49 protein-coding genes, 1 pseudogene and 1 riboswitch (2 of these 51 only partly in view) are annotated in these 57,372 nt (G+C 70.7%); of the genes and pseudogenes, 22 read left to right on the top strand and 28 right to left on the bottom strand.

Annotation, left to right across the window (positions count from 1 at the left end; genetic code table 11):
• The 3 genes in view from OHA03_RS09675 to OHA03_RS09685 are tightly spaced (at most 37 nt apart) and all read left to right on the top strand, a layout consistent with a single transcriptional unit that may run on beyond the window.
• Positions 1-271: the 3' portion of a hypothetical protein gene (locus OHA03_RS09675; RefSeq protein WP_267002764.1), read on the top strand. The gene continues 164 nt to the left of window position 1, outside the view; the window shows 271 of its 435 coding nt (coding positions 165-435); its start codon lies beyond the left edge, outside the window; its stop codon occupies positions 269-271.
• On the top strand, positions 268-708 hold the full coding sequence (locus OHA03_RS09680; protein WP_267002766.1) for a thiol-disulfide oxidoreductase DCC family protein: 441 nt from the start codon (positions 268-270) through the stop codon (positions 706-708). The genes OHA03_RS09675 and OHA03_RS09680 overlap by 4 nt, the downstream gene beginning before the upstream one ends.
• A 37-nt stretch (positions 709-745) precedes the next feature.
• Positions 746-1,483: a TetR family transcriptional regulator gene (locus tag OHA03_RS09685; protein WP_267002768.1), complete on the top strand. Its 738-nt coding sequence runs from the start codon at positions 746-748 to the stop codon at positions 1,481-1,483.
• Here the strand turns inward: OHA03_RS09685 and OHA03_RS09690 are convergent.
• From OHA03_RS09690 to OHA03_RS09700, 3 genes are all read right to left on the bottom strand, one after another.
• Complete coding sequence (locus OHA03_RS09690; protein ID WP_267002770.1) at positions 1,470-3,023, bottom strand: ABC transporter substrate-binding protein; 1,554 nt, start codon at positions 3,021-3,023, stop codon at positions 1,470-1,472. The genes OHA03_RS09685 and OHA03_RS09690 overlap by 14 nt on opposite strands.
• 205 nt (positions 3,024-3,228) lie before the next feature.
• Positions 3,229-4,527, bottom strand: coding sequence for a metallophosphoesterase (locus tag OHA03_RS09695; protein ID WP_267007991.1), 1,299 nt, complete (start codon positions 4,525-4,527; stop codon positions 3,229-3,231).
• A gap of 73 nt (positions 4,528-4,600) precedes the next feature.
• A complete protein-coding gene (locus tag OHA03_RS09700) occupies positions 4,601-4,846 on the bottom strand; it encodes an SCO4848 family membrane protein (RefSeq protein WP_030969050.1) in 246 nt (81 codons plus the stop codon).
• Between the two features lie 121 nt (positions 4,847-4,967).
• Between OHA03_RS09700 and OHA03_RS09705 the strand changes: the two genes are divergently transcribed.
• On the top strand, positions 4,968-6,245 hold the full coding sequence (locus OHA03_RS09705; protein WP_323181191.1) for a D-alanyl-D-alanine carboxypeptidase: 1,278 nt from the start codon (positions 4,968-4,970) through the stop codon (positions 6,243-6,245).
• On the opposite strand, the gene OHA03_RS09710 is transcribed toward OHA03_RS09705, so the two are convergent.
• Positions 6,193-7,122, bottom strand: a complete 930-nt coding sequence (locus OHA03_RS09710; protein ID WP_267002777.1) for a YihY/virulence factor BrkB family protein — start codon at positions 7,120-7,122, stop codon at positions 6,193-6,195. The genes OHA03_RS09705 and OHA03_RS09710 overlap by 53 nt on opposite strands.
• A gap of 175 nt (positions 7,123-7,297) precedes the next feature.
• Here OHA03_RS09710 and OHA03_RS09715 point away from each other — a divergent pair, with 175 nt between their 5' ends.
• Positions 7,298-8,647, top strand: a complete 1,350-nt coding sequence (locus OHA03_RS09715; protein WP_267002779.1) for an FAD-binding oxidoreductase — start codon at positions 7,298-7,300, stop codon at positions 8,645-8,647.
• An 80-nt stretch (positions 8,648-8,727) separates the two neighbouring features.
• A complete protein-coding gene (locus OHA03_RS09720) occupies positions 8,728-9,483 on the top strand; it encodes a decaprenylphospho-beta-D-erythro-pentofuranosid-2-ulose 2-reductase (protein ID WP_267002781.1) in 756 nt (251 codons plus the stop codon).
• 59 nt (positions 9,484-9,542) lie between these two features.
• Here the strand turns inward: OHA03_RS09720 and OHA03_RS09725 are convergent, their stop codons facing one another.
• Entirely contained in the window at positions 9,543-10,133 is a 591-nt protein-coding gene (locus OHA03_RS09725) for a 2'-5' RNA ligase family protein (RefSeq protein ID WP_267002783.1), read from the bottom strand.
• A 112-nt stretch (positions 10,134-10,245) separates the two neighbouring features.
• Entirely contained in the window at positions 10,246-11,259 is a 1,014-nt protein-coding gene (gene trpS, locus OHA03_RS09730) for a tryptophan--tRNA ligase (protein WP_267002785.1), read from the bottom strand.
• Between the two features lie 55 nt (positions 11,260-11,314).
• Between trpS and OHA03_RS09735 the strand changes: the two genes are divergently transcribed.
• The 4 genes from OHA03_RS09735 (at position 11,315) to rocD (ending at position 15,198) form a co-directional block, all read left to right on the top strand.
• Positions 11,315-12,076 carry a sigma-70 family RNA polymerase sigma factor gene (locus OHA03_RS09735; protein ID WP_354006153.1) on the top strand — a complete coding sequence of 254 codons (762 nt, stop codon included), beginning with the start codon at positions 11,315-11,317 and terminating at the stop codon, positions 12,074-12,076.
• A complete protein-coding gene (locus OHA03_RS09740) occupies positions 12,069-12,923 on the top strand; it encodes a hypothetical protein (RefSeq protein ID WP_267002787.1) in 855 nt (284 codons plus the stop codon). The genes OHA03_RS09735 and OHA03_RS09740 overlap by 8 nt, the downstream gene beginning before the upstream one ends.
• Before the next feature lie 126 nt (positions 12,924-13,049).
• Positions 13,050-13,880 carry a hypothetical protein gene (locus OHA03_RS09745; RefSeq protein WP_267002789.1) on the top strand — a complete coding sequence of 277 codons (831 nt, stop codon included), beginning with the start codon at positions 13,050-13,052 and terminating at the stop codon, positions 13,878-13,880.
• Between the two features lie 112 nt (positions 13,881-13,992).
• The gene (gene rocD / locus OHA03_RS09750) at positions 13,993-15,198 is read left to right on the top strand and encodes an ornithine--oxo-acid transaminase (protein WP_267002791.1); all 1,206 of its coding nucleotides are present in this window, start codon (positions 13,993-13,995) and stop codon (positions 15,196-15,198) included.
• Positions 15,199-15,244: 46 nt separating this feature from the next.
• Here rocD and OHA03_RS09755 read toward each other — a convergent pair whose 3' ends face one another.
• The 3 genes from OHA03_RS09755 to OHA03_RS09765 form a co-directional block, all read right to left on the bottom strand.
• Positions 15,245-16,444 (bottom strand): glutathionylspermidine synthase family protein, encoded by a 1,200-nt coding sequence (locus tag OHA03_RS09755; RefSeq protein ID WP_267002792.1) that lies wholly within the window; start codon positions 16,442-16,444, stop codon positions 15,245-15,247.
• Positions 16,445-16,450: 6 nt separating this feature from the next.
• Positions 16,451-16,726, bottom strand: coding sequence for a hypothetical protein (locus OHA03_RS09760; protein ID WP_267002794.1), 276 nt, complete (start codon positions 16,724-16,726; stop codon positions 16,451-16,453).
• A 206-nt stretch (positions 16,727-16,932) separates the two neighbouring features.
• Complete coding sequence (locus OHA03_RS09765; protein ID WP_267002796.1) at positions 16,933-18,336, bottom strand: PLP-dependent aminotransferase family protein; 1,404 nt, start codon at positions 18,334-18,336, stop codon at positions 16,933-16,935.
• A gap of 47 nt (positions 18,337-18,383) precedes the next feature.
• Here OHA03_RS09765 and OHA03_RS09770 point away from each other — a divergent pair, with 47 nt between their 5' ends.
• Together OHA03_RS09770 and OHA03_RS09775 are read left to right on the top strand one after the other, a co-directional pair.
• Positions 18,384-18,896 carry a carboxymuconolactone decarboxylase family protein gene (locus tag OHA03_RS09770; RefSeq protein ID WP_267002798.1) on the top strand — a complete coding sequence of 171 codons (513 nt, stop codon included), beginning with the start codon at positions 18,384-18,386 and terminating at the stop codon, positions 18,894-18,896.
• 71 nt (positions 18,897-18,967) lie between these two features.
• Positions 18,968-19,696: an isocitrate lyase/phosphoenolpyruvate mutase family protein gene (locus OHA03_RS09775; protein ID WP_267002800.1), complete on the top strand. Its 729-nt coding sequence runs from the start codon at positions 18,968-18,970 to the stop codon at positions 19,694-19,696.
• Positions 19,697-19,730: 34 nt separating this feature from the next.
• Here the strand turns inward: OHA03_RS09775 and OHA03_RS09780 are convergent, their stop codons facing one another.
• The 6 genes from OHA03_RS09780 to OHA03_RS09805 all read right to left on the bottom strand — a co-directional run bounded on the left by OHA03_RS09780 (position 19,731) and on the right by OHA03_RS09805 (position 27,077).
• Complete coding sequence (locus OHA03_RS09780) at positions 19,731-21,113, bottom strand: radical SAM protein (protein ID WP_267002802.1); 1,383 nt, start codon at positions 21,111-21,113, stop codon at positions 19,731-19,733.
• Positions 21,114-21,249: 136 nt separating this feature from the next.
• Positions 21,250-22,239, bottom strand: coding sequence for a malate dehydrogenase (locus tag OHA03_RS09785; protein WP_030914454.1), 990 nt, complete (start codon positions 22,237-22,239; stop codon positions 21,250-21,252).
• A 179-nt stretch (positions 22,240-22,418) separates the two neighbouring features.
• Complete coding sequence (locus OHA03_RS09790) at positions 22,419-23,546, bottom strand: XRE family transcriptional regulator (protein ID WP_267002805.1); 1,128 nt, start codon at positions 23,544-23,546, stop codon at positions 22,419-22,421.
• Between the two features lie 482 nt (positions 23,547-24,028).
• Positions 24,029-25,249, bottom strand: a complete 1,221-nt coding sequence (locus OHA03_RS09795) for an NADP-dependent isocitrate dehydrogenase (protein ID WP_267002807.1) — start codon at positions 25,247-25,249, stop codon at positions 24,029-24,031.
• 206 nt (positions 25,250-25,455) lie between these two features.
• Complete coding sequence (locus OHA03_RS09800) at positions 25,456-26,169, bottom strand: DUF3017 domain-containing protein (protein ID WP_267002809.1); 714 nt, start codon at positions 26,167-26,169, stop codon at positions 25,456-25,458.
• Between the two features lie 29 nt (positions 26,170-26,198).
• Positions 26,199-27,077: a bifunctional methylenetetrahydrofolate dehydrogenase/methenyltetrahydrofolate cyclohydrolase gene (locus OHA03_RS09805; RefSeq protein WP_267002811.1), complete on the bottom strand. Its 879-nt coding sequence runs from the start codon at positions 27,075-27,077 to the stop codon at positions 26,199-26,201.
• 237 nt (positions 27,078-27,314) lie between these two features.
• Here OHA03_RS09805 and OHA03_RS09810 point away from each other — a divergent pair, with 237 nt between their 5' ends.
• Positions 27,315-27,887, top strand: a complete 573-nt coding sequence (locus tag OHA03_RS09810; protein ID WP_267002813.1) for a hypothetical protein — start codon at positions 27,315-27,317, stop codon at positions 27,885-27,887.
• Positions 27,888-28,079: 192 nt separating this feature from the next.
• Here OHA03_RS09810 and purH read toward each other — a convergent pair whose 3' ends face one another.
• Entirely contained in the window at positions 28,080-29,633 is a 1,554-nt protein-coding gene (gene purH / locus OHA03_RS09815; RefSeq protein WP_267002815.1) for a bifunctional phosphoribosylaminoimidazolecarboxamide formyltransferase/IMP cyclohydrolase, read from the bottom strand.
• Complete coding sequence (gene purN / locus OHA03_RS09820; protein WP_267002817.1) at positions 29,620-30,276, bottom strand: phosphoribosylglycinamide formyltransferase; 657 nt, start codon at positions 30,274-30,276, stop codon at positions 29,620-29,622. The genes purH and purN overlap by 14 nt, the downstream gene beginning before the upstream one ends.
• A gap of 358 nt (positions 30,277-30,634) precedes the next feature.
• Between purN and OHA03_RS09825 the strand changes: the two genes are divergently transcribed.
• The gene (locus tag OHA03_RS09825; RefSeq protein WP_267002819.1) at positions 30,635-31,534 is read left to right on the top strand and encodes a hypothetical protein; all 900 of its coding nucleotides are present in this window, start codon (positions 30,635-30,637) and stop codon (positions 31,532-31,534) included.
• Here OHA03_RS09825 and OHA03_RS09830 read toward each other — a convergent pair.
• On the bottom strand, positions 31,524-33,212 hold the full coding sequence (locus tag OHA03_RS09830; RefSeq protein ID WP_267002821.1) for a DUF6350 family protein: 1,689 nt from the start codon (positions 33,210-33,212) through the stop codon (positions 31,524-31,526). The genes OHA03_RS09825 and OHA03_RS09830 overlap by 11 nt on opposite strands.
• A 350-nt stretch (positions 33,213-33,562) precedes the next feature.
• On the opposite strand from OHA03_RS09830, the pseudogene OHA03_RS09835 reads away from it, so the two are divergent.
• Positions 33,563-34,378: pseudogene (locus tag OHA03_RS09835) on the top strand (hypothetical protein); the annotation flags it as partial.
• A 152-nt stretch (positions 34,379-34,530) separates the two neighbouring features.
• Here OHA03_RS09835 and sucD read toward each other — a convergent pair.
• The 7 genes from sucD to OHA03_RS09870 form a co-directional block, all read right to left on the bottom strand.
• Positions 34,531-35,415 (bottom strand): succinate--CoA ligase subunit alpha, encoded by an 885-nt coding sequence (gene sucD / locus OHA03_RS09840; protein ID WP_030914424.1) that lies wholly within the window; start codon positions 35,413-35,415, stop codon positions 34,531-34,533.
• Positions 35,416-35,435: 20 nt separating this feature from the next.
• Complete coding sequence (gene sucC, locus OHA03_RS09845; RefSeq protein WP_267002824.1) at positions 35,436-36,617, bottom strand: ADP-forming succinate--CoA ligase subunit beta; 1,182 nt, start codon at positions 36,615-36,617, stop codon at positions 35,436-35,438.
• 360 nt (positions 36,618-36,977) lie between these two features.
• The gene (locus OHA03_RS09850) at positions 36,978-38,195 is read right to left on the bottom strand and encodes a hypothetical protein (RefSeq protein WP_267002826.1); all 1,218 of its coding nucleotides are present in this window, start codon (positions 38,193-38,195) and stop codon (positions 36,978-36,980) included.
• Positions 38,196-38,301: 106 nt separating this feature from the next.
• The gene (locus OHA03_RS09855; protein WP_267002828.1) at positions 38,302-39,381 is read right to left on the bottom strand and encodes a hypothetical protein; all 1,080 of its coding nucleotides are present in this window, start codon (positions 39,379-39,381) and stop codon (positions 38,302-38,304) included.
• 103 nt (positions 39,382-39,484) lie between these two features.
• Complete coding sequence (locus OHA03_RS09860) at positions 39,485-40,711, bottom strand: VWA domain-containing protein (RefSeq protein ID WP_267002830.1); 1,227 nt, start codon at positions 40,709-40,711, stop codon at positions 39,485-39,487.
• Complete coding sequence (locus tag OHA03_RS09865; protein WP_267002832.1) at positions 40,708-43,113, bottom strand: DUF5682 family protein; 2,406 nt, start codon at positions 43,111-43,113, stop codon at positions 40,708-40,710. Before OHA03_RS09865 ends, OHA03_RS09860 begins: the two co-directional genes overlap by 4 nt.
• Positions 43,110-44,222 carry an AAA family ATPase gene (locus OHA03_RS09870; RefSeq protein ID WP_267002834.1) on the bottom strand — a complete coding sequence of 371 codons (1,113 nt, stop codon included), beginning with the start codon at positions 44,220-44,222 and terminating at the stop codon, positions 43,110-43,112. The genes OHA03_RS09865 and OHA03_RS09870 overlap by 4 nt, the downstream gene beginning before the upstream one ends.
• Before the next feature lie 128 nt (positions 44,223-44,350).
• On the opposite strand from OHA03_RS09870, the gene OHA03_RS09875 reads away from it, so the two are divergent.
• Both OHA03_RS09875 and OHA03_RS09880 read left to right on the top strand, forming a co-directional pair.
• On the top strand, positions 44,351-45,751 hold the full coding sequence (locus OHA03_RS09875) for an SWIM zinc finger family protein (protein WP_267002836.1): 1,401 nt from the start codon (positions 44,351-44,353) through the stop codon (positions 45,749-45,751).
• A gap of 17 nt (positions 45,752-45,768) precedes the next feature.
• Positions 45,769-47,385, top strand: a complete 1,617-nt coding sequence (locus tag OHA03_RS09880) for a DUF5691 domain-containing protein (RefSeq protein WP_267002838.1) — start codon at positions 45,769-45,771, stop codon at positions 47,383-47,385.
• A 171-nt stretch (positions 47,386-47,556) separates the two neighbouring features.
• Here the strand turns inward: OHA03_RS09880 and OHA03_RS09885 are convergent, their stop codons facing one another.
• Positions 47,557-47,970, bottom strand: a complete 414-nt coding sequence (locus OHA03_RS09885; RefSeq protein ID WP_030914396.1) for a cobalamin B12-binding domain-containing protein — start codon at positions 47,968-47,970, stop codon at positions 47,557-47,559.
• A 353-nt stretch (positions 47,971-48,323) separates the two neighbouring features.
• Between OHA03_RS09885 and OHA03_RS09890 the strand changes: the two genes are divergently transcribed.
• Positions 48,324-49,196 (top strand): triacylglycerol lipase, encoded by an 873-nt coding sequence (locus tag OHA03_RS09890; RefSeq protein ID WP_267007993.1) that lies wholly within the window; start codon positions 48,324-48,326, stop codon positions 49,194-49,196.
• Between the two features lie 294 nt (positions 49,197-49,490).
• A complete protein-coding gene (locus OHA03_RS09895; RefSeq protein WP_267002840.1) occupies positions 49,491-50,993 on the top strand; it encodes a M23 family metallopeptidase in 1,503 nt (500 codons plus the stop codon).
• A gap of 84 nt (positions 50,994-51,077) precedes the next feature.
• On the opposite strand, the gene pcrA is transcribed toward OHA03_RS09895, so the two are convergent.
• Positions 51,078-53,531 (bottom strand): DNA helicase PcrA, encoded by a 2,454-nt coding sequence (pcrA, locus tag OHA03_RS09900; protein WP_267002842.1) that lies wholly within the window; start codon positions 53,529-53,531, stop codon positions 51,078-51,080.
• A 258-nt stretch (positions 53,532-53,789) separates the two neighbouring features.
• Positions 53,790-53,956: riboswitch (cyclic di-AMP (ydaO/yuaA leader) on the top strand.
• Here pcrA and OHA03_RS09905 point away from each other — a divergent pair.
• Positions 53,955-55,121, top strand: coding sequence for an NlpC/P60 family protein (locus OHA03_RS09905; protein ID WP_267002844.1), 1,167 nt, complete (start codon positions 53,955-53,957; stop codon positions 55,119-55,121). It overlaps the preceding riboswitch by 2 nt.
• Before the next feature lie 95 nt (positions 55,122-55,216).
• Here the strand turns inward: OHA03_RS09905 and OHA03_RS09910 are convergent, their stop codons facing one another.
• Positions 55,217-55,570 carry a hypothetical protein gene (locus tag OHA03_RS09910; protein ID WP_267002846.1) on the bottom strand — a complete coding sequence of 118 codons (354 nt, stop codon included), beginning with the start codon at positions 55,568-55,570 and terminating at the stop codon, positions 55,217-55,219.
• A 355-nt stretch (positions 55,571-55,925) separates the two neighbouring features.
• On the opposite strand from OHA03_RS09910, the gene OHA03_RS09915 reads away from it, so the two are divergent.
• Positions 55,926-56,981, top strand: a complete 1,056-nt coding sequence (locus OHA03_RS09915; RefSeq protein ID WP_267002848.1) for a C40 family peptidase — start codon at positions 55,926-55,928, stop codon at positions 56,979-56,981.
• Between the two features lie 55 nt (positions 56,982-57,036).
• Positions 57,037-57,372: the start of a GNAT family N-acetyltransferase gene (locus OHA03_RS09920; RefSeq protein WP_267002850.1), read on the top strand. The gene runs 426 nt beyond the window's last position; 336 of the gene's 762 nt are visible here — the first part of the coding sequence; it begins with the start codon at positions 57,037-57,039; the stop codon falls past the right edge of the window.

The following is a 57,372-nucleotide window of genomic DNA, read 5'->3' on the forward strand; positions in this document are numbered from 1 at the left end:
CTTCTACCTGGTCAACCTGGGCTTCGTCACCCTCTACCTGAAGAGCTCCGACGGGGTCGCCGACGCCCGCGGGCTCTTCGAGGCACTCTCGGTGAAGGTCGGCGTCGTCCTGCTCGTCCTCGGAGTGATGCACCTCGGAAACGTCTACGTACTCAACAAGATCCGCCGCCGCGGTCTGATGGAGCGCGAGCAGACCCCGCCCGTACCGCCGCAGGGCTGGACGGGCCCCACCGGCCAGGGCCCGTGGGCCGCACCCGCCACCGGCCGGTGACCGGTCAGGTCACGGCCCCGTTCGACGGGCGGCTGACGCCCGTCGAACGGCTCACCGTGCTCTACGACGCGCGGTGCTCGCTCTGCATCCATGTGCGGCACTGGCTGATGAAGCAGCGTCAGCTCGTCCCGCTCGATCTCGTCCCGGCGGCCTCCGAGGAGGCGCGGCGCCGCTTCCCCGGACTCGACCACGCGGAGACGCTCTCCGAGATCACCGTGATCGGCGACCGGGGGCAGATCTACCGCGGGACCTCCGCCTGGATCGTCTGTCTCTGGGCGCTGGCCGAACACCGGCCCAAGGCCCACTGGCTTGCCACCCCGGCGGGCCTGCCGTTCGCCCGGGCATCGGTGCTGGCCGCCGCGAAGTACCGGTCGGTGACGGCCGCCCCCTGCGGGCCCGGGGACGAGGCCTGCCAGGTCCCGGACCTCGAAGGCTAGGGGCGCATCCACCGGTCCGGGCGGATACCCTCGGGGCGTGGTGAAGGAAGTGAAGGACGTGAAGGAAGTCAAGGCTCCCAAGAGCGAGCAGACCCGCACACTCATCCTCGAAACGGCGCTCCGGCTCTTCGAGGAACGCGGTTACGACAAGACGACGATGCGGGCCATCGCGCAGGAGGCCGGGGTTTCCGTCGGAAACGCCTACTACTACTTCGCCGGCAAGGAACACCTCGTCCAGGGTTTCTACGACCGGCTCGCCGCCGAGCACGAGGCGGCGGTCCAGCCGGTCCTGGCCGGCGACAAGGACCTGGCCGTGCGCATCCGCGGGGTGCTGCTCAGCTGGCTCGACGTGGCCGAGCCGTACCACCGCTTCGCCGCCCAGTTCTTCAAGAACGCCGCCGACCCGGAAAGCCCCCTCTCCCCGTTCTCGAAGGAGTCGGTCGCAGCCCGGGAGGCGGCGATCTCCATTCACGAACGGTGCCTGGTCGGCTCCAGCACCAAGACCGACCCCGACATGGCGGAAGAGCTGCCGCAGTTGATGTGGCTGATACAGATGGGTCTGGTGCTGTTCTGGGTGTACGACCGGACGGAGGGCGCCGAGCGCAGCCGCCGTCTCGTCGAACGCACCGCCCCGATCGGCGCACGAGCGATCGCGCTCTCCCGGTTCCGGGTGCTGCGACCGCTCGTGCGTCAGGTCCACGACGTACTGTCGGAGTTCCTGCCCGGGACGACGGCCGGGCAACCGGCCGCGGAACCCGGGACTAGATCCAGTTGAGTTCCCACAGCCGCCAGATGCCCGTGCCGTCCGACAGGTACTGCGAGCCGGAGACTTCGGTCGTGCTGACGACGTAGTCCTTCTTCTGCCACAGCGGTACCAGTGGCACGTCCTCGCCGACCAGGGCCTGAAGGTCCTTGAAGTCCCCCGCGGTACGGCTGCGGTCGCTGTACTGCAGCGTGGCCGAGATGAGCTGGTCCATCCGCTTGCTGGTGTAGCCGTTGTGAAGGCTGGTGTCGCGGCCGACGAGCGGCTGGCTGAAGGTGTCGGGGTCCGGGTAGTCGGGCAGCCATCCGACGGTGTACGCGTCGTACTTGCCCGCCGCGTACCCCTTCTGGAACTCCTGCCATTCCACAGCCTTGACCGAGACCTTGAACAGTCCGTTCGCCTCCAGCTGACGGCGCAGCTCGGCGGTCTCCTTGGTGTACGCGTCGTCGGCGCGGTAGGCGAAGTTGATGTGAAGCGGGATCTGCACCCCGGCCTCCTCCATCAGCTTCCTGGCGCGCGCCGGGTCCGGCGTCGGGTAGTCGTCGAAGAACGGCGTGCTGTGCCCGATGTAGCCCTGCGGGATCAGCGAGTAGAGCGGCTCGACGGTGCCCTTGTAGACGTCGGTCACCAGCGGTCCGCGGTCGATGATCGACGCGATGGCCTGCCGGACCTTCTTGTTGGCGAGCGGGGCCCCGGGGCGCACGTTGAAGACCATGTTGCGGATCTCGGCGCTGTCCGCCTCGGTGATGTGCAGGTCGGGGTCGCCGGGGTCGAGGTCGGCGAGCGTGGCGGGCGGCAGCTGCCGGTGCGTCACATCGATCTGCCCGGACTTCCAGGCGGCCAGGAGATCGTCCGACTGCTTGTAGTAGCGGACGTCGACCGGGACCCCGGTCTCCTTCAGCGCGCCCTTGTACTTGGGGTTCGGGACCAGTTCGGCCTTGATGCCCGGCTCGTACGACTTCAGGATGTACGGCCCCGAACCGTCGACCAGGTTCCCGGTGCGGAGCTTGTCCGCCGGGTACTGGTCGCGGTCGACGATCGAACCGGCCCCGGTGGCGAGCTTCTGCGGGAAGGTCGCGTCACGCGAGGAGAGGTTGAAGGTGATCGTGCGGCCTTCGGACACCACGTTCTTCAGGCTGGGGAACAGCACCGAGGGGCCGACGTCCGTCTTGATCCTGATCATGCGCTCGATGGAGTACTCCACATCGGCGGCGGTGATCTTCCGGCCGCTGGCGAAGGTCAGATCGTCACGCAGCTTGCACTGGTACGTCTGCAGCTTCTGGCCGATGAACCCACAGCTCTCGGCAGCGTCCGGCTCGGGGACGATCGCCCCGGACTTGAACGTCATGAGGGACTGGTAGATATTGCTGTACATCGCCCAGGAACCGGCGTCGTAGGCGCCGGCGGGGTCGAGTGAGGTCACCTCGTCCGTCGTGCCGACCGTGATCGGATCCTTCTTCACCTCGTCAGAGGGAAGCAACTGCCAGGCGCCGACGCCTGCGATGACCAAAACCGCGAGAATCGCGAGAATCCGTACCCGGATCGACCGCATTGCCGTGCTCTCCCTTACCAGCCCCACCCGGGCAGATGTGCTCAGAAACGCACATCACCACATGCTCGAACTCACCCAATCACACGACTTTCACATCTGGAAGAGGAAATCCGCACCTCTTAGCCAATTCTTTGGCAGTTGAAACCTCCGGCGGGCCGAACGACCGAAAAGGTGGAGGTGCTGTGGGGTTGTGCGGGGGCCGCGACTACGCCTGTCGGGAGGCGAGCTGCACGACGGTGATGTCGGAGGGGGCGCCGACCCGCACCGGCGGACCCCAGGCGCCCGCGCCCCGCGAGACGTACAACTGGGTGTCGCCGTAGCGTTCGAGCCCGGCAACCGTCGGGTTGGCCAGTTCGGCGAGGTAGTTGCCCGGCCAGAGCTGGCCGCCGTGGGTGTGGCCGGAGAGCTGAAGGTCCACCCCGTGCGCGACCGCGTCGTCGATGACGACGGGCTGGTGGGCGAGGAGGACGGAGGCGCGGGTACGGTCCCGGTCGCCGAGGGCGCGCTCGAAATCGGGGCCTTGCCCCTCGCTCTCCCCGGCAATGTCGTTGACCCCGGCCAGGTCGAAGCCGTCCATCTCGACCCGTGCGTTCTCCAGTGGGTGAAGCCCCAATTCCCTTACGTGATCAACCCATTGGGCCGCACCGGAGAAGTACTCGTGATTTCCGGTGACGAAGAATGCCCCATGACGGGCAGTCAGGCCCGCCAGCGGTTCGGCAGCCGGCCCGAGGTCGGCGACGGTTCCGTCGACGAGATCACCGACGACAGCGATCAGATCGGGCTGGGTCCGGTTGATCGTGTCGACGATCCGCTGGGTGTGGGCGCGGCCCAGGATGGGGCCGAGATGGATGTCGCTGACGACGGCGATCCGGAAGCCGTGCGCGGACCGGGGCAGTTTGGCGAGCGGGACGGTGACCCGCTTGACACGCGGGCCGCGGAGCACGCCGTACGTGCCGTATCCGACGGTACCGAGCCCGGCGACGGCGGCAGCGCCCCCTACGGCCCGCGCCACGAACAGGCGACGGGACGGATGGGTGGCCGCCGATGGCGGGGCGGGGGCTTCGACGACCAGGGTGGCCGGGGCCGCAGGGGTCCTGCTCGCTGGCGCTTCAGCCGGAGATGAGCCCATATCAGCCGCATCGCTCCCGGCAATGGCACCGGTCCTGCCGGCCGCACTGCCATCCGCCGCGCGGCGCGCGAGCACCCACCGCAGAACCGGCCGCACCGCCTCGCCCACCAGCAGAGCCAGCGTCAGATACAGGAGCGCCGCCAGCCAGAGAAAGCCCGGCCAGGCCAGCGTCTGCTGCAGCCGGAACGGCGCGCCCGCACGCCCGGAGACCAGAGCGCCGATGCTCAGCAGCGGCAGCAGCCAGACCGCCACGGTGCCCGCCCGGCGCAGCGCGCTGCCCGGCGCCGTCGTGTCGCCGACAAAACGACGCCACACATAGCGGTGCACGCCGACCAGCAGCGCGAGGACCGCGACCGCCGCCAGAACGAAGACCAGTGCCACTTGCGCTCCCACTCCGGTTCCGCACGCCTGTGTTTCGTACGCCTATGTCCGGTCGCCGCGCGGCCGGTTATGCACGTTCGCGGCGCAGAGCCCTGAGTCCGCGCAACCCGATCACACCGACCGCCGTCCCCAGAAGAAAGGACGTGATGGCGAGCAGCAGATGCACCCAGAAGTACGCAGTCGGGTCACCCGCGTCGTCGAAGGCAAGTCCACTGCCGTCTTTCCATAGATTTTTGGCGAAAGTGACCCAAATGCACCAGCTCCACACCCCGAAGGCGAGCAGGAACCAGGAGACGGGACGGGTGAGCTTCATAAATCCAGTATCGCCACCGCGCTCCGGCCGGGGCGCTCGGGGTGGGCTGTCCCGGCGGTCCGGTTGGCCGGTCCGGCGGTCCGCATCCCCCTCCACATCATCAGCCTGTACGTTTCCGACCGTGCCTGCTCTGAAAAAGACCGCGTTGACGGTCACCTCTGCCGTCCTGCTGTCCACCTTTGTCGTCGGCCCCGCGTCAGCGGTCGGCAAGGACACCACAGACGATCCGAAGCCGACCGCCCCGATGTCGAAGGTCGGCGGCAGCCGGCTCGGCCTCGTCGGCACCCAGGTCGATCTGGGGCCAAACGCCCCGGTGCTGCCGAAGGACCTCACCGGACGGTCCTGGATCGTCGCGGACGCGGAGAGCGGCGAGGTGCTCGCCTCGCACAACTCGCACTGGCGGCTGCCCCCGGCTTCCACGCTGAAGATGCTGTTCGCGGACACGGTCATGGACGCGCCCGAGCTCCAGCCGAAGACCCTGAAGCACAAGGTGACGAACAAGGATCTCGCCGACGTCGGTGAGGGCAGCAGCCTGGTCGGCGTCAAGGAGCGCCTGACGTACACGGTCCACGACCTGTGGCTCGGCGTCTTCCTGCGCTCCGGCAACGACGCGGTGCATGTGCTGTCCTCGATGTACGGCGGCGTCCCCAGGACCGTCACCGCCATGCAGGAGCACGCCGAGGAGTTGCAGGCCCTCGACACGCACGTCGTGTCGCCCGACGGCTACGACGCCCCGGGCCAGGTCTCCAGCGCGTACGACCTCACGCTGTTCGCCCGCAGCGGACTGCAGAAGGAGGACTTCCGCGAGTACTGTTCGACTGCCACGGCCGAATTCCCCGGCGAGAAGAAGGCCGGCAAGAAGCGCGAGGCCTTCCAGATCCAGAACACCAACCGGCTGCTCACCGGCGACGTCGGCGTCGAGCCGTACAAGGGCATCGCGGGCGTCAAGAACGGCTACACCACGCACGCGGGCAACACCTTCACCGGTGTCGCCGAGCGCAACGGCAAGGTGCTGCTCGTCACCGTCATGAACCCGAAGTCCGACGAGAGACACGCCGTCTACAAGGAGGCCGCGAGCCTGCTCGACTGGGGCTTCGACGCGGCCGGCAAGGTGACCCCGGTCGGCGAACTGGTCCCCCCGAAGTCCGCGCAGACCGGAACCGGCAAGGGCATGGAATCGGGCGGCGGACAGGGCACGGCGGGCGCCAACGGCGCGGCGAACAAGGGCAAGCACGGTTCGGGCACCACCAAGGCGGCCGCGGCCGGTGCGGGCTCCAGCGGGGTCGGGATCGCGCTCGGGATCGTCGGCGGGGTCCTGGCGCTGCTGGCCGGCGGGGTGTTCCTGGTCAACCGGCGCTGGCCGCTGCCGGACCTGGTGCGCCGCCTTCCTCGCCGCTGACGTCCGCGGCGCCCTCCTTCGTCTGCCGCCTGCTCGGCGTCGCCGTCCAGGCGGCGCAGAACAGCAGCAGTTTCGCGGTGAAGTTGATCCACAGCAGGAGGGCGATCGGTACGCCGAAGGCGCCGTACATGCTCTTCGACGCGACGCCCTTCATATAGCTGCCGAGCAGCAGCTTGAGGAGTTCGAAGCCGATCGCGCCGATCACCGCGGCGGTCACCAGCCTGCGGTGCGGCGGCTTGACGCCGGGCAGCAGCGTCAGCAGATAGAGCAGCAGCAGGAAGTCGGCCAGGGCCGCCACCAGCAGGGCGGCGGTCTGCAGCAGCACCCCGCCGGCCCCGCGGTCGGAGATGCCCACCAGCCGGGCGGTCCAGCCGACCGCGGTGGAGCCGGCCGTGGAGGCGGCGAGGGTGACGAGCGCCGCTCCGCCGAGGCCGACCAGCAGTCCGGCGTCCTTGAGCTTACGGACGACCGGATTGCCCTGGTCCACGTCGTCCATCTCCCAGACCGCGCGCAGACAGTCACGCATCGCACCGATCCAGCCGACACCGGTGAAGAGCAGCAGCACACCGGCGACCAGCCCGACCGTCCCCGCGTGGGCCACCAGACCGGCGATGCCGAGCTGGTCGGAGATGCCGGGCACCTGCTCGGCGACCTTGTCCTCGATCTTGTTCAGCTGCTCGGTGGAGAGCATCGCGGCGCCGATCGCCGCGGCGACCGCGATCAGCGGGAAGAGCGCCAGGAAGCTGATGAAGGTGATCGCAGCGGCGAGCCTGGTCCAGTGGACCCGGTCGAGCCTTTCGTACGAGCGCCAGGCGTGCGTCGTCATCAGCCAGGAGACCAGTGGCCCGATGACGGGGAGTTTCTTCAGCCAGTCCATGACGTGCGCGTACCCTCCTGGGCGCGAAAAACCGTTGGGTGGCCCCCACTGCACTCTTCTGGTCGGCGGCGGACGTTTCGCATCCTGAATGGCTGACACTCTTTCAACCACCCATTTCGGTGAGTGTTGTAACAAATCCCTCAAAGGTGTTTTCCCGGGCGATACGGTCACCACCATGTCCGTCGACACCGTGTCCCTGACCGGCTGGGGCCGCACCGCCCCGACGACCGCACTGCGGTTCCGCCCCCGTACGTACGAGGAGGCGGCGGTCGCGGTACGCGGCTGCGGACCCCGTGGTTCCATCGCCCGCGGCCTCGGCCGGGCCTACGGCGACGCGGCGCAGAACGCGGGCGGCTCCGTACTCGACATGACCGCGCTGAACCGGATCCGTACCATCGACGCCGCAGCCGGCCTGGTGGTGTGCGACGCGGGCGTGAGCCTGCACCGGCTGATGGAAGTGCTGCTGCCGCTCGGCTGGTTCGTGCCGGTGACCCCGGGGACCCGTTACGTCACGGTGGGCGGCGCGATCGGCGCCGACATCCACGGCAGGAACCAGCACGTCTCCGGCTCCTTCTCCCGACACGTACGGGCCATGGAGCTGCTCACCGCCGACGGCACGATCCGGACGGTCCGGCCCGGCACCGACCTCTTCGACGCGACCGCGGGAGGCCTGGGACTGACCGGGGTGATCCTGTCGGCCACGCTCCAGTTCCACCCCGTCGCGACGTCGCTCATGTCGGTCGACACCGAACGGGCCGTCGATCTGGACGACTTGATGGCCCGGCTCACCGCCTCCGACCACCGCTACCGCTACTCGGCCGCCTGGATCGACCTCCTCGCCCGCGGCCGGGCGACCGGGCGCTCCGTACTCACCCGCGGGGAGCACGCACCCCTGCATGTGCTCCCGGCGCGCGACCGGCGCACACCGCTCATGTTCCGCCCTGGCCGGCTACCCGCGGCGCCTGCGTTCGTACCGGACAGGCTGCTCGGCCGTACCTCCGTCGCCCTGTTCAACGAGCTCTGGTACCGCAGAGCCCCCAAGTTCCGCACCGGTGAACTCCAGAAGCTGTCCACGTACTTCCACCTGCTGGACGCCGTGCCGCACTGGAACCGGGTCCACGGCCGCGGCGGCTTCGTGCGGTACCAGTTCGTCGTCGGACTCGGACAGGAGGAGGCGCTGTGCCGCATCGTCCGGCGGATCTCGCAGCGCCGCTGCCCGTCGTTCCTCGCCGTGCTCAAGCGGTTCGGGGACGGTGATCCGGGCTGGCTGTCCTTCCCGATGCCGGGCTGGACGCTCGCCCTCGATCTGCCTGCCGCCCTGCCGGGCCTGGCCCGCTTCCTCGACGGGCTGGACGAGGAGGTGGCAGCGGCGGGCGGCCGCGTCTGCCTGGCAAAGGACTCCAGGCTGCGCCCCGAGTCGCTGGCCACCATGTATCCGCGACTGCACGAATTCCTGGCGCTGCGCGCCGAATTGGACCCGAACGGGGCGTTCCGCTCGGACCTCTCCCGCCGCCTCGCGCTCTGAACCAGTGCTACACCCGCCGGCTCTTCTTCCCCCCGCCTCCCACCAACTCGCCGTCCGCCGCCCCCGCTAGGAGTGTTTTCGTGAAGGACGCCTTCGGTGCCCCGCAGTCCCTGCTCTTGCTCGGTGGCACGTCCCGGATCGGGCTGGCGACCGCGCGCCGTCTGATCTCCCGCCGCACCCGCACGGTCTGGCTGGCCGGACGCCCCTCGCCCGGACTGGAGTCTGCCGCGGCGGAACTGCGCGCCCTGGGCGCGTACGTCCGTACCGTCGACTTCGACGCCCTGGACTCCGAGTCCCATGAGACCGCCCTCGGCAAGATCTTCACCGAGGGCGACATCGACATGGTGCTGCTCGCGTTCGGCATCCTCGGGGACCAGGAGCGCGACGAGGAGGAGCCGCTCTCCGCGGTACGGGTCGCGCAGACCAACTACACGGGGGCCGTCTCCGCCGGCCTGGTGTGCGCCGGCGCGCTCCAGGAGCAGGGTCACGGATCGCTGGTGGTGCTGTCCTCGGTGGCGGGCGAGCGGGCCCGCCGCGCCGACTTCATCTACGGATCGAGCAAGGCGGGGCTGGACGCGTTCGCCCAGGGGCTGGGCGACGCTCTGCACGGCACCGGGGTGCATGTGATGGTCGTACGCCCCGGCTTCGTACGGTCGAGGACGACGGCGGGGGTGGCCGGGGCGCGGCTCGCGACGACCCCGGAGGCGGTCGCGGACGCGATCGTGACGGGGCTGCGGCGACGCTCGGAGACGGTGTGGGTACCGGGCGCGCTGCGGGTCGTGATGTCGGCGCTGCGCCATGTGCCGCGGCCGCTCTTCCGGCGTCTTCCGGTCTGAGCGGTGCGGTTACGGGGTCCGGCAGACCGTGGGAGCGCGGTCGGCCGGCACCTGCGGCCTCAGGGCTGCAGGGACGGCTCGTCCACGGAACTGCCGCCCTGCGCGGGTACCGCGGGAGCGGATCCCTCCGCCCCGAACGGGAACTCGTTGATCTTGCGCCAGACGGCGTCCGGGCCCTGCTCGTACAGCGCGAAGGAACCGCAGGTCCAGGACGCCTCGTAGTCGGAGAGCTCCGCGTACGCCCGGTCCATCGCCTCCTCGGCGATGTCGTGCGCCACGGTCACGTGCGGGTGGTACGGGAACTGCAGCTCGCGCATCAGCGGGCCGGACGCGTCGCGCACCCGCTTCTGCAGCCAGGCGCACGCCGACGCGCCCTCGACGACCTGGACGTAGACGACCGGCGACAGGGGGCGGAAGGTCCCCGTCCCGGACAGCCGCATCGGAAAGGGGCGGCCGCCGGTCGCGATCTGGGCAAGATGCCGTTCGACCGCGGGCAGGTCGGCCGCCTCGGCCTCGGTCGGCGGGAGAAGGGTGACGTGGGTGGGAATGCCGTATGCGGCAGGGTCCCCGAAGCTCGCGCGCCGCTCCTGGAGCAGGCTGCCGTAGGGCTCCGGGACCGCGATCGAAACGCCGAGCGTTACGGTCCCCACGTCGTTCTCCTCAATCTTCGAAGGTCGATGGCCGGCTTCGCGCCGTCACCGGAGTCGGTTTCCCGTCGCCAGTGTGCCGCCTGCGGCCACCGTCCCGCCAGGGTCCTTGGACTCAGTGCTTCGCGGGCAGAAAGCCCATCCGGTCGTAGGTCAGCGCCAGGGTCTCGGCGGCCACCGCTCGGGCCTTCTCCGCGCCCTTGGCCAGGATCGAGTCCAGCGACTCGGGGTCGTCGAGGTATTCCTGGGTGCGGGTCCGGAACGGTGTGACGAACTCGACCATCACCTCTGCGAGGTCGGTCTTCAACGCACCGTAACCCTTGCCCTCGTACTTCTGTTCCAGATCCTCGATACCGGTTCCGGTGAGGGTGGAGTAGATGGTCAGGAGGTTGCTGACGCCCGGCTTCTCGGCGCGGTCGAAGCGGATGACGGTGTCCGTGTCGGTGACCGCGCTCTTGACCTTCTTGGCCGTGGCCTTCGGCTCGTCGAGGAGGTTGATCAGCCCCTTCGGGGTGGCCGCCGACTTGCTCATCTTGGACGACGGGTCCTGAAGATCGAAGATCTTCGCCGTCTCCTTGAGGATGTACGGGTCCGGGATGGTGAAGGTCTCACCGAACCGGGCGTTGAAGCGCTCGGCGAGGTCACGGGTGAGCTCGATGTGCTGGCGCTGGTCCTCGCCGACCGGGACCTGGTTGGCCTGGTACAGCAGGATGTCCGCGACCTGGAGGACCGGGTAGGTGAAGAGGCCGACGGTGGCCCGGTCGGCGCCCTGCTTTGCGGACTTGTCCTTGAACTGCGTCATCCGGGATGCCTCGCCGAAGCCCGTCAGGCAGTTCATCACCCAGCCGAGCTGAGCGTGCTCGGGGACATGGCTCTGGACGAAGAGCGTGCAGCGTTCCGGGTCGAGTCCGGCGGCGAGCAGCTGGGCGGCGGCGAGCCGGGTGTTCGCACGAAGCTCGACGGGATCCTGCGGAATGGTGATCGCATGCAGGTCCACGACCATGTAGAAGGCGTCGTGGGACTCCTGCAGCGCCACCCACTGGCGGACCGCACCGAGGTAGTTGCCGAGGTGGAACGAGCCTGCGGTGGGCTGGATTCCGGAGAGCACGCGGGGGCGTTCAGAGGCCATGAAACTCATTGTCTCAGGTACGGAACCGATCTCCGGCAGCCGGTGTATGAAAGGTGTGAGGACGCAGGAGGGGGCCCTGCAGAGGGGCCGGGAGGGGGGCCGCGCCGTCGACGACGGGGGTACGGACCGCGCTCTCGGGCGTGCCGAGGGGCAGGTGGAGGGGCGGGCCGGGCAGCAGGCCGGGGCCCGGGCCGAGGCGGCGGCGAGAGCGCCGACCGAGGGCGAGGCGGCGGTGATCGCTCGTGTGCGCGCCGGGGAGGCGGAGGCATACGCGCAGCTCGTGCGCGCCCACACAGGCGTCGCCCTGCGGGCCGCGGTCGCCTTCGGGGCGGGGCCCGACGCCGAGGATGTGGTGCAGTCGGCGTTCTTCAAGGCGTACCAGTCGCTGGGCCGTTTCCGGGAGGGGGCGGCATTCCGGCCATGGCTGCTGCGGATCGTGGTGAATGAGACGAGGAACACAATCCGGTCGGCGGGCCGGGCGCGGGCGGTGGCCGGGCGCGAGGCGATACTGCGGGGCGCCGATCCGGTGATACCGGAGTCGGCGGATCCGGCGGTGGCGGCGCTCGCGGAGGAGCGGCGGACGCTGCTGACAGCCGCTCTCGACGAGCTGAGCGAGGAGCATCGGCGGGTCGTCACGTACCGCTACCTGCTGGAGATGGACGAGGCGGAGACGGCACAGGCCCTGGGCTGGCCACGGGGGACGGTGAAGTCCCGGCTGAACCGCGCCCTGAAAAAGCTGGAGAAGAAGCTCGGGACGACTGCGGACGGTCGAAGGACGGACAGGCGAGAGGCGGGAGGGGGTGAGGAGCATGAGTGACGCTGAGCGAGGGCGTGGCGGTGACCGGGCGCGCCTGCGGGCGGAGCTGCTGGCGCTGGGGCGCGGGATGGGTGTGCCGGAGCAGGATCCGGAGGGCGCCGGGCTGACGATGGCGGAGCGGGTGCTGGCGCAGATCGTCGCGGAGGCGGTCCCGGCGCCCGTCCCCGTTCCGCCGGGGCGGCTGAAGCGGGCCGGGGCGTGGGTGCGGAGGCAGGCCCGCCTGCTGGCCGCGGCCCTCTCGGGGGTCCTGGTCGTGCTGGTGCTGACGCCTCCGGTGCGGGCGACGGTCGCGGACTGGTTCGCCTTCGGCGGGGTCGAGGTGCGGTACGACCCGTCCGCGCCGGCCCCCGAGCGGCCGGGTGAGCCGGTGCCTGACTGTGACACCCCGGTGACGCTGTCGGAGGCGGCACGGCGATCGGGCTTCCGGCCGGTCGTACCGCCGGCGCTCGGCGCACCGGCTGCGGTGGCCCTGACGGAACTGCCGCAAGGCCGGTCCATGGTCACGCTGTGCTGGCGGGAGAACGGGCGGACGGTACGGCTCGACGAGTTCTTGTCGAGACTCGATCCGTACTTCACGAAGCAGGTGCGGGAGCAGCCGGAGTGGCTGAAGGTCCATGACGGCCGGGGCGGCCGGGTGGACGGGCTGTGGTTCGCCCGGCCGCATGTGCTGCGCTTCGGCATGGTCGACGGGGACGGCAACCGGTGGACGCGGTCGCAACGGACGGCTGGGCCCACCCTGTTGTGGGTCAAGGACGATCGGCTGACACTGCGGCTGGAGGGCGTGGACGCGCGGGAGCGGGCCCGCGCGGTAGCCAAGTCCACGCTCGGTCGGGCCGGCGATCGATAGGCCTGGGATCGGTGGGCGCCGGAGCGGAACCTGCGGGGCTCGAGCGGTGTACCAGAAGTGACGCGGTACGGACGGGCCGTAGCGCACAGGACGACAGTACAAAAGACGACAGTACAAGGGGACGTCATGGGAAAGCCAGGAAGCCTGTTGGCGCGAGGGCCGCGGCTGCGTTCCGCGCAACGGCAGGAGGGCCGGTTCAGGCGGCGGCCGGGGGCCCGGTTCCTGCGGCTGTCGGCCGTGCTGGCGGTGGTGTGGGGGCTGAGTCTCTGCCTCGCGCCGGGTGCGGTGGCAGGCGGATCGACGACCGTGCTCGTCTCTTCGCCCGACAGCGGGGAGGCGACCGCACTCTCCGTCTCGGATCCGAGATTTGCCGAGCTGGAGGCCCTGCTGGGCCCGGCCGGAAAGGGCGCCAAGCAGCGGCCGCAGAGCATGGACGCGGCGATGGGGACCCGGCAGATCAATGTGACCTGGATGGTCCTGGATCTGGAGCCGATGCGGACCGACCGCGTCTTCCCGGGCGACGATCCGGACGCCATATGGATACACACGGCGTCCGAAGTCCCCTATACCTTCCGCGGGTACTGGCACCGGGCGAAGAATCCGGCGGGGCTGGTCAAGCTGTTCACGGAGCTCGGGCTGATGGGGAAGACGAGCAACCAGGACGCGTACGCGAGGGTGTTCCCACAAGCCTGGGACAACAAGAAGATGTCCGCCCCGATGGACCCGCTGGCCGGCCTCGCGTCGGAACCGGAGACTTCCCCGTCGGCCTCTGCGGACACCGCCAGGGCCTCCGGCTCCTCCGACCGCTTCAACGGCGTGTGGTGGGCCGTACCCGGGCTGGTGGCGGGGGCGGCGCTCGCTCTGGCCCTGCGCCCCCTGGCAGCTCGCCGGAGTGGTGACGGCGGGGATGGCGGCGGCCGCAAGAGCCGCCCACGTCAGGAGCTCCTGGATCTCTGACTGCGCTATCTCACGGGCGCGCCATGGATTGAAGGTTTCCTCCCCGGAGATCCGACCGACGATACAAAGTGGGCAGCACCCCAGCCCACGCCGCACGACGAACGGAGATCCCGTGTCGACCACGGAAACCGCCATCGCCTCCGCCGAGGCGCACAGCGCGCACAACTACCATCCGCTTCCGGTCGTCGTCGCCTCGGCGGAAGGCGCCTGGATGACCGATGTCGAAGGCCGGCGCTATCTCGACATGCTCGCGGGCTACTCGGCGCTCAACTTCGGCCATGGCAACCGACGCCTGATCGAGGCGGCCAAGGCACAGCTGGACCGGGTGACCCTGACCTCGCGCGCCTTCCATCACGACCGGTTCGCCGACTTCTGTACGCAGCTCGCCGAGTTGTGCGGCATGGAGATGGTGCTGCCCATGAACACCGGGGCGGAGGCCGTGGAGACCGCGGTGAAGACCGCCCGCAAGTGGGGTTACCGGGTGAAGGGCGTCCCGGACGGCATGGCGAAGATCATCGTTGCGGCGAACAACTTCCACGGCCGGACGACGACCATCATCAGTTTCTCCACGGACCAGGAGGCGCGGGCGGACTTCGGCCCCTACACGCCGGGGTTCGAGATCGTGCCGTACGGGGACCTGACCGCGCTGCGTGCGGCGATGACGGACAACACCGTGGCGGTGCTGCTGGAGCCGATCCAGGGCGAGGCCGGGGTGCTGGTGCCACCGCCCGGCTACCTCCCACGGGTGCGCGAGCTGACCCGCGAGCGGGATGTGCTCTTCATCGCGGACGAGATCCAGTCGGGTCTGGGCCGGACGGGCAAGACCTTCGCCTGCGAGCACGAGGGTGTCGTGCCGGACATGTATGTGCTCGGCAAGGCGCTGGGCGGCGGCGTGGTACCGGTGTCGGCCGTGGTCTCGTCGGCCGCGGTGCTCGGGGTGTACCGGCCGGGTGAGCACGGCTCCACGTTCGGCGGCAACCCTCTCGCCTGTGCGGTCGCGCTGGAGGTCATCGCGATGCTGCGCACCGGCGAGTTCCAGCAGCGGGCCACGGAGTTGGGCGACCACCTCCACCAGGAGCTGGGACTGATGGTGGGTGGCGGCGCGGTGGAGACGGTGCGGGGCCGCGGGCTGTGGGCGGGAGTCGACATCGCCCCGGGTCATGGCACGGGTCGGGAGGTCTCCGAGAAGCTGATGGACCGCCGGGTGCTGGTCAAGGACACCCACGGTTCGACGATCCGGATCGCTCCGCCTCTGGTGATCAGCAAGGAGGACCTGGACTGGGGCCTGGAGCAACTGCGCGAAGTACTGCGCGGCTGACGGCGCCGGGTCGGTGGGGCCGGGTCGGCCGGCCCCACCGGTGTCGCTAAAGGATGACGTGAGGCAGGAAGCGTGCGTACTCGTCCGTCACCAGCCCCGCCGATTCCCGGATGCCGAGCCCCGCGGACTCGTCCTCGACGACCCAGGCGCCCAGCACGACCCGGTTGCCGTCGAAGTCCGGCAGCGGGGCGAGCTCCTGATAGCAGCACGGCTCGTCCCGTGTGACCACGGGACTTCCCGGCTCATGGATCGTGACGCCGGCGCCCTCACGGCCGAGCAGTGGCTTGGCGACATAGCCGATGCCACCTCCACCGTTCCTGTCCCCGGCCAGTTCGCGAGGACCGTCGAGATAGGAGGGCAACAGATTCGGGTGACCCGGATAGAGCTCCCATAGGATGGCCAACAGCGCCTTGTTGGACAGGAGCATCTTCCAGGCGGGCTCGATCCAGCAGGTGGTGCCCGTGCCGCCGCCGTTGTCGAGGGTGTCCAGGACATGGGGGCCGAAGCGATCGGTCGCCAGCCACTCCCACGGGTAGAGCTTGAAGCAGCTACGGATGAAGCGGAGCCTGTCGTCGACGAACCGTCCGGTCAGCCGGTCCCAGCCGATCTTTTCCACGGAGAGCGCCTCCGTGTCGAGCCCGGCCTGTTCGGCGGTCTCGCGGAGATACGCGACCGTCATCAGGTCCTCGCCGAGTTCGTCCCCCTCGGAGTGGGCGAAATGCAGCGGTCCCGGTGGCAGCAGTGCGGCCTGCCGCTTCCATGCCGCGACGAGGCGTTCGTGAAGGGAGTTCCACTGGTCGGCGTCCGGGAAGCGGTCCTCCATCCAGAACCACTGGGCACTGGCCGCCTCCACGAGTGAGGTGGGGGTGTCGGCGTTGTACTCCAGCATCTTCGCCGGGCCGGTTCCGTCGTAGCGCAGGTCGAACCGGCCGTACAGGGACGGAAGTTCGGCGCGGCGCCGCCACGACTCGGTGATCAGAGCGGCCAGTCGCCGGTCGGTGATGCCGAGGTCGGCGAAGCGGTCCTGCTCGACGATGTGCGCGGCGGCAGCCAGGCACATCGTGTGCAGCTCCTCGACCACGTCCTCCAGCGCCTCGACCTCGGGCAGCGAGAAGACGTAGTACGCGCTCTCGTCCCAGTAGGGGCGCAGCGATCCGTCCGGGTAACGGGTCAGCGGATAGACGATCCCCTGCTCCTCGACGGTCTCCTGCCAGCCGGGGCGCGGTTCGGTGGTGCGGCGTTCCATGGCCGGTCAGCCGCCGCCCGTACCGGAGCAGCCGAAGCCGCCGCGATCGACGGCGGACTTGTCGAAACTACCGCCCTGGACCTTGCCGCCCTTGGAGCTGCCGCCGTAGTAGTAAGTGCCGTTGCCACTGCTGCTCTTGCACTCGTAACTCGGCAGCTTGGAGTGGGTCACCGGATCCACACACCGCTTGTCCGGTTCCGATCCGCACGAGGTGATCGCCGCCGCGAGAACCCCCATGGAGCCGAGCACCACCGTGCTCGACCTCACTCTGCGCTTGGACATCTTCCGTCTCCCCCATCGTTCCGTTCCAGTCATAGGACCGTCGGTCAGATTAGATGGCCGCCCGAGGAGGCGGGAACCCTGGTACTGGGGCTGGGGCGGGATGCGGTCTCGGGGTGGTCGAGGTCGCGGCGCCGGAGCACACGGATACTGACGGCAGGGCGCGCGGACGGCAGGTGCGGGCGAGGGTGCCGTCGGGGTCACGGTTACTACGGCAGCACCCGGCAGAGTGCTTCCAGAGCGCCCGTCCAGGCGCTGTCGGTCGGGGCGCCGAAGCTGATGACCAGTGCGTCCTTTCCGGCCTCCGCGTCCGCGTGCCGGAAGCGGGCCATGCCTTCCAGGGCCAGCCCCTGGAAGGCCGCGGCCTGGATCACCGATCGCTCGCTGCCGTCCGGGAGTTCGAGGACGGCGTGCAGACCGGCGGCGATCCCGCTGATGCGGAGTGCGGGCGCCTGTTCCGCGAGCGCCGCGACGAGCTGGTCGCGGCGGCGCCGGTAGCGCAGCCTCATCGAGCGCACATGACGGTCGTACGCACCGGACTCGATGAACTCCGCGAGCGTCAGCTGGTCCGGCGCGCTCGACACCCAGTCGATGTCGCCCTTCGCCTCGGCCACCTCCTTCACCAGTTCCTGCGGCAGCACCATCCAGGCCAGTCGCAGCCCCGGCGCCAGGGACTTACTGGTCGTCCCCATATAGACGACCCGTTCCGGGTCGAGGCCCTGGAGGGCGCCGACCGGCTGCCGGTCGTAGCGGAACTCGCCGTCGTAGTCGTCCTCCAGGATCAGACCGCCCGCACCCCGTGCCCAGTCCACGGCCGCGGCCCGACGGTCGGGATGGAGCGGCACCCCCGTCGGGAACTGGTGCGCGGGAGTCATCAGCACCGCGCCCACCCCGCGCATCCCGACCAGCTCCCCGGTCCGCGAACCGAGTCCGTCGAGCGGCAGGCACGGCGTGCGGAGTCCGGCGTCCCCGAGCACATTCCAGTGCGCATCCAGTCCGTACGACTCGACAGCCACCTCCCGCACCCGCCGCTTCCGCAACACCTTCCCCATCAGCATCAGCCCGTGGAGGAAGCCGGAACAGATCACGATCCGCTCCGGGGCCGCGTACACCCCGCGGGCCCGCGCCAGATAGTCGGCCAGTACGGTGCGCAGCTCGATGCGCCCGCGCGGATCGCCGTACCCGAAGGCGTCGTTCGGCGCGGCGGTCAGGGCGCGCCGGGCCGCCTTGAGCCAGTCGGCGCGCGGGAACGTCGACAGGTCGGGCGAGCCGGGCATCAAGCTGTAGGCGGGCCGGCGCCGCACCGGCCGGGAGCGCGGGGCCGTCGCAGCCGGTCGACGTGGCTCGGCCCGCTGCGCGACCCGGGTGCCCGAACCCTGCCGGGCTGTGAGCCAGCCCTCGGCGACCAGCTCGGCGTAGGCGTCGGCCACGGTGTTCCGGGCGATCCCCAGGTCGGCGGCGAGCGTGCGGGACGAGGGCAGCCGGGTCCCGGGCGTCAGCCGCCCGGTCCGTACGGCCTCCCGCAGCGCGTTCATCAGCCCGGCCCGCAGCCCCGCCGCACCTGCCGGGTCGATGTGCAGGTCGGCTCCGAAAGTGGCCCAGGAATCCGTCATGTAAATGGACCATACTCCTGCGCCATCCGCCCCGTAGCGTCATACACATGACTACGAACGAGCACCACCACCCGACCTCCGACTACGCCCCCGAACACAGCCCCCGCATGCAGTGGGCCGAGCTCGCCCCCGATGTCTTCAAGGCCATGGTCCGGCTGGAGACGGCATCCCGTAAGGGGCTGGACCCGATCCTCGCCGAGCTGGTGAAGATCCGTTCCTCGCAGCTCAACCACTGTGCGTTCTGCCTCGACATGCACACCAAGGACGCGCTCGCGGCGGGCGAGTCGATCGAGCGGATCATCCAGCTCAGCGCGTGGGAGGAGTCGCGGCACTTCTACACGGAGAGGGAGATCGCGGCGATCGAGCTGACGGAGGCCGTGACGGTCCTGACCGACGGTTTCGTGCCGGACGACGTGTACGAGAAGGCCGCAAAGCACTTCGAGGAGGCCGAGCTGGCCCAGCTGATCGCCGCCATCACGGTGATCAACGCCTGGAACCGGTTCTCCGTGGCCACTCGTATGGTCCCCGGCCACTACTCTCCCAGCGACACGAAGCACTGACCCGGGCCGAGCAGCGTCGCCGCGCCGCCGCGCCGCCCCTCCTCCACCTCGCCCCTCCCGGGAGCCCCGCGATGACCGTCTCCGTCTTCCGCGACCTGCACCACGGCCGCACCCCCGGAGACCCGCTGGTCCTCCCCGGACCATGGGACGCCGCGAGCGCCCGTGTCTTCGCCGACGCCGGCTTCCCGGCGCTCGCCACGCCGAGCGCCGGGGTCGCGGCCTCGCTCGGGTACGAGGACGGGGCGGCGCCCGCCGCCGAGATGTTCGCGGCCGTGGCCCGGATCGTGCGCGCCGTTCCCGTACCCGTCTCGGCGGACATCGAGGCCGGTTACGGGCTGCCACCGAAGGAACTCGTGGAACGGCTCCTCGACACCGGTGCGGTCGGCTGCAACCTGGAGGACTCGGCCGGCGGCGTCCTGACGGACCCGCAGCGGCAGGCGGACCGGCTGGCGGAGGTACGCGCGGTCGCGGGCGATCAGCTCTTCGTCAACGCTCGCGTCGATACGTATGTGCGCGGCGTCCCGGACGGCACCGACCCGGAGACGGAGACGATCGCACGCGGCCGGCTGTATGCGGCAGCCGGTGCGGACTGCGTCTACCCGATCGCCGCACCGCACGAGTCCCTTCCCCGCCTGGCCGCCGCCATCCCGGCCCCGCTCAACGTCTTCGCCCTGCCGGACGACCCGACCCCGCGCCGCCTCGGCGAACTGGGCGCCACCCGGATCACGTTCGGCCCCGGGCTGCAGCGCCAGGCCATGGCAGCCCTCCGTGAGATCGCCGACCGGCTGCACGCGCTGTAGCCTCCCGCCGTCCGCGCACCGAGCCCGCCAGACCCTAGCCGTGGGCCTGTCGGCCGCCGAAGGCAGCCAGGGTCCGTTCCAGCATCGGCATGGCCCGCACCACGTTGCGGGAGCGGATCAGGGCGTCCCAGGCGGGTTCGAACTTCTTCCAGCCGCCCGCGTACGCCAGGTGCCTCAGCCGCTCGTGCGTGCCCGGCTGTGCGGCCGCGCCGCGCCAGATGTTCGACCAGCGGTAGAAGTCCCGGTACGCACGCCAGTAGCCGTCCTCCAGCTGACGCGCGGTCATCCCTTTCGGGCGGTGGACGACATGGCGGGTGTCGTAGAGATCCCAGTCCCGGTGGACGATCCGGTTCTCGGCCTCCATCTGCTTCCACAGGCCGGTGGACGGATACGGCGTCATGATGTGAAAGGTGGCCGTCTCGATGCCCTGCTCGACGGCCCACTCCACCGTCCGGTCGAAGACGTCCGGGCCGTCGTGGTCGAGGCCGAAGACGAAGCTGGCGTTGACCATGACACCGGCGTCATGCAGCCGGCGGACGGCGGCCGCGTAGTCCTTGCCGATGTTCTGTTCCTTGCGGCGTTCGGCGAGATTCGCACTGTTGACGGTCTCGAAGCCGACGAACAGGCTGCGCAGGCCCGCGTCCACGGCCCGCTCCAGCAGGTCCGGCTGGAGTACGGACTTCACGGTGCCGGCCGCCTGCCAGAGCCGCCCCATGCCGGCCATCCCGTCGAAGAGCGCCTCGGCGAAACGCCGGTTGCCGAGCAGATGATCGTCGAGGAAGTACAGGTGCTTGCCGGGTAGCCGCTCGATCTCGGCGAGAGCGTCGTCGACGGCCTGGGTGTAGAAGGACTTGCCGCCCTCGAAGAACGCGTCCTTGTAGCAGAAGTCGCAGTGGTGCGGGCAGCCGCGCGAGACGACGATCGAGTTGGGCACCAGATACAGGTTCCGCTTGATCAGGTCCCGTCGTACGGGCGGCAGTCCGGCCAGGGTGCGCAGCTTGGAGTCGTACCGGCGGCCCGGCACGCCGTCCCGGAACTCCTTCAGGAACAGCGGCCAGGTGTCCTCCCCCGGCCCGGTGAAGATCGTGTCGGCGTGCGCCGCCGCCTCGTCCGGGAGCGAGGTCACATGGAGGCCGCCCATGGCGACGTGGACACCCCGGGCACGGAAGTGGTCGGCTATCTCGTAGCTGCGCCGGGCGGAGGTGATGTACGGCTGGACGACCAGCAGCTCGGGGCTGTCGAGCGCCTCGATGTCGACCCGTTCGACATGCTCGTCGAGGAGCGTCACCTCGTCGTCCGGATCCAGGTAGCCGGCGAGGGTCGCCAGGCCGAGCGGCGGGAAGAGCGAGTACTTGATGGGCCGGAAGAGCGGGCTGGTCGCCTCGGTCAGGGCCGGAAGAATCATCGTCACGCGCATGACAGCCCAGACTGCCCGGACCGTGTCCGCAGTTCCCACCCACGGCCGTTCCCGCCGACGGCCATCTGCGAACGCAGCCGCCCCCGGCAGCGACTGCTGCCGGGGGCGGTGAGGTGCGCGCCAGGAGGCGTACGGATCAGATCAGACCGAGCTCGCGAACCGCGTCGCGCTCCTCGGCGAGCTCCTGCACCGACGCGTCGATGCGCGTGCGGGAGAACTCGTTGATGTCCAGGCCCTGGACGATCTCGTACTTGCCGTCCTTCGTGGTGACCGGGAAGGACGAGATGAGGCCCTCGGGCACACCGTAGGAACCGTCCGACGGGATACCCATCGAGGTCCAGTCGCCGGGGGCGGTGCCGTTGACCCAGGTGTACACGTGGTCGATGGCGGCGTTGGCGGCCGAGGCGGCCGAGGACGCGCCACGGGCCTCGATGATCGCGGCGCCGCGCTTGGCGACGGTCGGGATGAAGGTGTCGGCCAGCCACGCCTCGTCGTTGACGAGCTCGGCGGCGTTCTTGCCGGCCACCTCCGCGTGGAAGATGTCCGGGTACTGGGTCGCCGAGTGGTTGCCCCAGATCGTCAGCTTCTTGATGTCGGAGACGGCGGCGCCGGTCTTGGCGGCCAGCTGCGAGATCGCGCGGTTGTGGTCCAGACGGGTCATCGCGGTGAAGCGCTCGGCCGGTACGTCCGGGGCGGCGGCCTGCGCGATGAGCGCGTTGGTGTTGGCCGGGTTGCCGACGACGAGGACCTTGATGTCGTCCGCGGCGTTGTCGTTGATCGCCTTGCCCTGCGGCTTGAAGATGCCGCCGTTGGCGGAGAGCAGGTCACCGCGCTCCATGCCCTTCGTACGGGGGCGGGCGCCGACGAGCAGAGCGACGTTGGCACCGGCGAAGCCGACGTTGGCGTCGTCCGTGATCTCGATGTTGCGCAGCAGCGGGAAGGCGCAGTCGTCGAGCTCCATCGCGGTGCCCTCGGCGGCCTTCAGACCCTGCGGGATCTCCAGGAGGCGCAGGTTGACCGGCACGTCCGGGCCGAGCAGGTGGCCGGAGGCGATGCGGAAGAGCAGCGCGTAGCCGATCTGGCCGGCTGCGCCGGTCACGGTGACATTCACGGGAGTGCGGGTCATGGCGATCTCCGTTAGACAGCTGGCGGTGGGGGTCCCTGCCCCTGGTGCTGGATATCCCTTGAATCTTGATGTGAAGAGATATCCAGCGATCAGGCTATCCGACCCGGAACCTCCCGGCCGCCCGGCCCCCTGTGGCACCGCACACAACCGGTCACGCACCGCTCACCGCGACCCGCGTCTCATCCGGCGGCTTCGGTGGTGCACCCCTTCGTCCCGGACGCGAGCGTCGCGCAGGCCCTGGCGTCCGCGGCCTTCTTGACAGCGACCATGGGGGTGTACGCGTCCGTGTCCGTGCCGGCGTCCACCGCGCCGCGCTGCCCCGCGGCCGCGCCTGCGGTGATCCGGACCGTGTCGCCCGGAGTGGCCCTGGTGATCCGGGCCCACGCCGCGGCACACGTCTCGCTGTAGCGCACCTCGACGAGACTTCCGCCGACCGTGACGCTTGCGGCCGTATTGGCGAACCTGCCGCCGCACCCCATGTCCTCCGGATCCTTCCCCGTGCAGTCGGCACCGCTGCACCTGACGCCGTCCGGCAGCTCGGGCGCGCTCGGGCTCGGCGACGCCGACGGAGTGGCGGCGTCCTTCCTGTCGTTGTCGTCACCGCCCGGGCCGGTCAGGAGTACCGCGGCGGCTATCACCATCAGCGCGCCCACCACGCCGGCGAGGAACACGGTGAGCTTGCGGCGGTCGACCGGCTTCCGCGGACCGCCGCCTTGTTGCGGCTGCGGTGGCTGCGGCGGCCGTCCCCCTGCAGCGGATCCGCATGTGTCTGTGTATCCGGCACCCGGGCGCGCCTGTGACTGCTGCGGCACGCGCGGGGACGTCCCGCGCTGAATCGGTACGGACGGTGCGCGGCCCCCGTCGCGTCCACCCGCACCCCGGTCCGTATCCGCGTCCGTGGCTGTGCCGGTGACCGCGCCGGTGACCGCGGAGCGGCGGCTCCCGCCATGGCCCACCGGACTCGGCCCGAACTCGCCCAGCGCCGCACGCGCCTGGGCGATCCGGATGCCCTCCATCGTCATGTCGTGGCGCATCTCGGCGCGGCTCCAGGCCCGCTCCGCCACCTCCCACATGGTCGTCAGATGCACCTGATCGGTATCCGTGGCCTCGGCGAGAGCGACGATCGCCCCTTTGGGCGCGAGCAGCCGGCCGTTCAGATAGCGCTCCCACGAGGTCTTGCTGTAGCCCGTGCGGTCAGCAACCGCGGCAATGCTCAGACCACTGCGGTCGATGAGTCTGCGGAGCTGGCCGGCAAACTCCCTGACCTGTGGATCGAGTTCATCCGGTAGTGCCTTCCAACGAGGCATTACTTCCCCCTCAATTCCCCCGAATATGCCTGATGTGCCCCGCTCTGTCGTTCCCCCCTTGTCCCGAAACGGCGGTCTACCGTTCCGGACTACCCAGGAGGATGCACAAAGGCAGCCGGTCAGTTCCTGGAAAGAGAGCGCACCGAGTCATTCGGGAGTTCGGCTCGCACCGTCGAGCGCCCCCTGCCCCGCCCTGCGTTGCCGTGCCGGTCTGCCACCGTTGCGCGGCGATCACACCGTGGCGGAATGGTCACTTCCGTGCCACAGGCCACAGGGTTTCCTTGAACCGTCGTTCCTCGTCGACGAGGCTGGATCCGGGTCGGGGCAAGGCCGCTCAAGTCACCACTTTCCGGGGCTTCTTCGCTCCTGCGGGCCCCGGCCGCTGGTGTCCGTCCCTTCTCGGGGGAGGGGACGGACACCACCTGGTGGGCGGCAGGCCGCCGCGCGGAAGCCAGGCCCGCCTGCCCGAGCTCGGGCAGGACTCAGCGGGATGCCATCTCCTTCTGCAGGTTGACGTCCAGCGCGCCCAGGAACTGTTCCGTGGTCAGCCAGGGGGCGTCCTCGGAGATCAGCAGCGCCAGGTCCTTTGTCATCCGGCCGCCCTCGACGGTCTCGACGCAGACCCTCTCCAGCGCCTCGGCGAACGCGATGACCTCGGGCGTGCCGTCCAGCTTGCCGCGGTGCGCGAGACCGCGGGTCCAGGCGAAGACCGACGCGATCGGGTTGGTCGACGTCGCCCTGCCCTGCTGGTGCCGGCGGTAGTGGCGGGTGACCGTGCCGTGTGCGGCCTCCGCCTCGACGGTCCTGCCGTCGGGCGACATGAGGACCGACGTCATCAGGCCGAGCGAGCCGAAGCCCTGCGCCACGATGTCGGACTGGACGTCACCGTCGTAGTTCTTGCACGCCCAGACGTAGCCGCCCTCCCACTTGAGCGCCGAGGCGACCATGTCGTCGATCAGACGGTGCTCGTAGGTGAGTCCGGCCTTCGCGAACTCCGCACCGAACTCGGCGTCGAAGACCTCCTGGAAGATGTCCTTGAAGCGGCCGTCGTACTTCTTGAGGATCGTGTTCTTCGTGGACATGTACACCGGGTACCCGCGGTCCAGGCCGTAGCGGAACGAGGTGCGCGCGAAGTCGCGGATCGACTCGTCGTGGTTGTACATCGACAGTGCGACGCCGGCGTCCGGGAACTCGTGCACCTCGACCTCGACCGGCTCGGAGCCGTCCTTCGGGGTGAACGTCATGGTGAGCGTGCCCGGGCCCGGGATCTTCAGGTCGGTGGCACGGTACTGGTCGCCGAAGGCGTGACGGCCGACGACGATGGGCTTGGTCCAGCCCGGGACGAGCCGCGGCACGTTCTCCATGATGATCGGCTCGCGGAAGATGACGCCGCCGAGGATGTTGCGGATCGTGCCGTTCGGCGAGCGGTGCATGGCCTTCAGACCGAACTCCTCGACCCGGCCCTCGTCCGGCGTGATCGTGGCGCACTTGACCCCGACGCCGTACTGCTTGATGGCGTGGGCGGCGTCGACCGTGACCTGGTCGTTGGTGGCGTCGCGGTGCTCGATGCCCAGATCGAAGTACTTCAGCTCGACATCGAGGTACGGGAGGATCAGCTTGTCCTTGATGAAGGACCAGATGATGCGGGTCATCTCGTCACCGTCGAGCTCGACGACGGGGTTGACCACCTTGATCTTGACCATGGAGTGGAACGTCCCTTCCGCGCTTCGGCCAATTTATCTCGACGCCAAGATACTCGACATCGAGATAGATGGCCACGGTCTGCCGCTCAAAAGCCGCGGCCCCCTCACACCCGGTGTGGGTGGCGAGGGGGCCGGTTCGGCGTTACGAGGAGTACGCGGCGTCCTGGACGCACTCGGCGCCGGACGTACCGGGTGCCGTACGGGAGTCAGCGGATCGTGAAGCGGACCGCGTGCTCCAGGAACGGTACGTCCAGCCACGGCTTGGGCTGCGCCACGAGCGCGAGCAGCACGATCAGAACGCCCAGCAGTCCGTAGGTCACCAGGTCGGTGAACCGGGAACGGACCGCCAGCATGCCCACCGAGGGGACCACGCAGCGCAGCACGGCTCCACCGATGAGAGCGACGCCGATCAGTATCGTGCCGATCCTGAAGGCCTCGGCGAAGGGGTTGACGGCCACGATCAGCAGGCCGATCCCGGCCGTGCAGAGCACGGCGAGCAGCGGCCACTGGCGGGCCGGGGCCGGCGCGTCCCCGGACGCCGCCCTGCCGCCGCCCTCGGGGCGCGCAGTGTCCCGGGTGAACGAGGGGAACCGTCGCGACGGGCGGGGCCCGACAGGCGGACCACCGCTGGGAGCGGAGTCGCCGGGGGCGGGTTCACCGGCAGCGGGGTCGCTGCTGCCGGAGCCGACGCCCGCGGCTTCGGCCGTCGCTTCGGCACTGGTTTCGCCATCCGCGACTTCGGCATCCGTAGCCTCTTCGCCCGCAGGCCCGGCGTCCGGGCCCTCGACCGCAGCGCTCATGCCCTCGCCCGGCACACCCTCGGCACGCTCATCCGCACCGCGCGCGCCTCCGCCCGGCGGCACCGGAATCGTCCGGTCCGCCGCAGCGGCCGGGTCGGCCGGACTCGTACCAGCACCCATGAGGTTCCTTCCGGATCAGGTCGGTCGGCTCAGTCGGCGGAGACGGAAGCCGCGGCGGCCGCATCGTGCTCGGCCGCCTCGACCACGTTGACGAGCAGCTGGGCACGGGTCATCGGGCCGACACCGCCCGGGTTCGGGGAGATCCACGCGGCGACCTCGGCCACCCCGGGGTGCACATCGCCGACGATCTTCCCCTCCTCGTCCCGGCTGACGCCGACGTCGAGCACGGCCGCGCCCGGCTTCACGTACTCGGGCCTGATGATGTGCGGCGAACCCGCGGCGGCGACGATGATGTCGGCCTGCTTGAGCTGGGCGGCGAGGTCACGCGTGCCGGTGTGGCACTGGGTGACGGTGGCGTTCTCGGACTTACGGGTCAGCAGCAGCGGGATCGAGCGGCCGATGGTGACACCGCGGCCGACGACCACGACGTGCGCCCCGTTGATCTCGACGTCGTGGTGGCGGAGCAGCTGGACGACGCCCTGCGGGGTGCACGGCAGCGGGCCCGTCTCGTTCAGGACGAGCCGGCCGAGGTTCATCGGGTGCAGACCGTCCGCGTCCTTGGCCGGGTCCATCAGTTCCAGTACACGGTTGGTGTCGATGCCCTTGGGGAGGGGAAGCTGCACGATGTACCCCGTGCAGTCGGGGTTGGCGTTGAGTTCCCGTACGACATCCTCGATCTCCTCCTGGGTGGCGGTGTCGGGGAGTTCGCGCTGGATGGAGCCGATGCCGACCTGCGCGCAGTCGCGGTGCTTGCCGTTCACGTACCACCTGCTGCCCGGGTCGTCCCCGACGAGCAGGGTTCCCAGGCCAGGGGTGATGCCCTGCGCCTTGAGGGCCGCCACGCGGACGGTCAGATCGGACTTGATCGCGGCTGCGGTGGCCTTGCCATCGAGAATCTGGGCAGTCATAGTGCCCATCCTCGCGGATGACCCCGCCCGCATACCAATTCTGGGTCCCCACGGTGGCCAGCAGATTGCGCTTGCACAACACATACGGCAATCGACTGGACAAAAAGCCGACGTCAAGACCACGATGAGCCGCGCAGTATCGCGGGCAGTGTCGGGGGGACAGGCCGTTCTGATTGCGCATGATTCCTCCGCCCGGACCGCGTCGTCCCCGCACTTTCGCAACGGAGGAATTTCGCCATGAGCAACGGCGACCCGAACAACCCCTACGGCCAGCAGCCGGGCGGGCAGCCGGGCTACGGCTACCCCCAGCAGGCCCCGCAGGGCGTGCCCCAGCAGGGCTACGGCTACCCGCAGGCCCCGCCCGTCCAGCCCGGTTACGGCTTCCCGGGCGCCCCGGTCGAGATGCCGGGCGGCGTGAAGGCGGCCCGCGTGATGCTGTGGGTCGTCGCCGCGTTCCAGATCATCGGCGCCATCATCGCGTTCGCAGGCATGGGTGCGGTCGACGACGCCGTCAACAACGCTGGCTCCACCGCCGACACCGAGACGATCGCCAACTTCGGCAAGGGCCTTCTGGCGTTTATCGCGGTGCTCGCGCTGATCTTCGCCGGGCTCTCGGTCGCGCTCGCGCTCAAGATGAAGACCGGTGGCAATACCATCCGTGTCTGCGCCATCGTCTACGGCGCATTCATCTGCCTCGGCGGCATCTTCCAGCTGCCCCTGGGCATCGTCACCATCGCCCTCGGCGTCCTGATCATCGTCTTCGTGGCGAAGTCGGACGGGGCCGCTTGGTTCCAGCGACCGCGCGCCTGAGTGGCCGCCCGCGACAGTCGGCTCGCCTCACAGCCGTAGATATTGACCGAAGGCCGTAACCCGCGCACGCTCGCGGGTTACGGCCTTCGGTCTTGTCCGTACGGCAGTCGCCGGGCGGGTCCGAAGCTTTCGGACCCGCCCGGCGACCGAGGACGAGATGGCTACCGGCACAGACCCGGTGCGCCCATCCCGTCAGTGGAAGAAGTGCCGCGTACCCGTGAAGTACATCGTCACGCCCGCCTTCTTCGCGGCCTCGACGACCAGCTCGTCACGGACCGAACCGCCGGGCTGGGCCACGGCCTTGATGCCGGCCGCGGTCAGGATCTCCAGGCCGTCCGGGAACGGGAAGAACGCGTCCGAAGCGGCGTACGCTCCGCGCGCACGCTCCTCGCCCGCCCGCTCGACGGCGAGCTTCGCGGAGTCGACGCGGTTGACCTGACCCATGCCGACGCCGACCGAGGCGCCGCCCTTGGCGAGCAGGATCGCGTTGGACTTGACCGCGCGGCAGGCCTTCCAGGCGAAGGCGAGCTCGGCGAGCTCGTCCGCGGAGAGCGCCTCACCGGTGGCGAGGGTCCAGTTGGCCGGGTCGTCGCCGTCGGCCTGGAGCCGGTCGGTGACCTGGAGCAGCGCGCCGCCGTCGATCGGCTTGACCTCGACCGTGGAGGTCGGGGCGTCGGGGCAGCGCAGCACGCGGATGTTCTTCTTGCGGGCGAGGATCTCGACCGCGCCGTCCTCGTACGCCGGGGCGACGATGACCTCGGTGAAGATCTCCGCGACCTGCTCGGCCATGGCGACGGTCACCGGACGGTTGACGGCGATGACACCGCCGAAGGCCGACAGCGGGTCGCAGGCGTGCGCGTTGCGGTGCGCCTCGGCGACGTCGTCGGCGATCGCGATGCCGCACGGGTTGGCGTGCTTGATGATCGCGACGCACGGCTCGGCGTGGTCGTACGCGGCACGGCGCGCTGCGTCCGTGTCCGTGTAGTTGTTGTACGACATCTCCTTGCCGTGCAGCTGCTCCGCCTCGGCCAGGCCTCCGGCGCCGGAGGTGTAGAGCGCGGCGGGCTGGTGCGGGTTCTCGCCGTACCGCAGGACGTTGCTGCGCTCGTACGTCGCACCGAAGAAGTCGGGGAAGCCCGAGTCGTCGGCGGCGGCGTAGTCGTCCGCGAACCAGGAGGCGACAGCCACGTCGTACGCGGCCGTGTGCTGGAACGCCTCGGCGGCGAGCCGCTTGCGGGTCGTCAGGTCGAAGCCGCCCGCCTTGACCGCGGCGAGGACGTCGGCGTACCGCTCGGGGCTCGTGACGACGGCCACGGACGGATGGTTCTTGGCCGCGGCGCGGACCATCGACGGGCCGCCGATGTCGATCTGTTCCACGCACTCGTCGGCGGAGGCGCCGGAGGCGACGGTCTCCTTGAACGGGTACAGGTTGACGACGACGAGGTCGAAGGGCTCGACACCGAGCTCGGCCAGCTGCTCACGGTGGGCGTCCAGGCGCAGGTCGGCGAGGATGCCGGCGTGCACGCGCGGGTGCAGCGTCTTGACACGGCCGTCGAGACACTCGGGGAAGCCGGTGAGCTCCTCGACCTTGGTGACCGGCACGCCAGCGGCGGCGATCTTCCCGGCGGTCGAACCGGTGGAGACGAGCTCGACGCCCGCCTCGTGCAGACCGCGGGCGAGGTCTTCGAGCCCCGTCTTGTCGTAGACACTGACCAGGGCGCGGCGGATGGGCTTATTCACCGACATGACCGAGATGAACCTTTCGTCCCTCAATGCGATAGCCGTTACGGGCGAGCCGCCCCACGACCTCGACGAGCAGCTTGCGCTCGACTTCCTTGATGCGTTCATGGAGAGCGGCTTCGCCCTCCGGCGTGTCCTCTTCGGTCACCTCGACCACGCCCTGCGCGATGATCGGACCGGTGTCGACGCCGTCGTCGACGAAGTGGACGGTGCACCCGGTGACCTTCGCGCCGTACGCGAGGGCGTCACGCACCCCGTGGGCACCGGGAAAGCTGGGGAGCAGGGCGGGGTGGGTGTTGACGAACCGGCCGCCGAACTCGGCGAGGAACCGCTTGCCCACGATCTTCATGAAGCCCGCGGACACCACGAGGTCCGGGCGGTGCGCGGCAGTGGCGGCGGCGAGCGCCGCGTCCCACTCCTCGCGGGTGGCGTAGTCCTTGACCTTGCAGACGAAGGTCGGCAGCCCGGCGCGCTCCGCCCGTTCCAGACCGACGATGTTGTCGCGGTCGGCGCCGACCGCGACGACCTGGGCGCCGAAGCCCGCAGGGTCGTCGCCGATCGCATCGAGCAGGGCTTGGAGGTTCGTACCGGAACCGGAGACCAGCACGACCAGGCGGGCCGGAGCGGCGGAGGGGGGCGGGGAGGCCACGGCTGGGCCCTTTCTCGCGTGGTGAAGCAGAGCGACGCTGTTTGTAGGGTCGTTATTTGTAGGGTCGTACGAAAGAATCGCGCCCATCGATACGGGGAACTCTACGAAGGAGCCGACCGTCAGCAACGATACCGGCACATCGGGGGACCCCCACGGGACGGGGGTGAGGGGCCGGATCGCAGGGGAGATCCAAGGGAGATCGAGGGGGAGATCGCACAGGGAGGGGGTCCGGGCGGCAGGTATCGGGCTCCGGCGCCGCGCTCCCCGCTTTCGGCCCCTCCTGGCCGGGAGGTAGCGTCAGGGGACAGCGAACCGTCCGTCAGGGCGGAAATGACGAGATGGGGAAGACGTTCACCATATGCCGGACCGACGCCGCCGCACCGCCTTCCGCCACCCGCTGCCCGAGCGGGCCTCACTGCTGCTGCGGGAACGCCAGTCCCCGACGGGCTCCTCCTCGGATCCTTCGGATTCGCCGGATTCCTCGAACAAGAAGGACGACAACCCCTTCGCCCCACCGCCGGAGAACCGCCCCGACCAGCCGTGGCGGCCGCGCCACCCGTCGCCCGGTGCGAACGGGAACGGAGACGACGGTGCGAACGGGAACGGCGACGGGTCGTCCGAGGGCGGCTCGTCCGACGACCGGCCGGCCTGGGGCAGCCAGTGGAGCAGCCACCAGCCGGGCCGCCAGAGCGGCGGCTTCGGCGGCCGTCCGGGCGGCCAGGCCGGACCGAACGGCCCAGGCGGTCAGGGCGGCCCCGAGGGCGGCCCCGGCGGACTGCGCTGGGACCCGACCGACCCCGCCCAGCGGCGCGCCCGCTACGCGCTGCTCTCCGGCATGTGGGCCTTCTTCTTCGCGATCTTCGATTTCCCGGAGATCGCCCTTCTCCTCGGCGCACTCGCCGTGTACTGGTCGGTCAGCTCGCTGCGTGCCAAGCCGAGGAGTGCAACGGCGGCGGAGAGCACCCACAGGGCTGCCGGTACGAGTTCCGGTTCCGCTCCGGCCGCGGGCCCGGCTCCCGGAGCCGGGACTGCCGCCCCGTACGCACGGAGCCAGGGCAGGCCGCAGACGACGGCTGCCGTCAGCGGTCTCGTCACGGCGCTGCTCGCCCTCTCGATCGTCGCAATGACGTTCACGGTGCAGCTGGTCTACCGCGACTACTACACCTGCGTGAACGACGCTCTTACCAAGTCCGGACAGCTGGCCTGCAACGACCTGCTGCCGAAGCCGCTGGAGCCGTTCTTCGGCGTCAAGAACTAGCGCTTTCCGGACTGCTCGTCGGCCCGGCCTCCGGAGGCCGGGCCGACGACGTCCCGGGGCGCTTGGAGAGCGATACCCAGCGGGAACCCCCGGAGTTCCAGGGGGAATCCCCGGCCGTCCGCTCGTGCCACGGGTCGGTCGGCAGAAAGTCGTACGGCTCAGCGCCCGCATCCCCCTCGTACCAGGACTCCGCGCCGGGCACGGGCGCCGACGTCGAGGCAGGCGAAGGCGGAGACACGGGTACCGAACCGACCCCGACCGGGGATCCGGTTCGGGCTCCGGTTTCCGTGCCCGTTCCGGTGCCGGGTACTGGCTCCGATGCCCCGGCCGCATCCTCGCCCCGACGCCTGCGCCGCCACCGCATACCGCCCCGCTGCCGCTCCGAAATCTCCGCATCGGCCGGGGAGGGAAGCACCGACCCGGCCTCCCCTGCCCCACTGCCGTGCTGCCGCAGCCGCCAGGCCCTCAGCAGCAGCGCCCCGGGTACCCCGATCAGCGCCGTCCACGCCGGCGCCGCCGCGCCCGTGAGCCACCAGACCGGGCCGAACTCGGCCAGCGCACCGGTACCCATCGGTCCGCCCGCCGCCGCGGCCAGCGCCGCCGTCCCGACGCCGCAGCCCACCGCCGCGAGGGCAGCCGTCAGCGCGGTCTCCCACAGACTGCGCGCCTCCCCGTTACGTCCGGTGAACCGGGCGATCGTCACCCCGGCCGCGACCGGCACCGCCACGGCCGCCCAGTTCAGGAGCGTCCCGGGGCCGTGGGCCGGTACCGCTGCCAGCAGGGGGAAGTCCGGCAGCGCCGGTCGCCCGGTGAAGGCGAGCGGGGTGGCCGTGGACGCCGTACCGAGTGCGAAGCCGGGCCCGAGCCCATAGGCAGCACCCCACACCGCCGCGTTCGGTACGAGCGCCATCGCGAGCAGCAGCACCGCGGACCGGCCCGCCCAGTCGCCGGAGAGCCCCAGGAACGACGCCTGCACCTGCTCCGCATGCCACACCAGTGACGCCGCGACCAGCAGCGCACCGCCACCCAGCAGCACCGTCGTCCCGGCCGCCGCCGACCGGAACACCGCCTCCGCCCGCACCGCGAACCGGGTCCGCGCCATCGCCTCGTGCAGCCGCACCGGAGCCCAGGACGGCGGCCCGACCGGCCGCCCGGCCGCCGTCCACACCCCTGCCCCCGCCGCACCCGCCACCACGGGAACCAGCGGGAACAGGAGCGAAGACGGCTGCGCAACCATCGAGCCGCTCTTCGCATAGAACGCGACAACCGCCACGACCAGCAGATATCCGCCCGTCACCAGGCAGAAGACGCTCCCGGCCGAGGTCGGGGTGCGCCCCTCGTCGTCGGGCTCCATCACATCGCGGGCGGCCCGATGCACCAGCCACAGCAGCACCGCGGTGACCAGCAGCGGGACAACACCGACGGGGGCGGGGGTGCCGCTGAGGGTGTCGGTTCTGACGAGTTCGGCGCCCTGTGCCAGCAGCCAGATCCCCGCTGCGGCGTGGAAGGCGCCGCCGGGGCCGCTGTCGGAGGACCGGGAGCTGATCCACACCATCATGACGAGCACAGCCAGCGAGCCGAGCCCGAGCCCGCCGGCAAGCACGCCCCGCAGAAAGGCGGAGACCAGCACGGCGGACCGGCCCCGCTCAGCCGACAACGACGGGGTGCGTTCGGTCATTTGGGTCACATCGCAATGCTCCCAACGACACGCACTTTTTTCGTGTAACGGGCGAATAGCCGCTGTGTCGCTCAATATACGTTTATGTACTTTTCGGCCCAATACGGGTCCGTACGGGTCCGTATACGGGTCCGCCAGGGGGCCTTCATGACTCACAGCGCCACCGATGCGGCCACCCCCTCCCCGCTGCCCTCCTCGTAGGAGCCGCGCAGTCTCCGGCCGCCCGAACCCAAGCCACCGGGAGCACCACCATGGCCCCGACCAACCCCGGCACCACCCGGGACCAGCCCATCCCACCCGTCTCCTCCACCCCAACAGCCCTCGCGGTCCCCACTTCCCCTGGTCCCACCCCCGCCGAGGCATTCGATGCCCTCTACGTCGGCCTCGCCACCGCCCTCTTCCGGCAGACGTATCTGCTGACCGGTCGCCGGAACCTCGCCAAGGAGTCCGTCGAGCGGGCCTTCGAGCAGGCCTGGCAGCGCTGGCCCGAGGTGGCCGTCGACCGGGATCCGGCCGGCTGGGTGCGGGCGGCTGCGTACGAGTACGCGATGTCGCCCTGGCATCGACTGCGCCGCGCCCACCGCCGCCCCGACCCGCAGTCGGAAGTCGATCCCCGCTCGCGTGCCCTGCTCGACGCGCTGCTCGACCTGCCGCCGGCGTACCGGCGCACCCTGCTGCTCCACGACGGGATCGGCCTGGACCTGCCGGATGCCGCAGCGGAGACGGAGGCGAGCACCGTGGCGGCGGCCGGCAGGCTGATGACCGCGCGGGCCGCGGTCGCCGAGCGGGTGCCCGAGTTGGCGACCCCGCTCACACCCGACGAAGAGTCCGCGCTGTTTCACGAACAGCTGGGCACGCTCGCCCACGCCCAGCCCGTGGCTCCGTTGCTCACTCCCCATGCGGTCCGCACCGCCGGTGAGAACAAGGCCAGACTCTGGACGCAGGCGGCCATCGCCCTCACGGCACTGCTCGTCGGCCTCGCGGCGGTCACCATGGTGACCGCTCCGCCGCGGTACGAGACACCGCCGTCGCCCGCCGAGCAGGTCGGGGGCGTGCCGCCCCGCGGCGGTCCGCAGCAGCTGACATGGCAGGACCTGGACATGCAGAAGAAGCTCGACGACGAGCTCGTTCACGGACCCGCGCGGCTCGTCCCGGAAGTACGGTGACCGACCCTCATCACACCGGAATCGAATCCGAATCAAAACGGCGCGGGCCCGTATCCCTGAAGAGGGATACGGGCCCGCGCCGTCCGTGCAGTGACGCGACACAGCGGTACACGCAGTATCAGCGATACAGCGGATCAGCTGCGATGCAGCTGTCAGGCACCGAGGATCTCGCGCGCCAGCTTGGCGGTCTCGGTCGGCGTCTTGCCGACCTTGACGCCTGCGGCCTCGAGGGCCTCCTTCTTCGCCTGGGCGGTGCCCGAGGAGCCGGAGACGATGGCGCCTGCGTGGCCCATGGTCTTGCCCTCGGGGGCGGTGAAGCCCGCGACGTAGCCGACGACCGGCTTGGTGACGTTCTTCGCGATGAAGTCCGCCGCACGCTCCTCGGCGTCGCCACCGATCTCGCCGATCATGACGATCAGGTCGGTCTCGGGGTCGGCCTCGAACGCCTCCAGGGCGTCGATGTGCGTCGTGCCGATGACCGGGTCGCCACCGATGCCGACGGCGGACGAGAAGCCGATGTCACGGAGCTCGTACATCATCTGGTAGGTCAGCGTGCCGGACTTCGACACGAGACCGATGCGGCCGGGCTTGGTGATGTCGCCCGGGATGATGCCGGCGTTGGACTGGCCGGGGGTGATCAGGCCGGGGCAGTTCGGGCCGATGATCCGGGTCTTGTTGCCCTTCGAGCCGGCGTACGCCCAGAAGGCGGCCGAGTCGTGGACGGCGATGCCCTCGGTGATCACGACGGCAAGGGGGATCTCGGCGTCGATCGCCTCGACGACGGCGGCCTTGGCGAAGGCCGGCGGCACGAAGAGGACGGACACGTTCGCGCCCGTCTTCTCCATCGCCTCGGCGACGGAGCCGAAGACCGGTACCTCGGTGCCGTCGAAGTCGACGGTCGTGCCGGCCTTGCGCGGGTTCACGCCACCGACGATGTTGGTGCCGTCGGCGAGCATGAGCTTGGTGTGCTTCATGCCGGTGGCACCGGTCATCCCCTGGACGATGACCTTGCTGTCCTTGGTGAGGAAGATAGCCATGGTGTTGGAGTCCCTCGTCCTTACTTCGCAGCCGCGGCGAGCTCAGCGGCCTTGTCGGCCGCACCGTCCATGGTGTCCACGCGCTGCACGAGCGGGTGGTTGGCGTCGGAAAGGATCTTGCGACCCAGCTCCGCGTTGTTGCCGTCGAGGCGCACGACCAGCGGCTTGGTGACCTCTTCGCCCTTCGACTTCAGAAGCGCCAGGGCCTGGACGATGCCGTTGGCGACCTCGTCGCAGGCGGTGATGCCACCGAAGACGTTGACGAAGACGGACTTGACGTCCGAGTCGCCGAGGATGATCTCGAGGCCGTTCGCCATGACCTCGGCGGAGGCGCCGCCGCCGATGTCGAGGAAGTTGGCGGGCTTCACGTTGCCGTGGTGCTCACCGGCGTACGCGACGACGTCCAGGGTCGACATGACCAGACCGGCACCGTTACCGATGATGCCGACCTCGCCGTCGAGCTTGACGTAGTTGAGGTTCTTGGCCTTGGCGGCAGCCTCGAGCGGGTTGGCTGCGGCCTTGTCCTCGAGGGCCTCGTGGCTGGGCTGACGGAAGTCGGCGTTCTCGTCGAGAGACACCTTGCCGTCCAGCGCCAGGACGTCGCCGGAGGCGACCTTGGCGAGCGGGTTGACCTCGACGAGGAGCGCGTCCTCGGCGACGAAGGTGTCCCACAGCGTCACCATGACCTCGGCGACCTTCTCGGCCACCTCGGCCGGGAACTTCGCCTGGGCGACGATCTCGCGGGCCTTCTCGATCGTGACTCCGGTGTTGGAGTCGACCGGGACCTTCGCGAGGGCCTCGGGGGTCTTCTCCGCGACCTCCTCGATGTCCATGCCACCCTGCACCGAGGCCATGGCCAGGAAGGTGCGGTTGGTGCGGTCGAGGAGGTACGAGACGTAGTACTCCTCAAGAATCTCCGGCGCGGTCTCGGCGATCATCACCTTGTGGACCGTGTGGCCCTTGATGTCCATGCCGAGGATGTCGGTCGCACGGGCGACCGCCTCGTCGGGGGTGGCGGCCAGCTTGACGCCGCCGGCCTTGCCGCGACCGCCAACCTTCACCTGCGCCTTGACGACAGACTTGCCGCCCAGCCGCTCGGTCGCCTCGCGGGCTGCCTCAGGCGTGTCAATGACTTCACCGGCCAGCACCGGTACACCGTGCTTGGCGAAGAGGTCCCTCGCCTGGTACTCGAACAGGTCCACGCGCGTCCGTCCCTTTTCAGTGGTCTCGCGGTTCGTTTTCAGCGTGGGCGTGCCGCGAGGGGCAACGTGACTGCTCTGTCACAAGGAAAGCGCACACGGTGACCGGGTACGCGGCATGTCCATCCCGCAGGTTATCCCCGAGCCCCACAGGACCCTAAATCGCAGCTCACACCTGGGCGGTGATTACGGTCACAGATCACGCTGGTAGCCGGGTCGCAGTGGACAAAACGGCAGGTGCGCGATGGTGGGAAGAGGGGACCCGGGGCCGGGCAGTGCCCGCGGTCCGGACGGAGTGGTCCGAACACGACGGGGAACCGCCCGGCGACGGGCCGGGAACTGCCCTCAGAGGTCCGAGAGGTCTCAGATCCCCTGGGCCGGGTACGCCGGAGCGGTGAAGGACGGCACCGCGTCGGTGACGAAGTCGGGGGCGATCGATGTCAGACCCTGCGCACCGTGCACCGCGTTTCCGACGGTCGGACGCGCGTCGCCGCCCGCCGTGCCCACGAGCCCGCCCGCGAACGGCTGCGCCTGCGCGCCGACACCCTGCGCCAGCGGCATCACCTGGGTCGCGACGCCCTGTGCGAACGGGGCGACCGCGTCCCCGGTCAGCCCTTGAGCCAACGGCTGCACCCCGGAGACGGCACCCCCCGCGAACGGCTGGACGTCGGAGACGACTGCCCCGGCGAACGGCTGCACCTCGGAGACAACGCTCCCGGCGAACGGCTGGACGTCGGAGACAACACCCCCGGCAAACGGCTGCACCGCGCCGACCGCGCCGTACGTCAGCGGCTGGACCTCGGCCGTGACGCCGTGCACGAAGGGCAGGGCGGCCTGCTCGACGACGCCGTCGGCGAACGGAGCGACCTCGGAGACCACACCCTGAACCAGGGTGCCGACGTCTCCGAGCGCCCGGTCGACGACCGGCAGCACCGCGGAGACCGCCTCGGCGACGATGGGCGGGAGCACGGCGTCGGAGGTCTGACCGACGACCGGCCCGGCCTCTGTGAGAGCGCCCTGGGCCGCGCCCGTGACGGTGCCCTGCGCGGTGGTCGCGGCGCCGGAGGCGCTGCTCTGCACGTAGCCGGGGATCTGCTCGATCGGGCCGAAGAGGTAGTCGATCGGCGCGTCGGGCGCGACCGGGACGTCGTAGCCGGGGAGGCCCTGCAGGTCCTGCACCGCGTTTGCGCCGGACAGACCGGACAGGTCCTGCACGGCCTGTGCGTCCTGGACGTCCACGCCGTCGGTGCGGTCGACGGCGCCCGTGAGCTTGCCCGTGACGCCGGTGACCTGGTGCTCGACGCCGCCCGTCACGCGGCCGACCTGCCCGGTGGCCTTGGCGCCCGGGGCGGACGTCGCTTGCGCGGCCACGGCGCCGGCAGCTGCCTTCGCCCCGGCGGTCTCCGTCTGCACGGTGTCCTTGAGCTCCGCGACCCCGTCGACCGCGTCGGCCGCGTTGTCGGGGGTGGAGAGCGGAACGGAGACAGGCAGCTCGTCCGCACTGGCTACGGCGGTACCGAGGGCCCACATTCCGGTGGCCGTGGCGGCGACTGCTATGGAACGGCGGATGTTCTGGTGCATGTGTGTCAGATCCTTCGAATACGTTTCGACGGTCCGGAGTCGTCCGGACGGCGGGCAGACCTGTTCCGCCCCCGCGCGGCAGGTCGAGGCGGGGGAACGGCCTGCCCTAGCCGGGGAATTCGAGGATGTCGCCGGACCTGTCGCGCATCGGGGCGACGGTCGCCGGAAGACCGGCACCGCGTATGAGCCCGAAGGAGGTACCGCCCGCGAACGGAACGGCGTGCTGTTCGCCGCCGCGTGGCCCATGGGCCTCGGTGCTGGACGGGTGACCGGAGCCACCACGGGGATCGAGGGGCGCCCGCTCGGGCGCCGGTCCGTACCGCGGCGCGGGCACTCGGCTGTCCGTCCCGCTCGCGGAGGTGCCGTTCAGCAGGGCGACGGGGTCCCGGCCCCGGTCGGCCTCAGAGGTGTACCCGCAGACCGGACGCGGTGCGGGTGCGGCAGCGTGCGTGCCGCCGCCGGCGGAACCGTGGCCCGGGCGGCCCTCGGCAGGGGGATCGACGGCTGTGAGGGGAAGCAGCAGCCGGGCGGGCAGCGCCCATACGTCCGGGAGCACCCCGGCAGCACTGTCGACGGCCATCCCGACACCCTCCACCGCCTCGCCGACCGGCCGGACGAGATACCGGACGGTGTCCCGCGTCGTCCTGACAACCGACCGGGCACCGGCAACGGCGACGGACGTCGCGGTGTCGGTGGAAACGGAAGCGGAGGTCGTGGCGGAAGTGGCGGGGGTGGCAGAGGTGGCGGAGACGGAGAAGGTGGACGCGGAGGCGCTGGAAGCCGAAGTCGCGGAAGCGGGGTCGGTGGAAGCGGAGGCTGCGGAAGCGGCCATCGGCCTGGCGTGCGTTTCAGCGGTAGGCGCGCCCGACGGCCCTGCGGCCGGAACGTGTGTCGGCACCGGGGCGGAGGCGTCCGGGAGCCCCTTCGCCGCTTCGGCGTTCGGGACGTCCACCGGCTCGGCTGCCGCATCGGCGCCCCCGTCCTGCGCCCCGGCCCCGTGCGCAACTGCCGTCCCCGCGGCGGGAAGCGGCGGGACGGGTGCCTGCGCCGCGTGTGCCTCGGCTCCGAAGATGAGGCCGAGGGCCAGCAGTCCGCCGAGGAACAGCACCACCTGCAGCGCACGCCGGCCGACCGACGCGCGCACCGGGCGCGGGTCGGCGACAGAACGAACAGCTGCAGCGGTCACGTCGGAGTGAACCCTCCCTGATGGCGCGGGGTGCGGAACGCAGTCCTCCGCGGACGACGGGACGATGCTTGCACGACCCTCCCGGGTTGACGCAAGTCCCTTGTTACTGATGGGTCTCCTTGTCCGGTATGGGCAGTGGCCTCTTCTCCAGTGCCGCGGCCATCACCTCCGGGAAAAGATCCGGGGTGCACGCGAACGCCGGTGCGCCCAGTGCGCCGAGCGCCGCCGCGTGCTCACGGTCGTAGGCGGGAGCACCCTCGTCGGACAGGGCGAGCAGCGTCACGAACTGCACGCCGGAGGCCTTCATCGCGGCGACGCGCTTCAGCATCTCGTTGCGGATACCGCCCTCGTAGAGGTCGCTGATGAGGACGACGACCGTCTCGGCCGGGCGGGTGATCCTGGACTGGCAGTAGGCGAGTGCCCGGTTGATGTCGGTGCCACCGCCGAGCTGGGTGCCGAAGAGCACGTCGACGGGGTCGTCGAGCTGGTCCGTGAGGTCGACGACGGCCGTGTCGAAGACGACGAGCCTGGTCCGCAGCGTCCGCATGGAGGCGAGCACCGCGCCGAAGACGGAGGCGTAGACGACGGAGGCGGCCATCGATCCCGACTGGTCGATGCAGAGGATGACGTCCTTCTTCACCGCCTGCGCGGCCCGCCCGTAGCCGATGAGCCGTTCGGGGACGACCGTGCCGGCCCCGTCCCCGCCGGGAAGCGGCAGGTAGTTCTTGAGGTTGGCCCGGATGGTGCGGTCCCAGTCGATGTCACGGTGGCGGGGCCTGTTGATCTTCGCCGACCGGTCGAGCGCGCCGGTCAGCGTGGCCCTCGTGCGGGTGGCGAGCCGCCTCTCGAGGTCGTCGACGACCTTGCGTACGACGGCTCGTGCCGTCTCCTTCGTCGTCTCGGGCATGGCTTTGTTGAGCGAGAGCAGCGTTCCGACGAGATGGACGTCCGCCTCGACGGCCTCCAGCATCTCCGGCTCCAGCAGCAGTGCGGACAGACCAAGCCGGTCGATCGCATCACGCTGCATGACCTGGACGACGGAGCTGGGGAAGTAGGTACGGATGTCGCCGAGCCAGCGGGCGACGGAAGGGGCGGAGCCGCCGAGCCCGGCCGAGCGGTCGCCGCCGCCCCGGCCGCCGGGCCTGCCCCCGCCGCCGTACAGCGCGTTCAGTGCGCCGTCCATCGCGGCGTCCCGGCCGGTGAGGGTGCAGCCGGTGGTCTCGGCACTGTCCCCGCCGAGCACCATGCGCCAGCGCCGCAGCCGTTCGTCGTCCGCCGCGCCGCGCCCGGCCCCCGCCCTCGATGTGTCTGTGTCCGTGACCGTCGTCATCCTGTTGCCCCCAGCGGTTCGATGGCGTTGTCGACGGCGTCCGCGTCGCCGCCCTCTGCGTCCTCGGCGTCCAGCCCCAGCAGCAGCCGCAGTACGGGTACCACCGCCTCCGCCCGTTCCTCGTCGAGGGCGGGGCCGAAGCCGGGGGCTGTCGTTCCGGTGACGGTCCCGGCCGGCCCTCCGGTGGCCGGGCCGCGGCGTACGAGCTCGCCCAGCGTGCGCCGTACGCCCGGTTCGTACGCCGAGAAGGTGCGGCGCAGCAGCGGCAGTACATCGGTGAACGTGTCCGCGGGGACGCCGGCCAGCCAGGCGTCGACCAGGCCGAGCAGCCGCTCGTCGTGGACGAGGAGCATGCCGCCGCCCCCACCGGCCCCGCCGACGAAGCCCTCGATCCAGGCCGCCGCGTCGGCCGGCGGCGTGCCGGGCGACAGGGCGAGGCCCATCAGCCGTGCCGCGTCGTCCTCTTCGAGCCGCCCCTCGTCGAGCAGCAGCCGGGCCGCCCGGCCCCGGATGACGCCGGCGACGGTGTCCCGGGCGGCCAGCTTGTGCAGCACGGCCGTCCAGCGCTCGCGGAGCCCGTCCGCCGGTACCGCACCGGCGAGCAGCCCGATCGCGGTGTGTACCCCGTCCACCTTGCGGCGCAGTTCGGCGGCGCCGTCGGCGTCGAGCCCGGTGCAGGCGGGCGGCAGTCCGACGCAGATCCGCTCGGCGAGCCCGGCCGCGACCTCGCCGAGCGCCGCCGTGTCCGTGGACCGTACGTCCCCGTACCGCAGGGTCCGCGCCAGGGCGGGCAGCGCGTCGGCGAGGTGGCCGACGTCGGCGTCCAGCGCGGCCCGGTCGGCGAGCGCCCGCATCACGACGGGCAGTGCGTCGGGCAGTTCGGCGAGGAGGCAGCGCTCGGCGAGCGCGGTGACCTCGGCGAGCGCGGTCGCCGAGACTGCCTCCGATTCGGCCTTGGCGGTGGCGGCGGTCAGCACGGTGGTGCCCCAGATCCCGGCCTCGGCGACCTGTACGTACAGCTCGGGCTCCCAGCGCAGCCGCCAGCTCTCCCGGAACGTGCCGGTACTCCCCCGGCCGGCGGCCGGTTCGCCCCAGCCGACGGCGAGGAGCCGGAGCCGGTGCAGCAGGCGGCTGCGGGCCGCGTCGGTGTCCTTGCGGAGGTCGAGCTCCAACTCGCGCTCCATCGCCTCCGGTTTGAGCCGCAGCGTGCGCTGGAGCCGTGCGAGGTCGCGCTGCAACGGCACGGCGGGGGCGGTGTCCGGCACCTCTCCGAGCGTCTCGCCGACGATGAGCCGGTCCTGTACGAGCGCGAGCGGCACATCGGAGCCCTCGCACATCACGGCCCGGATCGCGTCGGTCGTCTCGCTCAGCCCGGCGAGCGGCCGGCCGCGCAGGGCGGCGAGGGTCCCGGCGAGCCGCACGGCCTCGATGACATGGGCGGACGACACGAACCGGTCCTCGTCGCGCAGGAGTCCGGCGACCTTGGTCATCCAGCGTTCGATCGGCCGGTCGGGGGCGCCGAAGAGGTGCCCGTACCAACCGGGCGAGTCGATCCCCGCCCCGTAACCGCTGTGCCGGGCGAGCCGCCGATGGGTCCAGGGCACCCAGGTCAGCTCCGTCTTGACCTTGGGCAGCCCCTTGAGGAGGGCCCTGTCGGCGGTGACGGTCGTCCTCGCTCCGAGCGCGGGCACATGCCAGGCTCCGCAGACGACGACCACATCGTCCCCGACCTCCCTCCGTGCGGCACGCAGTTGGATCCGCATGTACGCCTCGCGTACGGCGTCGCGGGGGTGCCCGCCGTCCCCGTACACCTCGCGCAGCGCCGTCATCGCCTCGCCGAGCGCGGCGAACGGGGCCCGCGGGTCGACGAGCCGCCCGTCCGGTGCGCGGTGCTCGACGACGTCCTCCCACCAGCGCTCGGGGTCGTCGTAGCCGGCGGCCTCGGCAAGGACCCCGATGGGGTCGATCGGAGGCGCGGCCACCGCACCCGCGGCGTCGCCGTCACCCGCCCGACCCTGTTCCTGATCGTGGTCGTGGTCCGCGCCCGGGGCCGGGGAGTCGGTCATGGCCAGGGAGTGCGCCGCGGGCAGGTCGATGAAGCGGACCGGCACGTCGTGGCGGAGCGCCCAGCGGATCGCGACCCACTCGGGCGAGAACTCGGCGAGCGGCCAGAACGCCGCCCGGCCCGGGTCGTCCACCGCGTGGGCGAGCAGCGCCACCGGTGGCCGCATCCGCTCGTCGGCGGCGAGCGGCAGCAGCGCGTCACCCTCGGGCGGCCCCTCGATGAGGACGGCCCGGGGTCCGGCGGCGTCCAGCGCGGCACGGACCGCGCGGGCCGATCCGGGACCGTGGTGCCGGATCCCGAGCAGCAGCGGACCGGCGGCGGGCGCGGCCCCGGTCACGCGGAGACCTCGCGGCAGGCGCGGTAGAAGTCCTTCCAGCCGTCCCGCTCACGGACCACCGTCTCCAGGTACTCCTGCCAGACCACCCGGTCCGCCGCAGGGTCCCGGACGACGGCGCCGAGGATGCCGGCCGCGACATCGCCGGGGCGCAGCACCCCGTCGCCGAAGTGGGCGGCGAGCGCCAGGCCGTTGGTGACGACGGAAATTGCCTCGGCCGTCGACAGCGTGCCCGAAGGGGACTTGAGCTTGGTCCGGCCGTCGGTCGTGACACCGTCGCGCAGTTCACGGAAGACCGTGACCACCCGGCGGATCTCGGCCATGCCGTCGGGGGCGGCCGGAAGGTCGAGCGAGCGCCCCATCTGGTCCACGCGCCGGGACACGATGTCGACCTCGGCATCAGGCGTGGCGGGCAGCGGCAGCACGACCGTGTTGAACCGGCGGCGCAGGGCACTGGACAGCTCGTTGACCCCGCGGTCGCGGTCGTTGGCCGTCGCGATGACGTTGAAGCCGCGGACGGCCTGGACCTCCTGGCCCAGCTCGGGGAGCGGAAGCGTCTTCTCCGACAGGATCGTGATGAGCGAGTCCTGCACATCGGCAGGGATACGGGTGAGCTCCTCGATCCGCGCGGTCATGCCCTCGGACATCGCACGCATCAGCGGGCTGGGCACCAGCGCGTCGCGGCTGGGCCCGTGCGCCAGCAACTGCGCGTAGTTCCACCCGTAACGCACGGCCTCCTCGGGCGTGCCCGCCGTGCCCTGGACCAGCAGCGTCGAGTCGCCGCTGACGGCAGCCGCGAGATGCTCGGAGACCCATGTCTTGGCCGTGCCGGGAACGCCGAGGAGCAGCAGGGCGCGGTCGGTGGCGAGCGTCGTCACGGCGACCTCGACAAGGCGGCGGGGGCCCACGTACTTGGGTGTGATCACTGCCCCGTCCGGCAGAACGCCGCCGAGCAGGTAGGTGGCCACGGCCCACGGCGACAGCTTCCAACGCTCGGGCCGTGGGCGGTCGTCGGCGGCCGCGAGCGCCTTCAGTTCGTCGGCGAAAGCGTCCTCGGCATGCGGGCGCAGAGCCTCTGCGCGGACGCCGGCGGTGGTTTCGGACACGGTCATGGATCCCCCTCCAGATCGGTCGGCCGGATGTGGTTCCCACCGTGCACCATGCCACTGACAATCGACCCTTCCCACGGTCTTTCCGCAGGTCGGAGCGATTGTCAGTGCCGCGCCCTACCGTCGTTGCCATGCTGCTATCTCACGGGGGAGAACCCTTGCGCACCGCTGCTCCGGTGGTGCGCTGGACGGTGGAGCAGGTCCTGGTCCTGGCTCCTGACGAGTCGTCACGCAAGGTCGGCGGCAGGCTCGGTTCGGCCGGTCCATGGACCGGCGCGGGCTGCGACGGATCGGGTGCGGTGTGGGGGCTGTGCAAGGGGAGCGGAAGCAAGCCGTATCAGACAGTGGTCGATACGACAGGCCCCGCGTACAAGTGCAGTTGTCCCAGCCGGAAGTTCCCGTGCAAGCACGCGCTGGGACTGCTGCTGCTCTGGGCGTCGGACGAGGCGGTGCTCGGCCCGGCGGAGGTGCCGGACTGGGCCGGGGAGTGGCTGGACGGCCGTCGCAGACGGGCGGCGCAGACGGCCGAGCCGGCCGGGGGAGGCGCGGTCGGCGCCGGTGCGGGCCCGTCCGACCCGGCGGCCGCGAGGCGGCGCGCCGAGCGCCGGGCCGAGCGGATCACCGGCGGCGCGCAGGAGTTGGAGCAGCGGCTGACGGATCTGCTGCGCGGCGGCCTGGCGGCGGCCGACCAGTCGGGGTACGGGCTGTGGGAGGAGACGGCGGCCCGCATGGTCGACGCCCAGGCTCCGGGACTGGCGGGCCGGGTGAGGGAGTTGGGGGCGATCCCGGCGTCCGGCCCCGGCTGGCCGGTGCGGCTGCTCGAGGAGTGTGCGCTGCTGCATCTGCTGGACACCGCGTGGCTGGGCATCGACCGGCTGCCGGAGCCGCTGGCGGCGACGGTCCGCACCCGAGTGGGTCTGACAGGCTCCGTCGATGGCCCACCGGTCCGCGACCACTGGCTGGTCCTCGCCCAGTACGACACCCCGGACGGCAAGATCGTCACGCGCCGGATCTGGCTGTACGGGATGGACTCGGGCCGCACCGCACTGCTGCTGTCCTTCGGGGCGGCCGGACGCTCCCCCGGTCAGGCCCTGCCGGTGGGCGTCACCATCGACGCCGAGCTCACGCCGTACCGAGGGGCCGGGCAGCTGAGGGCGGAGCTGGGCGGGCAGTTCGGTGCGCCGGTGCCGACCGGTGCTCCCCCGCCGGGCTCCACGGCGACGGCCGCGGTCGCCGCGTACGGGCAGGCCCTTCGGGACGACCCCTGGCTGGAGTCCTGGCCGGTCACCCTGCGCGGGGTCATACCGGTGCCGTCGGGCGACGGCTGGCATCTGGTGGACGCGGCAGGCGATACGGCCCTGCCCGTCACCCCGTCGGCACTGTCCCGGCCGGGTCTGTGGAAGCTCGTGGCAATCTCCGGCGGCGCGCCGGTCACCGTCTTCGGCGAATGCGGCCATCGCGGCTTCGACCCGCTCGCGGCCTGGGCCGACAGCTCCGACGACGGTGTGGCCGAGACCGTGCCGCTCATCTGACCCCTGGAGGAGGACCGATGCCCGGTACAGAACCGATGCCCAGTACGACCACCCCATGGGAAGAGCTCCTCACATCGGCGCTGCTCGGCACCGACCGCCGGCCGCTCGCGGCGGGAGCCGGGCCGGGGCCGATCGCGCTGCTGGATGCGGCGGCGCTGCACACGGTGCGGCGCCGAGCCGGGCTGCGGCCCGCTGCTGCGGCCGCCCGGCCCGGGACAGCGCCCGCCGACCCGCGGCCGCCCCTGCCGCCCGCCGCGCGCCGAAGGCTCGCCCAGCTGCTCGCCGACCGGTCGGCGCCGAGCGGTGCGGGCGGCCGGCGCGGTGCGGCGCCCGATCTCACGGAACTGATCCCGCAGTGGCTGGCCGCCGCCAATCTGCGCGGTTTCCGGGCCCCGGCGGCGCTGCTGCCACCCCTGATGGACGCGGCCCGGGCGCGTACCGACCTGCGGCCGCAGGCTCTGGCGTTCGCCGGGCCGCGCGGGCTGTGGCTGGCCGGGCTGAACCCCGAATGGAAGTTCGCGCTGCGCGGCTCGTCGGGAAGCTCGCTGCTGCCCGAGGTGACCGACGCCGATGCGGTGCACCGGCTGTGGGAGGAGGGTCTGTTCGCCGAGCGCGTCGCCCTGCTCGGGGCCGTACGGGCGCACGATCCGGGTGGTGCGCTCGCGCTGCTGACCAGCACGTGGGCGACGGAGCGCGCCGAGGACCGGCTGATGTTCCTGGACTCGTTGCGCGCCGGGCTGTCCGCCGCGGACGAACCCTTCCTGGAGCAGGCCCTCTCCGACCGCAGCCGCAATGTGCGCGCGACGGCCGCCGAGCTGCTGTCCGCGCTGCCGGAGTCGGCGCTGGCCGGGCGGATGGCGGCCCGCGCCTCGTCGTGCGTGAACCTTGACCTGACGGCGGGCGACGCGACCGCCGCCGTGGAGGCGCCGCACGAATGCGACGCCGCGATGCAGCGCGACGGCGTGGTGGCGGTGCCGCCGTCCGGACGGGGCGAACGGTCCTGGTGGCTCGGCCAGTTGGTGGAGGCGACCCCGCTGTCCGTCTGGCCGGGGCGGTTCGGCGGGCGTACGGCGCAGGAGATCGTCGCCCTGCCCGTCGCCGACGGCTGGGGCGAGGAGCTGCACGCCGCCTGGTGCCGGGCGGCGGTGCGGCAGCGCGATCCGCAGTGGGCGCGCGCACTGCTCGGCCCCCCGTCGCTCCCCCCGTCGAACGGGCCCGGTACGGCGTCGCTCGCCGAGCGGTCGAAGCTCCTCGCCACGCTGCCCGGCGCGGAACGGGCCGCATGGGTGGCCGACTTCGTCGCCGCGCACGGTCTGTCGGAGGCGTTCCAGCTCCTGAGCGTCTGCCCGGTCCCCTGGGCGGAGCCGCTCGGCAGATCGGTCGTCGACGCGCTCGACATCGCCCGCGACGCCGGTAGTTACCCATGGAGCTTCAGCGGCGTCATGGGGCTGGCCGAGCGCTGTCTGAACCCGGCGGAGGCGGACCGTCTGGAAGTCCTCACGACCACCCCGGACGAGCCGGAAGGAGCGTCACCGGGCGCGGCCGGCTACTGGTCGGAGGCGTTCCGGCGCCTGGTCTCCACGCTGCGGCTGCGCGCGGCGATGGATGCGGAGCTGGGGGCGGAGACGGCGTAGGCGGGCCCGGGGGCTGGTGCGGCCGCGAAGGCGGGTTGCGCGGGCCGCGCCGGTCCTGGATTTCGCCCCGGGGCACAGGGCCACCGGACCGCGTGCCGCGGGAGACGCGACAGGCGGACCGGGGCGGGCGTCGACCCCGCTGGGGCGGGCCTGGACCGCCCTCTGCCGGGGTCAGGCTTCTGCGGGCTGGCGGACGTTCGCGTTCACCCAGTCGACGATCGACGCCGTCGTCGCTCCCGGGGTGAAGATCGCCGCGACGCCCTGTTCCTTCAGCGGCGCGATGTCCGCCTCCGGAATGATGCCGCCGCCGAACACCTTGATGTCCTCCGCGTCGCGCTCCTTGAGCAGCTCGATCACCTTGGCGAAGAGCGTGTTGTGCGCGCCGGAGAGGATCGAGAGCCCGATCGCGTCGGCGTCCTCCTGGATCGCGGTGTCCACGATCTGCTCGGGCGTCTGGTGGAGCCCGGTGTAGATGACCTCCATACCGGCGTCGCGCAGCGCTCGCGCGATCACCTTGGCGCCGCGGTCATGGCCGTCGAGGCCCGGCTTGGCCACCACCACACGGATCGGACCGGTCACACCCATCACTGCCTCCACATGCGTCTCCCGTGCCTGAAGGGCCGGGGATGTGAACGAACGTTATCGACAGCATCCCGCAACCCGCCGTTTCGCGGTGTACCGGGAGGGGGAAATCACACCTGGGACATGTTCGCCAGGCTCCGTTCCCACATCACGCGGCACACCCGCCGTGCGGGACGGACGCCAGGGGAGCCGCTACGAGGCCGCCGTACCACCGCGCCGCCAGCCGCACGGCACGGCGGTACGGCACCAGGGGCCCGACCAGCCCCCGCCCACACCTCTGCCACGGCGCCCATGAGGGCATACGGGGACCGGAGCCGCCTCCCCGTGCGCCGAGCAGGAGGTCGGCCATGAGGGTCATGAAGGTCCTGCCTTTCCTTCCATCGATGCTGCGCGAGCCGTGCCTGCGCCGCGCCTGGCTGTCATCGGCGCTGCTGAGGGCCACCGCACTGGAGCTGATCGTGCTCGCCGGGCATGTGCTCCTCTATCCCGCGGGCATCACCAGCGAGCGACGGGATCCCGCGCGCCCGTCCGAGCCGCCCTTCGAGCCGTCCACCGCACCGGCCGGTACCCCGGCCCTTCCCCTCGAGAGCCCCGACCGGCCGCCCGTCGTCCTGCTCCACGGGTTCATCGACAACCGCTCCGTCTTCGTCCTGCTGCGCCGCTCCCTCACCCGGCACGGCTGGCACCATCTGGAGTCCCTCAACTACTCGCCGCTGACCTGCGACATCCGTACGGCCGCCGAGCTGCTCGGCCGGCACATCGAGGAGATCTGCGGCCGCACCGGGCACCATGAGGTCGACATCGTCGGGCACAGCCTCGGTGGCCTGATAGCCCGTTATTACGTGCAGCGACTCGGCGGTGACCGACGGGTCCGCACCCTGGTCACTCTCGGCACCCCGCACGGCGGCACGGCCGTCGCCCCGATGGCCAGCGCGCATCCGATCGTGCGCCAGATGCGCAGCGGTTCCGCCCCGATCGAGGAGCTGCGCAGGCCCGCGCCCGGCTGCCGGACCCGGTTCGTGAGCTTCTGGAGCGAGCTGGACCAGGTGATCGTCCCGGCCGAGGCGGCCTGCATCGACCATCCGGACCTCGATGCCCAGAACGTACGCGTCAGCGGGATCGGCCATCTCGCGCTGCCGGTCCACCCGGCGGTCGCCGCCGGGATCCGCCAGGCGCTCGAGTCACCGGAAGCGGCCCCCGGACTCGCGGGTACCGCGTCAGTGGCCTGAGGAAGACCGGAATCTTCACTGCGCAAGGACGCCACGCCGCGATGAGGGTCGCCCACCCGCGTCCCGGGCCGCCCGGAGGGGCCCAGAAAATAGAACGCGTTTCGAACATAGAGCCAAAGCTCTGTGCACAGGCCGTCGAAAGGCGGCCGATTGCCCGTTTCCTGAGCGGCCAAAACCTGACGAAGATTGTCGGCGTCGCATACCGGCGGGTACAGTCGCGGCCACTGCTTTCCCCCTGGGATCCCCCACCGGACCCAGACCCCAGGTCCTGCTGCCGAGGCGAGAGAGAAGTTGGTGAACGACCAGCACCCCCACGCCGGGTATGTCGGTTACGACAGCCACTCCACGGGCAGCTTCGACAACGACCCGCTCTTCGGCTCCCTCCCGGGCAGCTACGACGGCACGTACGACACCACCGGCTACGACGGCGGTTACGACGCCGGACAGGCCGGATACAGCGGCCAGTACGACTCGAGTCAGTGGAACGCCGGCGTGCAGCAGACCGCCGCGTACGACCCCTATGTCGCGTACGGGGCCCAGCAGCCGCAGCAGTACGCCACCACCGCGACCTGGATGCCGGATGCCGGTGGCATTCCCGCACAGGGCGGCGCCCCGGAGTCGTCGGGCCAGTGGGACACCAACGGCTGGTATCAGGACGGTCAGTGGACGACAGCCGGGACGGCCGCCTACGACACCGGCGCGTACGACGCCACCGCCTGGAACACCGGCGCCACGCCCGAACACGATCAGCAAACCGCGCAAACTGCGCACACCGCGCAGGAGTCGTACGAACCCGAACAGACTGCGCACAGCGCCCAGGATTCGTACGAGGCGCATGAGTCGTACGAGTCGTACGCGGACCAGGGCTCCTACGATCCGTACGAGCCCTATCGCACGGCCGAGTTCAGCCTGCCCGAGACGGACCTCGCCGCCGCCACCGACATCGTCGACGACAACGACGGCGACAGCGACGACCTCGACACGGACCGCGCGGCGGACCGCAGCGCCGACGACATCCCCCGCCCCACGAGCCGCCCCAGCACCCGTGGCGGCAGCCGCAGTCGGCGTCGCACCCCCGCGAAGCGTTCCGCACTCCTCACCGTCGCCGTTCCCTCCGCCTGCGTGATGAGCGTCGCCGGTATCGCCGCCGCCTCCGTCGGCGGGCTCGGCAGCGGCGAGGAGAAGGACGACACCATGTCGATGGCGGCTGCCGACCCCGGCACCGTCAAGCCGGTCGCCGCCAACAACAAGCTGGACACCCAGCTCGCCAACCTCAGCGCCGACGCGGAGAACTTCGCCGACCGCGCCAGCCGTACCCAGGAGCGCATCGACCTGAAGGAGCGGCAGGCGGCCGAGAAGAAGAAGCGCGAGGAAGAGGCCGCGCGCAAGGAGGCTCTGCGTCCCAAGTTCCTCCTGCCGGTCGCGCAGCACGGCCTCAGCGCCTACTTCGGCCAGGCGGGCGTCAACTGGATGTCCGTGCACACGGGCATCGACTTCCCCGTCTCGTACGGCACTCCGGTGATGGCCGCGACGGACGGCACCGTACGCACCCAGTGGAACAGCGCCTACGGGAACATGGCCATCGTCACCATGGCCGACGGCACCGAGACCTGGTACTGCCACCTCAGCAGCACCAAGATCCGCTCGGGCCCGGTCAAGGCCGGTGACGTCATCGCGTACTCCGGAAACTCCGGGAACTCCACGGGCCCGCACCTGCACTTCGAGGTCCGGCCCGGTGGCGGCGCGGCCATAGACCCGTTGCCCTGGCTCCGCAGCCACGGCCTCGACCCGACCTGAGCAGCCGCAGGGATCCACGGCAAGTGGTGGCAGGCACTTCCACGCCCGCCACCACCGCCGTCAGCGCCCCCAGGGGCATCCTGCCTAGAGCTTCTCCACCGGCGCGTACCGCAGCAGCAGCTTCTTCGGCCGTTCGTCCCCGAAGTCGACCGTCGCCTTCGCCTGGTCGCCGATCCCCTCGACCGCCGTCACCGTGCCGAGCCCGAACTGGTCGTGCGTGACCCGGTCCCCGACCACCAGCGTGATCGTCGGCTTGTCCGAGGTGCGCCGGGTCGCAAATCCCGAGGGGCCCGAGCGCGAGCGCGACGAGGACAGCGACGACGTGATCCCCGACGTCGGTCCGGCCGGGGCCGCCATCGGTCCGGTCCGCTTCCACTGCAGATGCCGGTCCGGGATCTCCTCGAGGAACCGCGAGGGCGGGTTGTACGAGGGCTGCCCCCACGCACTGCGCATCGCCGCCCGGGTCAGATAGAGCCGCTCACGGGCCCGGGTGATCCCGACGTAGGCGAGGCGCCGCTCCTCCTCCAGCTCCTTGACCTGTCCCAGCGCGCGCATGTGCGGGAAGACGCCGTCCTCCATGCCGGTCAGGAACACCACCGGGAATTCGAGGCCCTTCGCGGTGTGCAGCGTCATCAGCGTGATGACGCCGGAGCCGTCCGTGTCCTCGTCGGGGATCTGGTCGGAGTCGGCGACGAGCGCGACCTTCTCCAGGAATTCGGCGAGCGTGCCCGCACTCGCGCCTTCCCCTGCGTCGGACTCCCCCCGCTCCTGCTCGAACTCGAGCGCGACGGCGGCGAGTTCCTGCAGGTTCTCGATGCGGGTCTCGTCCTGCGGGTCGGTGGACGCCTGGAGTTCCGCGAGATAGCCGGTCCGCTCCAGAACCGCCTCCAGCACCACGGCGGGGCCCGCGCCCGACTCGACGATCGTGCGCAGCTCCTCCATCAGCGTGTTGAACCGCTTGACGGCGTTGGCCGAGCGGGCCGCCATGCCGTACGCCTCGTCGACGCGGCGCAGCGCCTGCGGGAACGTGATCTTCTCGCGCAGCGACAGGGCGTCGATCATCGCCTCGGCGCGGTCGCCGATGCCGCGCTTCGGCACGTTCAGAATGCGGCGCAGCGGGACGGTGTCCTCGGGGTTGGCGAGGACCCGGAGGTAGGCCAGGATGTCCCGGACCTCCTTGCGCTCGTAGAAGCGCACGCCGCCGACGACCTTGTAGGGCAGTCCGACGCGGATGAAGATCTCTTCGAAGACCCGGGACTGCGCGTTCGTCCGGTAGAAGATGGCGACATCGCCCGCCTTGGCGTCGCCCGCGTCGGTCAGCCGGTCGATCTCGTCGGCGACGAACTGCGCCTCGTCGTGCTCGGTGTCGGCGACATAGCCGGTGATCCGGGCGCCTTCGCCCGCGTTCGTCCAGAGGTTCTTGGGGCGGCGGCTCTCGTTGCGTTCGATGACCGCGTTGGCCGCGGAGAGAATCGTCTGCGTGGAGCGGTAGTTCTGCTCCAGCAGGATCGTCGTCGCGTTCGGGTAGTCCTCCTCGAACTGGAGGATGTTGCGGATGGTCGCGCCGCGGAAGGCGTAGATCGACTGGTCCGCGTCACCCACGACGCACAGCTCGGCGGGGGCGTCGGCCGGTCCGGCCGGGCCCACCAGTTCGCGTACGAGCGTGTACTGCGCGTGGTTGGTGTCCTGGTACTCGTCGACGAGTACGTGCCTGAAGCGGCGACGGTAGTGCTCGGCGACATCGGGGAACGCCTGAAGCAGATGGACCGTCGTCATGATGATGTCGTCGAAGTCCAGTGCGTTGGCCTCGCGCAGCCGGGACTGGTACATCGCGTAGGCCTGGGCGAGCGTCTTCTCGAAACCGTCCGCGGCCTGCCCGGCGAAGGTCTCCTCGTCGATCAGCTCGTTCTTGAGGTTCGAGACCTTCGCCGTGAACGACTTCGGCGGGAAGTGCTTCGGGTCGAGGTCCAGATCGCGGCAGACCAGGGCCATCAGCCGCTTGGAGTCGGCGGCGTCGTAGATCGAGAACGACGAGGTGAATCCGAGCCGCTTCGACTCGCGGCGCAGGATCCGTACGCACGCGCTGTGGAACGTCATGACCCACATGGCGTTGGCGCGCGGTCCGACGAGCTGCTCGACGCGCTCCTTCATCTCGCCCGCGGCCTTGTTGGTGAAGGTGATCGCCAGGATCTGGCCGGGGTGCACCCCGCGCTCGGCCAGCAGATGGGCGATGCGGTGGGTGAGCACCCGGGTCTTGCCGGAGCCGGCCCCGGCGACGATGAGCAGCGGCGACCCTGCGTGCACGACGGCGGCGCGCTGCTCGGTGTTCAACCCGTCGAGCAGGGCGGCAGCGTCGATCACCGGGCGATGGGCGCCGTCCCGGTAGTACGCGTCCCTGGGCGGCGGGGGCGCGTCGAACACGCCCGCGAAGAGGTCCTCCGGCACCGCTTCGGGTGCGGAGTCCTCGGGGGGCGGCGGGGGCTCTTCCTCCGAGTGCTGGAGGCCGGCCAGGAAACTGTCGTCAAAGAGGCTGCTCATCGCTTGACGAGTCTAGGCCGCCGCACCGACACCGTGCGGCCGCATGGCGAACCGCGCCCGGCGCACGGGCACATACGGAGATCGCGCGCCCACACCGCGTAAGGGAAGAGGGGGCCGCCCGGCCCGCGCCCCCACCCCCGTCGCCGAGGTCACGAAAATGTATCGGGCATATCGAACATCAACCTTCACAGCAGCACCACGGGTTGGCTAGCGTGCTCGGTCGGGCGGCCCGTACCCCCTGAGGCGAACCACGCCGAGCGGGCTCCCACGCCGAATCCGGGCTGCCCTCACGAGAGTTCGGAACCGGGGACCCACACGCATCACCGGGGTGAATCGGTCCATATCTTCCCATTCGGACCGTAGGGCAGCCTTCCGTTCCGCCCGAACCCGACAGCTAACCCGGTAGGCGGTCCACGGAAGGAGATGCCGGCCTTGGCGTCGCATCGCAAACCGCGCACCCGTGTGCGCTCCACCACGCCTGCCGTCGGGCTCACGACGGCCGCACTGGCAGGTGTGACCCTGCTCTCCACGCAGAGCGCCACGGCTGCCCCGGCCTCGCCGAGGCCCAGCATCGAGGACGTGCAGAAGAAGGTCGACGACCTCTACCGGCAGGCGGGCACCGCGACCCAGCAGTACAACCAGGCGAAGGAGGCCTCCGCCGCACAGCGGGGCAAGGTCGACGCGCTGCTGGACGACGTCGCAAAGCGTGCCGACAAGCTGAACGATGCGCGCAGGACGCTCGGCAACTACGCGGCGGCGCAGTACCGCACCGGCTCCATCGCGCCGAGCGCCACCTTCTTCCTGGCCGACGACCCGCAGGCGTACTTCGACCAGAACCAGCTGATGGGCCGGATGGCGGGCCGGCAGCAGAAGGCGGTCACGGACTTCCGTACGCAGCAGGCCGCGGCGTCGAAGAAGCGCGCCGAGGCGGCGAAGAGCCTGGAGACGCTCACCGAGTCGCAGACCACGCTGCGGACCAGCAAGGAGAACGTCCAGAAGAAGCTGGGCGAGGCGCGCGCGATGCTGTCGAAGCTGACAGCCGAGGAGAAGGCGCGGCTCGCGGCGCTGGAGCGCAAGAAGGAGGCGGAGGCCAAGCGCAAGGCCGAGGAGCTGGCCCGTCAGCAGGCAGCCGCCAAGGCCGAGGCGGACCGCAAGGCCGAGGAGGCCGCGAAGCAGGCCGGATCCGGCGGCGACACGGGAACGGGCACCGGCACGGGGGCCGGCTCGGACAGCAGCGCCACCACGAAGGCCGACAAGGTCCTCGCCTTCGCCCGCGCCCAGATAGGCAAGCCGTACGTCTGGGGCGCGACGGGCCCCTCGTCGTACGACTGCTCGGGACTGACCCAGGCCGCCTGGAAGGCGGCGGGCGTCGACATCCCCCGTACCACCTGGGACCAGGTGGAGATCGGCACGCGGATCGCGACGGCGGATCTGCAGCCGGGCGACCTCGTCTTCTTCTACGACGACATCAGCCACGTCGGCATCTACAAGGGCGACGGCATGATGATCCACGCCCCGAAGCCGGGCGCGAATGTCCGCGAGGAGTCGATCTACTACATGCCGATCTACGGCAGCGTGCGGCCCGCGTAGCCGCGGTCCCGGACAGCGACGAGCCCCCGCCGGAAGGATCCGGCGGGGGCTCGCGCCATGAAGGACAGGGCCCGGCTCGGGCGGCAGCGGCCGGCTCAGGTCCAGAGCGTCGCGATGAAGATATTGGCGACCGTCAGCCCGCCGACGGTCGCGAAGACGCCCTTCTCGACCTTCTCCTCGTCCCGCTTGACGTACACCAGCGCGAGGATCACGACCAGGACCGCCAGCTTCACACCGATCTTGATGTTGTTGACCGGCTGGTCGTCCGCCTGGTTGAGCCCGACCAGTGCGATACCGGTGACCAGCATGGTCAGCGCACCGTGCAGCATCGCCGGGACGAAACGCGCCGTGCCCGCACCCATCGCCTTCATCTGGGTCAGGAAGCCGCCCAGGAGGGCGGCGATACCGATGATGTGCAGCGCGACGAAGACATTGATGAGTACATCCATGGAGCCGCAGCCTAGCCGGGGCCGTAACGCCGCTCTCCGGCGAGGTGGCGGCTCCTTGGTGTTTCACTCTCATTTGCACCAATTGCCCGACCCCGGCGCGTTTCCTCCGATCACTTGATGGCATCGCCTCGCCAAATTCGGGCAATAGCCGTCATTACGACTCTTCGTCGTGCCCCGGGTTTAGCGTCCCTATCCAGGTGACCGGCTTCACCGACGCTCCGCACGCGGGCGGCGGCCCGGCCACCCCGCCGAAGAATCCGGCGGCGAGCCGCTCCCCCTGCTGGCTCGCCGTCGGACCTCCGCGGGCCCGCCGGTAGGCCCCGACGGGCAGTCGACAGCAAGGAGCCCCGCCCTCGTGGCAGTGCATCGAAAACCCAAGCAGCGCCCGTATACCGGCTCTGCTGCCCGCACCGCAGCCACCCTCGCGTTCGCCGGGGCCGCAACAGCTGCCGCCCTGCCGGGGGCCGCACACGCCGATCCGCAGCTCACCCCCGCCCAGGTCAAGGCCAAGGTGGACCGGCTGTACCACGAGGCGGAGGTCGCCACCGAGCAGTACAACGGCGCGAAGGAGAAGGCGACCGCCACCGTCAAGTCCTTGAGCGCGTTGCGCGACGAAGCCGCCCGCAGGACCGAACGCCTCAACGCCTCCCGCAACGCACTCGGTTCGCTCGCCGCCGCCCAGTACCGCACCGGAGGCATCGACCCCGCCGTGCAGCTGGCGCTCTCCTCCGACCCCGACGAGTACCTGCAACGGGCCTCGTACGTGGACCGGATCGCCGACCGCCAGGCCACCGAGGTCTCCAAGGTGCAGCGGCAGGTCACCGAGATCGCCCAGCTGCGCGCCGAGGCGAAGGAGGAACTGGCGGCACTGGGCACCCGCCAGGCCGAACTGAAGAAGCACCGCACGACGGTCAGGGCCAAACTGGCCGACGCCCAGCGGCTCCTGGACACCCTGTCGCCCGCGCAGCGCGCCGCGTACGAGCAGTGGGGCACCGCACGCTCCGCCGCCGGCCACGCCGATCGCAGCACGCAGCGCGCCGGAACCGCACAGGTCGCCCCCAATGCCCGTGCCGCGGAGGCCGTAGCGTTCGCCTACGGGGCGCTGGGCAGGCCGTACGTCTGGGGCGCGACCGGTCCGACCTCGTTCGACTGCTCCGGGCTGACCCAGGCCGCCTGGCGCTCCGCCGGCGTCTCGCTCCCGCGCACCACGTACACGCAGATCAACGCCGGAGAACGCATCTCCCGCTCCGAACTCGCCCCCGGCGACCTGGTGTTCTTCTACTCCGGCGTCAGCCATGTCGGCCTGTACATCGGCGACGGCCGGATGATCCACGCGCCGCACCCCGGTGCACCGGTCCGCATCGCACCGATCGACGAAATGCCCTTCGCCGGGGCGACCCGGGTGGCATAGGCTCCCGGCTGCCGCAGCCCGGAGTCCCACCGGGCCGGTCGAAGGAGACTCGCACATGCCCATGGACGCGGACGTCCAGAGCCACAGCCGTACGCTCGCCCTGCGCTCCCCCGACCACCTGCGGGTCGGCCCGTTCACCGTCCGCCACAACCCCGGCTGGCAGCTGAAGTACGCCAATTACGCGATCCCGGACCAGGGGGCCGAGCCGACGGCGGCCGATGTGCAGGCGCTGATCGCCGCGTTCCGCGAGCGGGACCGGATGCCGCGTCTGGAGTATCTGCCCAGTGGGGCACCCGCCGTCGAACCCGCGCTGATCGCCGCCGGTTTCACCGTCGAGAACCGGGCCCCGATCCTGGCCTGCGCCCCCGGCAACCTCCTGCCGCCGAAGCCG

This window comes from Streptomyces sp. NBC_00154, assembly GCF_026342835.1.
In the GTDB taxonomy this organism is placed as follows: Bacteria; Actinomycetota; Actinomycetes; order Streptomycetales; family Streptomycetaceae; genus Streptomyces.

Coding starts and splice junctions, on each gene's coding strand:
- OHA03_RS09795 (WP_267002807.1), bottom strand. CDS start 25,249: ATGGTCAAGATCAAGGTGGTCAACCCCGTCGTCGAGCTCGACGGTGAC.
- OHA03_RS09805 (WP_267002811.1), bottom strand. CDS start 27,077: ATGACTGCCCAGATTCTCGATGGCAAGGCCACCGCAGCCGCGATCAAG.
- OHA03_RS09740 (WP_267002787.1), top strand. CDS start 12,069: ATGAGTGACGCTGAGCGAGGGCGTGGCGGTGACCGGGCGCGCCTGCGG.
- OHA03_RS09830 (WP_267002821.1), bottom strand. CDS start 33,212: ATGACCGAACGCACCCCGTCGTTGTCGGCTGAGCGGGGCCGGTCCGCC.
- OHA03_RS09860 (WP_267002830.1), bottom strand. CDS start 40,711: ATGACGACGGTCACGGACACAGACACATCGAGGGCGGGGGCCGGGCGC.
- OHA03_RS09880 (WP_267002838.1), top strand. CDS start 45,769: ATGCCCGGTACAGAACCGATGCCCAGTACGACCACCCCATGGGAAGAG.
- purH (WP_267002815.1), bottom strand. CDS start 29,633: ATGTCGGTGAATAAGCCCATCCGCCGCGCCCTGGTCAGTGTCTACGAC.
- sucD (WP_030914424.1), bottom strand. CDS start 35,415: ATGGCTATCTTCCTCACCAAGGACAGCAAGGTCATCGTCCAGGGGATG.
- OHA03_RS09700 (WP_030969050.1), bottom strand. CDS start 4,846: ATGAAGCTCACCCGTCCCGTCTCCTGGTTCCTGCTCGCCTTCGGGGTG.
- OHA03_RS09710 (WP_267002777.1), bottom strand. CDS start 7,122: ATGGACTGGCTGAAGAAACTCCCCGTCATCGGGCCACTGGTCTCCTGG.
- OHA03_RS09715 (WP_267002779.1), top strand. CDS start 7,298: ATGTCCGTCGACACCGTGTCCCTGACCGGCTGGGGCCGCACCGCCCCG.
- OHA03_RS09905 (WP_267002844.1), top strand. CDS start 53,955: ATGCCGGCCTTGGCGTCGCATCGCAAACCGCGCACCCGTGTGCGCTCC.
- trpS (WP_267002785.1), bottom strand. CDS start 11,259: ATGGCCTCTGAACGCCCCCGCGTGCTCTCCGGAATCCAGCCCACCGCA.
- OHA03_RS09885 (WP_030914396.1), bottom strand. CDS start 47,970: ATGGGTGTGACCGGTCCGATCCGTGTGGTGGTGGCCAAGCCGGGCCTC.
- OHA03_RS09760 (WP_267002794.1), bottom strand. CDS start 16,726: ATGTCCAAGCGCAGAGTGAGGTCGAGCACGGTGGTGCTCGGCTCCATG.
- OHA03_RS09765 (WP_267002796.1), bottom strand. CDS start 18,336: ATGACGGATTCCTGGGCCACTTTCGGAGCCGACCTGCACATCGACCCG.
- OHA03_RS09825 (WP_267002819.1), top strand. CDS start 30,635: ATGCCGGACCGACGCCGCCGCACCGCCTTCCGCCACCCGCTGCCCGAG.
- OHA03_RS09790 (WP_267002805.1), bottom strand. CDS start 23,546: ATGCCTCGTTGGAAGGCACTACCGGATGAACTCGATCCACAGGTCAGG.
- OHA03_RS09875 (WP_267002836.1), top strand. CDS start 44,351: ATGCTGCTATCTCACGGGGGAGAACCCTTGCGCACCGCTGCTCCGGTG.
- OHA03_RS09810 (WP_267002813.1), top strand. CDS start 27,315: ATGAGCAACGGCGACCCGAACAACCCCTACGGCCAGCAGCCGGGCGGG.
- OHA03_RS09770 (WP_267002798.1), top strand. CDS start 18,384: ATGACTACGAACGAGCACCACCACCCGACCTCCGACTACGCCCCCGAA.
- OHA03_RS09910 (WP_267002846.1), bottom strand. CDS start 55,570: ATGGATGTACTCATCAATGTCTTCGTCGCGCTGCACATCATCGGTATC.
- OHA03_RS09890 (WP_267007993.1), top strand. CDS start 48,324: ATGAAGGTCCTGCCTTTCCTTCCATCGATGCTGCGCGAGCCGTGCCTG.
- OHA03_RS09690 (WP_267002770.1), bottom strand. CDS start 3,023: ATGCGGTCGATCCGGGTACGGATTCTCGCGATTCTCGCGGTTTTGGTC.
- OHA03_RS09780 (WP_267002802.1), bottom strand. CDS start 21,113: ATGCGCGTGACGATGATTCTTCCGGCCCTGACCGAGGCGACCAGCCCG.
- OHA03_RS09775 (WP_267002800.1), top strand. CDS start 18,968: ATGACCGTCTCCGTCTTCCGCGACCTGCACCACGGCCGCACCCCCGGA.
- OHA03_RS09785 (WP_030914454.1), bottom strand. CDS start 22,239: ATGACCCGCACTCCCGTGAATGTCACCGTGACCGGCGCAGCCGGCCAG.
- pcrA (WP_267002842.1), bottom strand. CDS start 53,531: ATGAGCAGCCTCTTTGACGACAGTTTCCTGGCCGGCCTCCAGCACTCG.
- OHA03_RS09755 (WP_267002792.1), bottom strand. CDS start 16,444: ATGGAACGCCGCACCACCGAACCGCGCCCCGGCTGGCAGGAGACCGTC.
- OHA03_RS09850 (WP_267002826.1), bottom strand. CDS start 38,195: ATGCACCAGAACATCCGCCGTTCCATAGCAGTCGCCGCCACGGCCACC.
- OHA03_RS09870 (WP_267002834.1), bottom strand. CDS start 44,222: ATGACCGTGTCCGAAACCACCGCCGGCGTCCGCGCAGAGGCTCTGCGC.
- OHA03_RS09745 (WP_267002789.1), top strand. CDS start 13,050: ATGGGAAAGCCAGGAAGCCTGTTGGCGCGAGGGCCGCGGCTGCGTTCC.
- OHA03_RS09800 (WP_267002809.1), bottom strand. CDS start 26,169: ATGGGTGCTGGTACGAGTCCGGCCGACCCGGCCGCTGCGGCGGACCGG.